Below are 57,671 nucleotides of genomic sequence, written 5' to 3'. Positions count from 1 at the left end.
GCCCTGAAGGACCGATTCCAGCTGCAAGTGGATGTCGACAAGACATTGCTGTGCCTGCGGCGTCCACTGGAAATCAGCATTTTCGAGATCGAACTGTCATCGTTCGAAGTGCTCAAGCTGTCGATGCTCGAAGCCGCACTGCACAATTTCGAAGCTTACGAATGCAAGCCGGGGGCCTATCACAAGACTTCCGGGTTCGTTAAGCAAACCGCTACACCGGACACCTACGAAGCGGTGCCGGTCAACCTCAGCGTCAGCCAGTTTCTGACGTTGTGCCGCAGCCTGGACATCGGCAAGCAGTACCAGGCGTATCTGGAGGGCTTCTTTTATCCGGCCGCCACGACTGCGCCCACCGCACTTCGCGAACCGTTCATCGCCAGTCAGAAGGCAGCCCTGCGCGCCGCCGCTGAACTGGCGCTGTTGAAAAAGGACATTGAACCGGCGGACTACACGATGATCGTTTCGGTGATCAACGGCGAGAGGCATCCGTGGATGGGCCGCAAGCAGGTCTGGTTCGAAGACCTGGGCCTGATGAGAAAGCGCATGACTGGCTGCGTGGCGTTCTCGATCTGCGAAAAATATCGCTACAGCGACGAAGTGATTCTCTACGTTCCCAACGATCCCGAACATCCGCTCAAGCGCTACAGCGGCGCGCAGATGAAGCAAGAGTTCAAGCGCCTGTTCACTGCAGGAAGCGCCGCGGTCACCGGCGCAGAGCCGACCCCGTACCAACGCTTTTTCAGCCAGTTCGTCCCCTACGACCAGCGACCGTACTATTTCAGCCAGTTCACGCAAAAGGCCGCCGACTCCCCCAGCGATCCGTGGCGCTCGCCCTGGCGCACGATTGTCAACGCGTTTACTCACACCGCAGCATTTACCCATATCAGGGAGCTGCCGCCCGAACGTCCGGCGAAACTTGCGCCGGCAGCGGATCCGTATCTCGCACCCTCTACCCTCACGCGCAAGGGGCGAGGCATCTGGGCGGAAAACGAGGATCTCTGGGAATACCTCTACCAGCAACATTGCGCCAAAGTGCTGGCCGATGCACGCAGTCATGCGGTGCCGACCCAAGAGGTCGACGCCAAGGCCCGAGAGGCGAAGCTGGCCCACCTGATGGAGGTCGGTCTGCTGGGCCTGAACCTGGTGTCGATGTTCGTGCCAGTCCTGGGCGAAGTAATGATGGTAGTGATGGCCGGCCAGTTGTTGTACGAAACCCTTGAAGGTGCGGTCGAGTGGGGGGAGGGCGATCGCCGGGCAGCCAAGGATCATCTGGTGGATGTGGCAGAAAACCTCGTGCAGATTGCGCTGATGGCCGGGGTGGGCGCCGGGGTACGCAAGTTTCAGGCGGCCGAAGCACCCGCAGTGCTCGAAGATCTGCGCCCGGTGGCATTGCCCAATGGCAAAACCCGGCTGTGGAAACCGGATCTGCGTGCCTATGCTTCCCCGGTGGCACTGGAGGCCAGCGGCGGTACGAATCTGTCAGGGCAGCATCGGGTCGATGGAACAACCTACATGCGCCAGGGCGGTCAGGCTTACCAACAGTTCTTTGATGAATCACTGGGCAAATGGCGCATCAGGCATCCCTCCGATCCTGACGCTTACCAGCCATTGCTTGAACACAATGGCCGCGGTGCCTGGCGGCATACCCTGGAACGTCCTCTGCAGTGGGACCGGTTGACCCTGTTGCGGCGTATGGGCCATGCCGCCGAAGAATTTTCCGATGCGCAGTTGCTCAAGGTGGCCGATATCAGCGGCGTCAGCGATAACGCGCTGCGCAAGATGCATCTGGATAACGCGCCGCCCCCACCCGAGTTACAGGACGCCATGCGTCTGTTCCAGGCCGATGCGGATTCGGCACGGGTCATCGCGCAACTGCGCGGTAGCCAAGCGGTTGATTCGCTGTATCTGTACGCATTGCCGCTGGTGACGGAAATGCCGCGCTGGCCGGCCAACCGCGTGCTGCAGGTGTTCGATGGGGATCGATTGACCGGCGAGTCGCTCACCTATGGCGCCAGCCCCCAGATTCGCGGCGCGGTCGTCAGGGCGCCGATCAGGGTGAGCCGCGCCGACATCCTGCGCGGCGACCTGACGGCACGCATTCTCGCCCAGCTCGATGAGCCTGAAATCATTCGACTGCTCGGTGAGGGCGGGGCGCGCTCGCGCTATGCCCGTGCCGAAGAGTTCAGTCAGCAGATTGCCGATTACGCCCGGACTCGCCAGCCGGCGATTTTCGACAGCATTTATCGCGGCACTTCGCCGGCAGACGCGCGCGTCCGATTGCTACGGAGGACCTGTCCGGGACTCGGCGATGCCGCGGCCGAGGAAATCCTCGCGCATGCCCGGCCTGAAGAAATCGAGCGGCTCAACGCCAACCGAGGAGTGCCCCTTCGTCTGCTGGAGGAGGCGCGCTGGTTTCAGCAACAGGGACGCCAGACTCGCGCTTACGCGGGGCTGCGCAGTGAAAATATCGCCACCGCCGATAGCCGGCGTCTGGCGTTGCACACCTTGCAAAACCTGCCGGGCTGGCCGGACACCGTGCGCCTCGAAGTCCGCGAGGGCAGCCAGCGCGGCGCGCTGCTCGACAGCGTCGGCAGCGAGAGCGCCCGCGACAAAAAATACCTGGTCAAAAAAGGCCAACGCTTTCAGGCCTTCGATGAGCGTGGCGAAGCGCTCAACAGCCAGCCAGACGCCGGCGACAATTTCTATGTCTCGATCATGCACGCCTTGCCCGATGACGCCCGACGCAGCCTTGCGGTGCCTGAGGTCAGCCAGAGTGCCGAGTTACGCCGCAGGATCATCGAGCATGCCGTTCAGCATCGCACTGAGGCCGTGACTCTGCTGGAACCGCAGGCCGCCTGGTTCAAACCGCCAACACGGATCAACGAACGACTGTTGGGCTACTACGCCAGTGGTCGCGGCCCTGGCTTGAACCCGCACCTGACCGTGCGCGTGCGCGATGTGTATCCGCAGTTGACCGATCAGCAGGCCAACGGCTTGATCCTCCGGCAGTTGCAGGCGGGGAAAACCGACAAGGATATTTTCAACCTGTTGCAGCACCGGCAGCGCGATTGGGACGGGCTGAATGCCGCGCTTGACCGATGGCTGGGGCCCGCGCCGGAGCAGCCGTTGCGCGATACGCCGGCACGCTCCGACGCACAGGCAACGTATGAGCGCAAAACCCTGACCGCACAAGCGCTCAAGGCCTGTTGGCGCCAGGCGCCGTTGGCCGCAGAGCTACCCGGTGCGGATCGCTTGGTGATCAGCAGTCTCGAGCCGTTGCCGGGGTTGACCACCGATTTCAGCCACATCCGCGAGTTGTCCGTGGGCGGGCGCGGGCTGACGGATGCCAATGCCGATGATTTTCTGGCGCGCTTTCCCGACGTGGAAAAACTCTCGCTGGGCGAACGCGGCAACTTTCTCGACACCTACACGGCCGGTGCGCAGCCGCTGACGACCGTGCCGCATTCGGTCAGTGCGATGCGCTCGCTGAAGAACCTGCGATTCAGATCCCATGCGTTCAAGCTGGCCGCCGATTTTCCAACACGATTACAGGGACTGACGTCACTTGAAACGCTGCACATTGAGTGCGAGGGAGTCGATCCTGCCGCCATGCACAACCTCGATCTGACACCGCTCATGCAGTTGAAGAGCCTCACGATCGATGCGCCGGCCATGACGCAATGGCCTGCCTTTGCGCAGCACCTCCCGCAACTGGAGCGCCTGGATCTGGCCAACACCTCGATCAATGTCATTCCGCAGGCGCTGTACAGCGGACATGAAAAACTCTGGGCGGGGCTGTCGCTGGATTGGTCGAAGTTCACCCATGAAGCTTTCAAACCCGCGTACGAATACGTCAGGAATTACGCCGGGCCGTTGGGGCATCTGGTTGACCTGCCTCTGATGGTTCGCGGTTTCTGCTACGGGGAACTGGCGTTTCTGACCGGTGAGCCCGGTGTCATCAACCCCTTGCCTGAGCGGATCCTCACCCTCTGGGATACGCCCGCGACGAGGCTCGCCGCCGTAGAAGCGTTACGCGCCGAACACGCCGGGATCTTTCGCCAGTTCTATGAGCCCGGCACGTCGGCAGAACTACGCACCGCCCGGCGAGCGTTGCGCTGGACCCAGGAACCCAATGCCAGCGTTCTGCGCGCACTGGAGATCAACTGGCGCGCCGTGGTGCGAGCCCGCTATGGCTTGAATGAAAAAGTGACCCTGTTCGAATTGCCCGCATCGGGCGCGCAAATGTCGCAATTGCTGGGCTATGAAAAGATCAGCGAACTGCCGCCATTGCCGGCCGGGATTTTCGCCGATGTGACCACCTTGCGGCTGGGCTGGCTGGATGCGCCGGTCGAGCAGGTGCGCGATTTCATTCGGGCTTTCGGCGGCACGCAAACCTTGGAAATCAGCGGCAATGGCTTGAGTGAACTGCCCATCGGACCGGGCGATCTGCCGCAACTTAGCCGTCTCGATATCTCCTACAACAGCGTAGTCGTCACGCCGCACGTGCAGAGCCAGTTCAGCCGCATGTCCAGCCTTGAATACCTGAATGCCAGCCAGAATCCGCTGACTGCCCTGGACGTCAGCGCGCTGACGAAGCTCAAGGCGCTGAACCTGCGCGCCACTGAACTCGAGGCATGGCCCGCAGGTGCCGAGCATTTGCCGCAGCTTGATTGGGCCGACCTGCGCGACAATGCCATCGACTCGTTGCCGCCAGCGGTTCTGGCCGACGATGAGGCGCTGCTCAAAACCAGCCTGACCGGGAATGCCTTCAGTCCCGAAGGCCAAGTCGCGTTGAACGCAGCGCAGCAACGCGTGGAGAACGTCAGGGGGTTGCCGGTAGGGGCGCTGCAGCGATTTGCGCTGGAACCCGTACCGGCAGATTTTCCTCCCGGCGAGACGGCCAGGTCCATCGTCGAGTACCTGTTGCCGCTGCCCCGCAGGGCAAATACCGGCACGCAGGCCTCAGGATTCGCTGAACGTCTGCAGAATCTGAATCCAGTGATCTCGCCCGCGGAAGCCGAGCAATGCATTTCGCGACTGCGCAGCGCGGGGATGAGCGACGACCAGATCAGCAACCGTCTCGGCGAATGGCAGCAGACCAACGAGTCACTGACGCGCCAGCTCAATGGCTGGATCTTTACCCGCGAGACCCGTTCGCCCCATGCGGTGGTCAGCGCCGATGGGCGCGGATTCGCCGCCCTGAGCATTCGCGAATGCTGGCAGGACGGGGTGACAGCCCTGACCCCCGACGCCGGCCAGGAGCTCAGCCTGATGGGGCCGCGCACCGGCGACCTGCCTTCGCTGACAGCCGAATTCGACCACGTGCGGACGCTGAATTTGACGGGGTCGCGAATCACCGCGCAGGGGTCCAATGGCTTTTTGCAGGCTTTCCCGCAGTTGAGCACTTTGGTGCTCAACGGCAACGAACTGAGTGCGCTGCCGCAAGCGGTGCTCAGCATGAGCCGGCTGCAACGCCTGGAACTCAACGGCAACCAGTTCGCTGATGCGCAATCGTTGTACCGGCTGCCCGGTCGTGATCAATTGCGCTGGCTGGACGTGGGTCATAACCACCTCAATCAATTCGATGCCCGCACCTTCAATCGTCTGGAGACGCTGAATCTGGCCTACAACGGTCTGGCGCAGTGGCCGGAAGGGACGCTGGAGGCGCCGAACCTGCGGACCCTGAACCTGAGCGGCAACGATTTCAGGGTCATTCCGGATCGACTGTTGGACGGCACCCATGAGCCACTGGTTGGCGGCACGCAGCTCGCCGACACTTATCAGTTGTCGCTGATGAGCCTTGAGCAAATGCGCAATTACAGCGCTGCACACGGCGACGTTGCGGTGATGGGGATTTCGCGTCAGGAACTCGATTTGCGCATCAGCGCGATCCTCAGTGACTCGGACAGCGATTTCGATTCCGACATCGATTCTCCGGGCGACAGCGACAGTGATGGCGACGATACCCATGCCAGTGTGCAACCCATCGAAACCCTGCTCAATCCGTCATTCGAGGTGTCTGACTCAGCCTTGCAGCCGTGGCTCGTCGATACCCGGGCTGAAGTGCGATCCGGCCGAACCAGCCTGTGGGTGCAGCTCGCCCAGGAAGATGACCGCCAGGCGTTTTTTCACTTGCTGTCAACGCTGCGCGATACCAGTGATTTCCGCCTGTCGCGCGCCGACCTGACGCATCGCGTATGGCGTGTCATACAAGCCGCCACGGAAAACACCGAACTGCGGCAACTGTTGTTCATCAATGCCGAGACCCACGGCGCCTGTTCCGACGGGCGCATCCTGTCCTTCAGCGAACTGGAAAGCCGGGTCTATGAGTACAACGCATTGCGCGATATTCCGCGCCAGCGCCCGGAGCAGCGCGGACGCGCCTTGCTGGATCTGTCGCGCCGGCTCTTTCGTCTGGGCCGCGTCGACCGTCTGGCAGAGCGCGCCGGGCGCGGACAGGACAGGGCAGAAGTGCGTCTGGAATATCGTATCGGCATGACCTCGGGCTGGCCCGATGGGCTGGAGCTGCCGGGGCAACCCGAGCACATGATGTTCGGCAGACCGATTCGTGGGCAGCAACTGGCCCGCGCACGTGCCTCGGTGCTCGCCGACGAGGCCTCCGATGTGTTTATCGAGGATCTGATTTCGCGTGATTACTGGGAGCGGTATCTGCGCGAGCGCCATCCGGACGCATTCGATGCGGTTGAGCGCAACGCCTCTAAACGCCAGGATGAGGTCGAGGATGCGCATCCCGACAGAACCGAGGGGCCCGCTCTGGATCAGTACACGAAGGCGCTGCATGAGCTGGAGGTAGAGTTGGCCAGTGCCCGAACCGCTAATCTGATGGAGCTGTCGCGTGCAGAAATGCAGGCGCTGGCCTCGATAGGGGACGCGGTGCCACCCACGCCGCCGTCACCCCAGCCAGGCCCGTCACATCGCCAATGATTGCGCGGTTGCCCGGGCATGAGCGCGAGTTGCGCTCATGCCCGGGCCGGGTCTCAGTTGTCGTAACCCAGATTCGGCGCCAACCAACGCTCGGTCACACTCAGTTCCTGACCCTTGCGCGAGGTGTAGCTCTGCACCTGATCCTTGTCGATCTTGCCCACCGCGAAGTATTGCGCTTGCGGGTGAGCGAAGTACCAACCACTGACCGCTGCCGCCGGGAACATCGCGTAGTGTTCGGTGAGGAACACGCCGCTACGGCCAGCACGCATTTCTTCGGCTTCGGGGTCGAGCAAGGCAAACAGCGCCGCTTTCTCGGTGTGATCCGGGCAGGCCGGATAACCCGGGGCAGGGCGGATGCCGCTGTATTGCTCTTTGATCAGCGCGTCGTTGTCGAGCACTTCTTCCTTGGCATAACCCCAGTGTTCTTTGCGCACCTGCTGGTGCAGCCACTCGGCGCAAGCTTCGGCCAGGCGGTCTGCGAGGGCCTTGACCATGATCGAGTTGTAATCGTCACCAGCGTCCTGATAAGCCTTGGCCACTTCTTCGGCGCCGATGCCGGCGGTGGTGATAAAACCACCGACGTAGTCGGTCACTTCGCTGTCCTTCGGCGCGACGAAGTCGGCGAGGGAGAAGTTCGGTTTGCCGTCGGTCTTGATGATTTGCTGGCGCAGATGATGCAGCTTGGCCATTGGCTTGCCGTCATCGCCGTACAGCTCGATGTCATCGTCATGCACCTGATTGGCCGGCCAGAACCCGAACACCGCGCGGGCACTGATCAGCTTCTCGTCGATCAGTTTGGCGAGCATTTCCTGCGCGTCCTTGTACAGCGCGGTGGCGGCTTCACCGACCACTTCGTCTTCGAGGATGCGCGGGAATTTGCCGGCCAGATCCCAAGAGATGAAGAAAGGCGTCCAGTCGATGTACTCGGCCAATACCTTCAAATCAATGTTGTCCAGCACCTTGCTGCCGGTGAACGTCGGTTTGACCGGCTCGTAGGTGGCCCAGTCGAACTGTGGCTTCTTGGCGACAGCAGCGGCGTAGCTCAGGCGTTCGGTGCGAGCGCTGCGATTGGAAGTGCGTTCGCGCACGTCGATGTATTCCAGACGGGTCTTCTCGACGAAACCGGCCTTCAATTCTTTCGACAGCAGCTGTGTGGCTACGCCCACCGCGCGCGAGGCGTCGGTGACATAGACCACGGCGTCGTTGCTGTACTTCGGCTCGATCTTCACCGCGGTGTGCGCTTTGGACGTGGTCGCGCCACCGATCATCAGCGGCAGGTGGAAGTCCTGACGCTGCATCTCACGGGCAACGTGAACCATTTCATCCAGCGACGGTGTGATCAGGCCGGAGAGGCCGATGATGTCGCACTTCTGCTCCTTGGCCACTTGCAGAATCTTCTCTGCCGGGACCATCACGCCGAGGTCGACGATGTCATAGCCGTTGCAACCGAGCACCACGCCAACGATGTTCTTGCCGATGTCGTGCACGTCACCTTTGACCGTGGCCATGAGAATCTTGCCCTTGGCTTCCGGCTTGTCGCCTTTTTCCAGTTCGATGAACGGGATCAAGTGCGCTACGGCCTGCTTCATTACGCGGGCGGATTTCACCACCTGCGGCAGGAACATTTTGCCGGCGCCGAACAGGTCGCCGACGATGTTCATGCCGGACATCAGCGGGCCTTCGATCACTTCGATCGGACGGGCGAACGACTGGCGCGATTCTTCGGTGTCTTCAACGATGTGCGTGGTGATGCCTTTGACCAGCGCATGCTCCAGACGCTTGTTGACCTCCCAGCTGCGCCACTCTTCGGTTTCGGCTTCCTTGACACTGCCGTCGCCCTTGAACTTGTCAGCGATGGCGAGGAGGGCGTCGGTGCCTTCTGGCGTGCGGTTGAGGATCACGTCTTCAACGGCGTCGCGCAGCTCGACCGGGATCTGGTCATAGATCTCCAGTTGCCCGGCGTTGACGATGCCCATGGTCAGGCCCGCGCGGATCGCGTACAGCAGGAATACCGAGTGAATCGCCTCGCGCACCGGGTTGTTGCCACGGAACGAGAACGACACGTTGGACACGCCGCCCGAGGTCAGCGCATACGGCAGTTCGTCGCGGATGTAGGCACAGGCGTTGATGAAGTCCACGGCGTAGTTGTTGTGTTCTTCGATGCCGGTGGCGACGGCGAAGATGTTCGGGTCGAAGATGATGTCTTCCGGCGGGAAGCCGACTTCGTTGACCAGAATGTCGTAGGAACGTTTGCAGATTTCTTTCTTGCGCGCTTCGGTGTCGGCCTGACCGGCTTCGTCGAACGCCATCACCACAACGGCAGCGCCGTAGCGCTTGCACAGCTTGGCGTGATGGATGAACTGCTCGACGCCTTCTTTCATGCTGATCGAGTTGACGATGCCCTTGCCCTGAATGCACTTGAGGCCTGCTTCGATCACTTCCCATTTCGACGAGTCGATCATGATCGGTACGCGCGAGATGTCCGGTTCACCAGCGATCAGATTGAGGAAGGTCACCATGGCCTTCTTCGAATCGAGCATCCCTTCGTCCATGTTGATGTCGATCACCTGCGCGCCGGCCTCGACCTGCTGCAGGGCGACTTCCAGCGCTTCGGTGTAGTTGTCTTCACGGATCAGGCGGGCGAATTTGGCGGAGCCGGTGATGTTGGTGCGCTCGCCGACGTTGACGAACAACGAGCTGCGATCGATGGTGAACGGCTCCAGACCCGAGAGACGGCAGGCCTTGGGAATGTCCGGAATCTGCCGCGGCGCGTAACCGGCGACGGCGTTGGCGATGGCTTCGATATGCCCAGGCGTGGTGCCGCAGCAACCGCCGACGATGTTGAGGAAACCGCTTTGGGCGAACTCCTCGATGACTTTTGCGGTTTCCGACGGCAGTTCGTCGTACTCGCCGAATTCGTTGGGCAGGCCGGCGTTCGGGTGCGCAGACACATGGGTGCTGGCCTTGTTCGACAGCTCTTCCAGGTACGGACGCAATTCGCTGGCGCCGAGCGCGCAGTTGAGGCCGACCGAGATTGGTTTGGCGTGGGCCACCGAGTTCCAGAACGCTTCGGTTGTCTGGCCCGACAGGGTACGACCGGAGGCATCGGTGATGGTCCCGGAAATCATGATCGGCAGTTCGATATGCAGCTCTTCGAACACACCTTGCACGGCGAAGATCGCTGCTTTGGCGTTGAGGGTGTCGAAAATGGTTTCGATCAGGATCAGGTCGGCGCCGCCCTCGATCAGGCCTTTGGTGGCTTCGGTGTAGTTCTCCACCAGCTCATCAAAAGTGACGTTGCGGTAGCCCGGGTTGTTGACGTCAGGCGACAGCGAACAGGTACGGCTGGTCGGGCCGAGCACGCCGGCGACGAAACGCGGCTTGGCCGGGTTCTCGGCGGTCTTGGCGTCGGCGACCTTGCGGGCCAGGCGGGCGCCTTCTACGTTTAGTTCGTAGGCCAGCTCTTCCATGCCGTAATCGGCCATGGAAATGCGCGTAGCGTTGAAGGTGTTGGTTTCGAGAATGTCGGCGCCGGCGTCCAGGTAGGCTTTCTCGATGCCACCGATCACGTCCGGACGGGTGATCACCAGCAGGTCGTTGTTGCCTTTGACGTCACTTGGCCAGTCAGCGAAGCGCTTGCCGCGATAATCCTGCTCTTCGAGCTTGTAGCTCTGGATCATCGTGCCCATACCGCCGTCGAGTATCAGGATGCGCTCTTTGAGGGCTTGCTTGAGAGCTTGAAGGCGGACGCTGCGATCGGACATTTGGACTACTCGGAAAGACCATTACGAAGGAGCGGGATCATAACAAACCTGTGCGGTTTTGGAGCATGTGAGGCTTTTGCATGAATATCGCTCATGTTGGTACGGGCGTCATACTGTAGAATCGCGGCGTTTTTTTCAGGATCGGGATCAAGGGCATGTCGTACCGCGTCATCAGCACTGTGTTGCTGTTATTAAGCTTTGGCGCGGCGGCGCAAGAGCCCTCGATCTCGCCTTCCATTTCCTACACCCGCGACATCCAGCCAATCTTCACCGAGAAGTGCGTGGCCTGCCATGCGTGCTATGACTCTGCCTGCCAGCTCAATCTGGGCAGTGGCGAAGGCGCGGGCCGGGGCGCGAGCAAGATGCCGGTCTATGACGGCGAACGCACACAAGCGGCACCGACCACGCGCTTGTTTTACGACGCCTTCGGCAAACGCGCCTGGCAGCAGAAGGGCTTCTTTTCGGTGCTTGATGCCCAGGGCAGTCAGGCCGCGTTGATGGCGCGCATGCTTGAGCTGGGGCACAAAACCCCGTTGACGCCGAACGCCAAACTCCCGGAAGACATCGTGCTCGGTCTCAATCGCGAGAACATGTGTGCGATGCCCGCCGAATTCGAGGGCTATGCCGGGGCGCATCCGAAGGAAGGCATGCCGTTGGCGGTGACCGGCCTCACCGATCAGCAGTATCAGACTTTGCAACGCTGGCTGGCCTCAGGTGCGCCGATTGACGAGCAAGGGCTGGCGCCGAGTGCCAAAGAGGCGATGCAGATCGTTCAGTGGGAAAACCTGCTCAATGCGCCGGGCGCTCGCCAGAGTCTGGTCGGGCGCTGGTTGTTCGAGCACTTGTTTCTGGCGCACATCTATTTCAAGGATGGCGAGCCGGGGCACTACTTTCAGTGGGTGCGCTCGCGCACCCCGACAGGTCAGCCGATCGACCTGATTGCCACCCGTCGCCCCAACGATGATCCAGGCACCCAGGTGTATTACCGCTTGTGGCCGGTGCAAGGGGTGGTCGTGCATAAAACCCACATCACCTATCCGCTCAGCGCGGCGAAGATGGCTCGGGTCAAAAGCCTGTTCTACAACGGCAACTGGCAGGTCAGCGCGTTGCCCGGCTACGGCCCGCAAAGTCGCGCCAACCCGTTTGCCACGTTTGAAGCGATTCCGGCGCAGGCGCGTTATCAGTTCATGCTCGATAACGCCGAATACTTCGTCCGCACCTTTATTCGCGGTCCGGTGTGCCGTGGGCAGATCGCGACTGACGTGATCCGCGACAACTTCTGGGCGCTGTTCCAGGCGCCGGAACATGACCTGTACATCACCGACCCCAACTATCGTGGCCAGGCCACGCCGTTGCTGGCGATGCCGGGGCAGAACGACGATGTCGGCAGCGTACTGAGTCTGTGGCGCAACTATCGTGACAAACGTAACGAATATGAAGCCTTGCGCCGCGACAGCTACGCCGATATTCCCGCACCGAGCTGGTCGACGTTGTGGGCCGGCAACGACAACGCGCTGTTGAGCATCTTCCGCCACTTCGACAGCGCTTCGGTGACCAAAGGCCTGATCGGTGAAGTGCCGCAGACCCTGTGGCTGTTCGACTATCCGTTGCTGGAACGCACGTATTACCAGTTGGCGGTCAACTTCGATGTATTCGGTAACGTCTCCCATCAGGCGCAAACGCGTCTGTATTTCGACCTGATCCGCAACGGCGCCGAACAGAATTTCCTGCGCCTGATGCCGGCCGATTCCCGCGAGGACTACCTCAACGATTGGTACCAGAGCAGCGGCCAGTTCAAGATGTGGCTCGACTATGAAGCCATCGACGACGACAAGCCGACCGCGCTCAAGCTCGACGAGAAAGACCCGAAATACGACTTCGCCATGCAATTGCTCACACGTTATGGCGACCTCAATGCGCGGCCCGATCCGATCAACCGCTGTGATGGCGCGTATTGCTCGCGGCCGAACATTGATCCGGCGCTGCAAAATGCCGAACAGGCCCTCAGTCGCCTGGTTTCGCGTCCGGCCGCTGGCCTGAAAGTCATCGATCAATTGCCGGAAGCAACCATGTTGCGCATCGCAACGGCCAGCGGCAAACGCGAGGTTTACAGCCTGTTGCGCAACCGTGCCCACAGCAACGTGGCGTTTTTGCTCGGTGAGTCGCTGCGTTATCAACCGGGGCTGGATACGCTGACCATTTATCCGGGCGTGCTCAGCAGTTATCCGAACTTCATCTTCAACATCCCGGCCGATCAGGTTACGGCGTTTGTCGATGCGATGGAAAACGCCAAAGATGCCAGTCGTTTCGAGAAAATCGTCGAACGCTGGGGCATTCGCCGCAGTCATCCGCAATTCTGGTTCTATTTCCACGATCTGAGCCAGTACATCCACGAAACCGATCCGGTGGAAGAGGGCGTGCTGGATATGAACCGCTACGAGAATCTTTGATCGTTTGTTGCCGGCCTGCTGTCCCACCCTTCAGTAACACCGCAAAACCCCTGTAGGAGTGAGCCTGCTCGCGATAGCGGAGAATCAGGCACTAGAGATGTTGAATGTGCCACCGCCATCGCGAGCAGGCTCACTCCTACAAGGGATCTAAGGTGGTTTCAGGAATTGTGGACGGGAGCGGTCGATGTTGATTTCAGTGCAGGCCCTGCGTGCGCTCGCCGCGTGGACGGTGGTCTGCCATCACTTCATGCAGATTTTCTTCGACTTTGAAGCGCGAGGTCCGGTGGGCCAGTGGTTCATCGACAAGGGCGCGGTGGGCGTCGACATTTTCTTCGTCATCAGCGGTCTGGTGATTTTCCTCTCGACCGAAGACAAAACCCTGCGGCCGGGGCAATTCCTGCTGTATCGATTGTTTCGCATCGTCCCGGCGTATTGGCTGTACACGTTGCTGATGGCGTTGCTGGTGGTGTTTGCCCAGCCGTTGCTGCCGGATCAAACGCTGGACTGGAGCCATCTGCTGCTTTCGCTGCTGTTCATTCCAACCGAGAATCCCGGCGGTTACGGCATCTATCCGACACTGAATGTCGGCTGGACCCTCAATTACGAAATGCTTTTCTACGTGCTGTTCGCCTGTGCCCTGGTGTTTCGCTGGCAGGTTCGCTTGCTGGTGGTGGCGGCGCTGCTGTTTAGTGCCTGCCAGGCATTCGGCTGGATCAACGAGTTCTACCGGGCGGACATCGTCTACGAATTTTTGCTGGGGATCGGCATTGGCGTGCTCTACCGTCGTGGGTGGATCGGCGCGGGATTGTGGCTACCGTTGCTGGGCATCGTCGGCGCCTTGTTGGCGATTTATCATCTGGCTCCGGCACCGCGGCTGCTGAACTGGGGCGTGCCGAGTGCGGTGCTGGTGATGGCCTGTATCGCACTGGAGCGCTATGTCGAGCGCAATCGAGTGCTGAAATTGCTCGGTGATTGTTCCTATTCGGTTTATCTGATGCATGTATTGGTGCTGTCGGCGGGGGGATTTATCGCTCGACGCTACGGGATCAATCCCTATCTGATGTTCGCCGTGTGTGCGCTGGCGATCGGCGTCGGTTCGTGGTTGAGCTACGAATGGGTGGAAAAACGCAGTTACCGTTGGCTCAAGGCACGGATTGACGACGCGCCTGTCGAGAATCTTTCCCGACAAAAATACTAGGACTTTGTCCGGCGCAACGATTGGCGTAAACTCCGCCACAAGCCTGCGAGGAGTTTCCATGACCGCTATTACCATCACCGACGCCGCCCACGATTACCTGGCCGATCTGCTGTCCAAGCAGAACACCCCGGGCATCGGTATCCGCGTCTTTATCACCCAGCCTGGCACCCAGTACGCCGAAACCTGCATTGCCTACTGCAAGCCGGGCGAAGAAAAACCCGAAGATACAGCGCTGGGGCTGAAAAGCTTCACCGCGTATATCGATTCATTCAGCGAAGCGTTTCTCGACGACGCCGTCGTCGACTACGCCACCGATCGCATGGGTGGCCAACTGACCATCAAGGCGCCAAACGCCAAAGTGCCGATGGTCAACGCCGACAGTCCGGTCAACGAGCGCATCAACTATTACCTGCAAACCGAAATAAACCCGGGGCTGGCCAGCCACGGCGGTCAGGTCAGCCTGATCGATGTGGTTGAAGACGGCATCGCCGTGTTGCAGTTCGGTGGCGGTTGCCAGGGCTGCGGCCAGGCCGACGTGACCTTGAAGGAAGGCATCGAGCGCACGCTGCTTGAGCGCATTCCGGAGCTCAAGGGCGTTCGCGACGTGACCGACCACACGCAGAAAGAAAACGCCTACTACTAAGGTGTTCGCTGCGGACATGAAAAACGGCGCCCCGTGAGCGCCGTTTTTTTATGCCTGTTTCTGCATGCACCAGAGTGATCCTGGTCTGGCTACTTTGTGGCGAGGGGATTTATCCCCGATGAACTGCGCAGCAGTTCCTCTTTTTTGGGCTGCTTCGCAACCCGTCGGGGATAAATCCCCTCACCACAGGTTTTGTATCCAGCCACAAAAGTCATTCAATTCACGGTCTGTAAAGGTGAGCATGGCCAGCGCGATACAACGACGACTCGCTAAACACCTCACTCCCCAGCACCCGTCCAACCAGAATCAACGCCGTGCGCCGAAACCCTTTGGCCGCAACCTTCCCGGCAATATCCGCCAGCGTCCCCACCACCCAATCCTGATCCGGCCATGTCGCCCGGTGAATCACCGCGATCGGACAATCTGCGCCGTAATGCGGCAACAGTTCGGCGATGATCTTCTCCAGGTGATTGACCCCCAGATGAATCGCCATGGTCGCGCCATGTTGCGCCAGATTTCCGAGTTCTTCGCCGGCCGGCATCGCGGTCTTATCGGCATAACGCGTCAAAATCACGCTTTGCGACACGTCCGGCAGCGTCAGTTCGGCGCCGAGCAACGCCGCGCAGGCGGCGGTGGCGGTGACGCCGGGGATGATTTCGAATGGAATATTCAACTCGCGCAGATAGCGAATCTGCTCGCCAATCGCGCCATAAAGGCTCGGATCACCCGAGTGTACCCGCGCCACATCCTGACCTTTGGCATGGGCGGTTTTGATCAATTCGATGATCTGCTCCAGGTGCAACTCCGCGCTGTTGACCACGGTTTCAGCCTGATGACCGTCAAGCACTGCCGCCGGCACCAGCGAACCTGCGTAGATGATCACCGGGCAACTGCGGATCAGCCGCTGGCCTTTGACGGTGATCAATTCCGGGTCGCCGGGGCCGGCGCCGATGAAGTAAACAGTCATCGTTGAATCCTTTGAAAAAGAGGCACGGCAACGCTTCAGATGAAGATTGCTCATGATCGATGGCGGGGATTATCGGGATTTTACGCGGCACCGGCCAATGCCAACGTTGCCTGTGCGTATTTTTGTCGGGAAATCAGCAGTTTTGCCGGGGCCTGAATCAGTTGCTCGGCGAGGGCCAGTGCCGCGCTTTCCGCCACGCCGTAGCAACCCGTGCGTTCGTAGGCGATTTGCGAATGGTGGCTCAGTCGCTGTTGGTAGCTGGCCAATTCTTCACTGCTGAAGTACAGCAGGGGCAGGGCCAGTTGCGCGGCGAGTTCCTGTAAACCGGGTTCATCGCGCTTCAAGTCGATGCTGGCCAGTGCCTTGACCGCGACGAGGTCGATGCGATGGGCCTGCAAGGCTTGATCGAATAACGCGCGCAACGTGCTGGCGGGGCAGCCGCGCTGGCAGCCCAGGCCGACCACAAAGGTCGGCGCTGCGCTGTCATTGCTCATGCGTGGTATTGACCATCGCTTTTGCGGCGGAACAGCCAGGCGCTGATCAGGCCAAGAGCCAGCCAGAACGCGACGTTGGTCAGCTGCGAAGCGATTTTGAACTGGGCTTCGAGGGCTTCCGGAGCCAGCATCGAATGCACTTCCGGTTGTGGTGCGCCGATCACATGTGGCACGGCGAGAATTGCCACGCCGAGGACTTTCATCAGCCAGTGCCGGCTGAACGCAATTAGCGCCAGACCGGCAGCGGTGGAGGCGGCGGTGCTGATCCACCAGATCTGCCGCGAAGCCAGATCCGCTGCGGCAGTGCCTGGCAGTTCAGGCGGCAAGCCCAGGGTCGGCGCCAGTACGAAAGTGGCGTAACCAGCGAGGCCCCAAAGCAGACCTTGCGAGGTCTTGGTCGGCGCGCGCAGGGTGTAGAGACCGGCGAGCATCAAAGCGAAACCAACGGCCACTACCAGATTGCCGCCAGTGGTCGAGACGACGCGCTGCCAGCCGTTTTCCGGCTCCCAGGCTTCGGCATCGTGGGTGTGTGCAGCGGTGCCGGCGGCGTGTTCGTGAGCTTCAGCCACAGGCTCGGCTTTCTCGAACGTCTCGGCCTGCAGAATCAGCGGGGACACCCAGAAACTTTGCAGCAGCGTGAGGAGCAGGGCGGCCAGCAGGCCGGTGAAACCTGCGGTTCGTGCAATTCGCTTGATCATGTCGGCAGGTCTCAGTGGCACGGGAACGCGGCGCTGTGGCGGGTATCGTGGGCAGCGTTATGGACCGCTTCGATGTGCGAGAAACCGGCGAAATAGACGAGGCTGGCGCCGAGAATCGACGCGAAGATGGCGGCGGTCAGACGTTGGCTCAGTGTGCTGCTGCTGGCGATTTTGTCTGTGTTGCTGCCGGTGCTGCTGATGATCGACATGGCGCTTCCCTCTGGAGTGTCAGCGGGTGAATAGAGCGCATGAAAACCCCTGCGAGTCGGGCACGCAGAGGTTCGAACAGCGCCCGCCCACCGCGGGTTTGTTATGTTCAGCGACGCACAAATGCGCGGCTGTGTGTTATGGGCCGGTCTCCGGGCTCACGAGGGGTTGGCGTCAAGCCGACCTGCAAGCGTCACCTTCCCATGCCTTGCGGGCACAGTGGTTTTGACGCTTCGCTCGCTTACCGTTGCGGGGGCAGCACCGGACTGACATGGCTTAAGAGTAAAGCACATGATTCACCGGTTTCCCGTTTCACCCTGTGAAGGGCACCCGTAACAAGTTGTGTAGGAGAGCATGGGGGTGGGTTTTTAGTCAATTTTTTGCGGGGGTGGATCTGGTGCTGCGGTAACGGCTTCCTATGGTTCCGCCCTTACGGCGGGTCACTTTTTCCAGACGCCGAAAAAGTAACCAAAAAGGCTTTACCCTGACGTACGGCCCTCGCTGTGGCTCGGGTTCCTTCGCTGCGGGATCGATCCGGGGGGCATCGCCTCCGGTTTGCTGCGCTGCACCTCCTCTCGATGTGTTTGGCTGCGCCAAACGGTCGCTGCGCTCCCACCCCGGATCAATCCCTCCGCTCAGCCTTCCGACGGGCGCTTGAGATCAAGAGCGGTACTCGAGCTAACGCTCATTGTGTTGAGTGGTGAAGATCAAGAGCGGTACTTGAGCTAACGCTCATTGTGTTGATTGGTGAAGATCAAGAGCGGTACTCGAGCTAACGCTCATTGTGATGGCTGGTGAAGATCAAGGGCGGTACTTGAGCTAACGCTCATTGTGATGGCTGGTGAAGATCAAGGGCGGTACTTGAGCTAACGCTCATTGTGTTGAGGGGTGAGAAGCGTGCGGTTGGCTTTGGTTTTGTGTTGGGTTTGCCCCTCACCCCAGCCCTCTCCCCAAGGAGAGGGAGCCGATTTGTGAATCTTTCAGAATCTGAGTTCGACTCGGTATTTCATGTCGGCGTAGCTCTCTCAAACACCTCGGTCAGTCCTCTCTCCCTCCGGGAGAGGGCTATGGTCCAAGGAGAGGGAGCTGATTTTTGAGCCTTTCAGAATCTGAGTTCGACTCGGTATTTCATGTCGGCGTAGCTCTCTCAAACACCTCGGCCAATCCCCTCTCCCTCCGGGAGAGGGCAACGGTGAGGGGCTCTTGATTTGGCTTTTGATCTGGCTTTTGATCTGGCTTTTGATCCTGCTCTTGATCTTCAGGCCCATCGGCAGGCCGAGCGGAGGTGTTCATCCGGGGTAGGCGCGCAGCGCCGTTTGGCGAAGCCAAACACATCGAGAGGAGGTGCAGCGAAGCAAACCGGAGGCGATGCCCCCGGATGGACACCGTAGCGAGGGAACACTGAGCCACAGCGAAGTGCCGTACGTCAGGGAGCAGCCTTTTTGGTTACTTTTTCGGCGTCTGGAAAAAGTGACCCGCCGTAAGGGCGGAACCCTAATCAGCAACACCCGCAGCAACGGATATGCCCCCAAACCTAAATTTTTCGTAGTCTGCAAAAAGTGACCCGCCGTAAGCGCGGAACCCTAAGCAGCCATCACCGCAGCAACGGATATGCCCCCAAACCTAAAACCCAACCCCATTGACCCGCCACCACACCATGCGTAGCCTTGCGCTTTCGAGGTTCTCCGGCACAAACCGGAGCTAAGAAGGGAACGCGGTCCAAGCCGCGGCTGCCCCCGCAACTGTGAACGGTGAAATTCACTGCCACGCCACTGCCAGCTCAACCCATGAGCCAGCGGGAAGGCGCAGCGAATACCAGGCCCAAGGCCTGAACACCGTCAGCCAGGAGACCTGCCTCGTCAAAGATTCTCACTACAACCGGGCGGGGTGATCCGGTGGCGAATTCTTCCGCGCGCGCCTGCGCCGCGGATCTCGTCCCGTTTGCCCGCCACCTTGCCAAAGGGCATCCGATGAAAACACTGGCCAAACTCCCCGTCACCATCGTCACCGGCTTCCTCGGCTCGGGCAAAACCACACTGCTGCGGCACATGCTCGACAACGCTCAGGGCCGCCGTATCGCGGTGATCGTCAACGAGTTCGGCGAGTTGGGCATCGACGGTGAAATCCTCAAGCAATGCACCATCGGCTGCACCGAAGAAGAAGCCACCGGCCGCGTTTACGAACTGGCAAACGGCTGCCTGTGCTGCACCGTTCAGGAAGAATTCTTCCCGGTGATGCGCGAACTGGTTGCCCGTCGTGGCGACCTCGATCACATCCTCATCGAAACTTCCGGCCTGGCCCTGCCGAAGCCATTGGTTCAAGCCTTCCAGTGGCCGGAAATCCGCAGCGCCTGCACCGTGGATGCGGTGATCACCGTGGTCGACAGCCCGGCCGTGGCAGCCGGCACATTCGCCGCGTTCCCGGATCAGGTCGATGCCCAGCGCAAACTCGATCCGAACCTGGATCACGAATCGCCGTTGCACGAGCTGTTCGCCGACCAACTGGCCAGCGCCGACCTCGTAATCCTCAACAAGGCCGACCAGACCAGCCCGGAAGATCTCGCTCGCGTCCGCGCTGAAGTCGCCGAAGAGTTGCCGCCAGCGGTGAAAATCATCGAAGCCAGCAACGGTCGCCTGCCGCTGGACGTGCTGATCGGCCTCGGTGCCGGTTCTGAAGAACACATCGACAGCCGCCACAGCCATCACGATCACCACCACGGTGAAGGCGATGACGAACACGATGACCACGATCACGACGCCTTCGATTCGATCTCCATCGAACTGCCGCAAGCCGACGAGAGCCTGCTGCTCGACGCGCTGACGCAACTGGTGGTCAAGCATGGCATTTTGCGCGTGAAGGGCTTTGCGGCGATCCCGAACAAGCCGATGCGCCTGCTGATTCAAGGTGTGGGCACGCGTTTCGACAAGCACTTCGACCGTCAGTGGGGCGCCGATGAATCGCGCGTTACGCGCCTGGTGTTGATCGGTCAGGAGCTCGACGCGGCGCAACTCGAAGCGCAACTGCGCGCCGCGCTCAGCGTTTAAACCATGCACCTGCTCAGGACCCAGCCCGGCGGTTTCGTGTCGGATGACAACATTGCCGACCTTGGACAAACCCCCGCCGAGCTGGTGATCCTGTGCAGCGGCGACTCCAGTCTGGCGCTGCTCGCCGAAGCCGTGCAGCAGTTGCCCGAGGATTATCCGAGCCTGCGTCTGGCCAACCCGATGCAGGTGCAAAATCATGCTTCGGTCGATTTGTACGTCGATGAAGTGCTGCGTCACGCCAAGGTCATTCTGATTTCGCTGCACGGCGGCATTGCCTATTGGCGCTACGGCGTCGAGCGTTTGATCGAACTGTCCGAGCGTGGTGTACAGGTGATTCTGGTGCCGGGTGATGATCGCCCCGATCCGGAACTCAGCGACTTGAGCACCGTCGGCGCCGAGGATCGTGATCGTCTCTGGCAATTCTTGCGTCAGGGCGGCATGGGCAATGCGCTGGATTTCTTCCGTTGTCTGGGCAACCGCTGGCTCGGCCGCGATTACGCCTGGGGTGAGCCGCAGACCCTGCCACGCACGGCGATTTACCACCCGAACAAAAACACCGCTGCGCTGAGTGACTGGCAAGCCGATTGGCTGCCGGAGCAACCGGTCGCGGCGGTGCTGTTTTACCGTTCGCACCTGCAAGCGGCGAACACTGCTTTCATCGATGTTTTCTGTCAGCGCTTGCAAGCGGCGGGGCTTAATCCGTTGCCGATTGCCGTGGCCAGTCTGAAAGAACCCGGCTGTCTGTCGGTCGTCGAAGATTGGCTGGATGAGGTCGAGGCGGGGGTGATTCTCAACACCACCGGTTTCGCCCAATCCAGCCCTGAAGCGCCGCATTTACGGCCGTTTCGTCGCAATATTCCGGTGATCCAGGCCATCTGCGCCCAGGACAACGAGCCCGGCTGGCGTGACAGCGAGCAGGGCCTCGGCCCACGGGATCTGGCGATGCACATTGCCCTGCCGGAACTCGACGGGCGCATCATCAGCCGCCCGATCAGCTTCAAGGATCTGGCCTGGCGCAGTGAGCGCAGTCAGTCGGATGTGGTCTGTTATCGCGCGCAACCTGAACGTATGGATTTCGTCGCCGAACTGGCGCGGCGCTGGATCGATCTGGCGCGGGTGCCGAATGCCGAGAAACGCATTGCGTTGATTCTCGCCAACTACCCGACTCGTGACGGGCGCATCGGCAACGGTGTCGGTCTGGATACGCCGGCGGCGGCGCTGAATATCCTGCGCGCCTTGCAGGCCGAAGGTTATCCGCTCACGCCGGAACTGCCGGAGAGCGGCACCGAGCTGATCCGGCAATTGCTCGGCGGCGTCAGCAATGACCTCGATACGCTTGATCTGCGCCCATGCCAGCAAAGCCTGGCGATGGATGAATACCTGACCATGTTCAACGCGCTGCCTGAGGCCAATCGCGCTGCCGTGATCGAGCGGTGGGGGCCGCCGCAAAACGATCCGATGTGTCGCGACGGGCGCATGATGATCGCTGGCCTGCGCTTTGGCCTGACCTTCGTCGGCATTCAACCTGCGCGGGGGTATCAGGTCGATCCGAGCGCGGTGTATCACGATCCGGATCTGGTGCCGCCCCACGGATATCTCGCCTTCTACTTCTGGCTGCGCAGTAACTACGCTGCCCACGGCGTGATCCACGTCGGCAAACACGGCAACCTCGAATGGCTGCCGGGCAAAGGCGTCGGGCTTTCCGAGAACTGCTGGCCGGATGCATTGCTCGGGCCGCTGCCGAATATCTATCCATTTATCGTCAACGACCCGGGCGAGGGCGCCCAGGCCAAACGGCGTACGCAAGCGGTGATCATCGATCACCTGATGCCGCCGCTGACGCGCGCCGAAACCTACGGCCCGCTGCGTAATCTGGAACTGCTGGCCGACGAATATTACGAAGCGCAACTGCTCGATCCGCGCCGCGCCCGTGAACTGCAGCGGGACATTCTGCAACTGGTGCGCGACACGCAAATCGACCGTGAGCTGCAACTCGATGCGGCGCTGGACAGCGATGCCGATGCCGCAATCTGGCTGCCGCGTCTCGATACCTATTTGTGCGACTTGAAGGAATCGCAGATCCGCGATGGGTTGCATATTTTCGGTGAGTCACCGACCGGGCGTTTGCGTATCGATACCTTGCTGGCATTGCTGAGAATTCCCCGTGGCGATGGCAAGGGTGCGCAGTCGAGTTTGCTGCGGGCGTTGGCGAAGGCGTTTGAATTGGGTTTCGATCCACTCGATTGTGCACTGGCCGATCCGTGGCTTGGCCCGCGGCCGGAGGAGCTGGTATCGGTCAGCGACGAGGTTTGGCGCACCGCCGGCGATACCCGAGAACGCCTCGAATTGTACGCCGCCGAACTGATCTCCCAGACATTGCACAACCCCTGTAGGAGTGAGCCTGCTCGCGATAGCGGTGTGTCCTTCAAAACTGAATTGTCCGACCTGACGCCATCGCGAGCAGGCTCGCTCCTACAGGGTCCGCGTGGGGCTGAAGTCGACGCGATCCTCGAAAACCTGCGCGAAGTCGTCGCCCCACGCCTCGACGCCTGCGGCCCCGCCGAAATGCGTGGCCTGCTCGACGCCTTGAGCGGGCGTTTCGTCCCCGCTGGCCCGAGCGGCGCTCCTAGCCGTGGCCGTCTCGATGTGCTGCCAACCGGACGCAACTTCTACTCGGTGGACGTGCGCAACCTGCCGACCACCACTGCCTGGCGCATCGGTTTTCAGTCGGCCACGCTGATTCTTGAACGGCACTTGCAGGATCACGGCGATCACCTGCGCCAGCTCGGCCTGTCGGTCTGGGGCACCGCGACCATGCGCACGGGCGGCGATGACATTGCCCAGGCCATGGCGCTGATGGGTGTGCGTCCGGTGTGGGCCACCGGCAGCCAACGGGTCGATGACTTCGAGATTCTGCCGCTGAGCCTGCTCGACCGTCCGCGTGTCGATGTGACCCTGCGGGTTTCGGGTTTCTTCCGCGACGCCTTCGCCAACCTGATTCGCCTGTTCGATGCTGCAGTGCAAGCAGTCGCTGCACTGGACGAGCCGGACGATCTCAATCCGCTGGCCGCCAAAGTCCGCGCCGAACGCGAGGCACTGCTGCAATCGGGCCTCGATGAAGACGCTGCACGGCGTCAGGCCGGATGGCGGATCTTCGGCGCCAAACCGGGTGCCTATGGCGCAGGCGTGCAGGGCGCCATCGACGGTCGACTGTGGCAGAGCCGCGAGGATCTGGCCGAGGTTTACCTGAACTGGGGCGCCTACGCTTATGGCGGTGCGGACGAAGGCACCGCCGCTCGCGAACAGTTCGTCCAGCGTTTGAGTCAAGTGCAAGCGGTGCTGCAGAATCAGGACAACCGCGAGCACGACTTGCTCGACTCCAACGACTATTACCAGTTCCAGGGCGGCATGCTCGCCGCCGTGGAAACCCTGCGCGGCGAAGCGGCGGCCAGTTATCACGGCGATCACAGCCAGCCGGATCTGCCGAAGATCCGCACCTTGAAAGAAGAGCTGAACCGGGTGATCCGTTCGCGGGCGGCGAACCCGAAATGGATCGACGGGGTCAAGCGGCACGGCTATAAAGGCGCGTTCGAACTGGCGGCGACGGTCGATAATCTGTTTGCGTTCGATGCGACGACGCAGTTGATCGACGATCACCAGTACGCATTGTTGGCCGATGCGTATCTGCTGGATCCGGCGACCCGGGAATTTGTCCGCGAGCATAATCCGCATGCATTGCGCGACATGACCGAACGCATGCTGGAAGCGCAGCAGCGGGGGATGTGGCAGGAACCTGGTGCTTATAAAGAGGCGCTGGAGAATCTGTTGCTCGATATAGAAGAAGAGATGTAACGCACTCAAGAACGCCACCCCCTCACCCCAGCCCTCTCCCCCAAGGGGGAGAGGGGGAAAGGGAGCCGATCTGTGTGCTGTTCAAAACTGGAGTTCGACTGGATAGTTCAGTCGTTGGACCTCAAAAGAGCACCACGGGAAAGGGAGCCGATCTGTGTGCTGTTCAAAATTTGAGTTCGACTGGATAGCTCAAGTCGGTGGACCTCAAAAGAGCACCACGGTCAGTTCCCTCTCCCTCTGGGAGAGGGCTAGGGTGAGGGCATTTCTACCTGACACCCTGCAGCCCTCAAGCACACCAAAGACCACGAAAGAGAAAAGCCCAAATGACTGACACCCCACATTTCCCGCTCTCCGCCGTGGTCGGCGCCGATGACCTGAAACTCGCCCTGTGCCTCACCGCCATCGACCCGAAAATCGGCGGTGTGCTGATCGAGGGCCCGCGTGGCATGGCCAAATCCACCCTGGCCCGAGGCCTCGCAGATCTGCTCGCCAGCGGCCAGTTCGTCACCTTGCCGCTGGGCGCGACCGAGGAGCGCCTGGTCGGCACGCTCGATCTCGATGCCGCCCTCAGCGACGGCCGCGCGCAGTTTTCCCCCGGCGTGTTGGCCAAGGCTGACGGCGGCGTGCTCTATGTCGATGAAGTCAATCTGCTGCCCGATCATCTGGTCGATCTGTTGCTCGACGTCGCTGCCAGCGGCACCAACCTGATCGAGCGCGACGGTATTTCCCACCGGCATTCGGCGAAGTTTGTACTGATCGGCACCATGAACCCGGAAGAGGGCGAGTTGCGCCCGCAGTTGCTTGATCGCTTCGGCCTCAACGTCGCGCTCAGTGGCCATACCGCACCGACCGAGCGCGGGCAGATCATTCGCCGGCGGCTGGATTTCGACAGCGATCCACAAGGATTCTGTGCCCAGTGGGAAAGCGCACAACAGGCCCTGCGCGAGCGTTGCGAAAACGCCCGCAGCGCGTTGGCCAGCATTCCTCTGGACGATGCCGCGCTGGCGCACATCACCGAGCGTTGTTTCGCCGCCAGCGTCGATGGCTTGCGTGCTGATCTGGTGTGGTTGCGCGCGGCTCGCGCTCACGCGGCATGGCGTGGCGCCACGGCCATCGCCGAAGAGGATATCGACGCTGTCGCCGAATTTGCCCTGCGCCATCGTCGTCGCGAACAAATGCCTCCCACTCCTCAACAACCCGCGCAATCCCCGGCAAACGCGGCGGCCAGTCCGAACCCGAGCGAAGGGCAGGGCCAGTGGGGCGACATGCCGGCCCCGGCACTTGCCACCGGTGCCCGCCGCGAAGTGCCGAGCTGGCCGCTGGAAAAAAAGCCCTAGGCATTCGCCCCCGGTCTGACGCGGGGGCGAATGCCAGACCCCGCGCCGGACGGTTGGATAACGGACGCCAGGGCAAACGTCATGCGGCTCGCAGTGGCGCGGTGAACTGGCCGGGAACGCTGCTTAACGGCCGCCCGCAAAGCCGGGAAGATCTGTTGTTTCAACTGCGCACTCGTTCGCCCCATGAGTTGTGGCTGGTGATCGTCGATGCTTCGGCCTCGACGCGCCGCCATCACGCGCTGCGCGATGCCAAAGGCCTGCTCGCGCAACTGTTTGATGACGCCTATCGCCAGCGTGCGCGGCTGGCGTTACTGACCGCCAGTGGCGCGGCGCCGAAGTGGCAGGTGCAGGGCTTGAAGGCGTCCAGCGGTTTGCGTGTCTGGCTCGATGCTTTGGGCGCGGGGGGCGGAACGCCGTTGCTCTCGGCACTGGCGCAGGCGCAGCAATGGCTGATGGTGCGGCGCAAGCGTTTTCCGGCCGAGCAGCAACGCTTGCTGGTGGTCACGGACGGGCGTTTGAAAGCCTGGTCAGGCTTGCCGACGCTGGATTGTCCGGGTCTGTTGATCGATATCGAACGCGGGCCGATTCGCTTGGGCCGAGCGCGGGATCTGGCGGGGGCGTTAGCAGCGGATTATCGGCACATCGACGACCTTTGATTCAGGTGTCGTCTGACCGGGACTCAGCGCGGGCAAGCCCGCTGCCACAGGTTTTTCTGTTGACCCCAGGCATTGTGCCCGCCTCGGGAACTGTGGGAGCCGGGCTTGCCCGCGATGGCCTCCACTCGGATTCGGATCTGTTGACCACAATTCGCAGCACTGCTCTATGCTGCACCCCAGCCGCAATCACAAGGAGTGAGCGATGCGCATTCTGGTCAAGAACCCTCAGGACGACTTCCGCGTCAAAGCCTACGCCGGTACCAACGGCGTGCTGCTGGCGATGGATCTGGCCGAACCCCGGCGCAAAGGCCTGCTCGGATTCGCCATCGAAAAACAGCAAGGCGACAAGCCTTGGCTGTTTCTCTTCAACAGCCTGACCTTCCCCGGTAAACCCCACACGTTCCCGCAGTTTCACGCCACCCCCAGCGATAAGGCTCCGCTACAGAAATTCCGCTGGGCCGATTACGCGGTGAATCCGGGGATGACCATTCACTATCGCGTCCACCTCGCTTATGGCACGCCGGATGCTCCCCAACTGGGTGAGTTTCTGGAACTGACCGTCATCAGCGACGACGGTCATCCAGCCGATCAAAGCGTGATTTTCAATCGTGCCGTGGCCGCCAGTCAGGCGTTCCAGCGCAAGTTTCCCGACCTCGATGCGCAGATCAGCGCCAACAAAAACATGCCCATCGAAGCCTGGCCTGATGCGGCGCGACAATGGCTGGAGAACGGCTTGCTCGCACGTTTGCTGGGGTTTATCGAGCGCGCGGTCGATGGGCAGTGGGCACTGGACATCGCCATTTACGAATATCAATTGCAAGCCATCGTCGACGCCGTGAATGCAGCCTTCGAACGTGGTGTACGGATTCGCGTTCTGTATCACGCCCGCCCCGATGACGAAGACACCACAATCAACGAAGCGAGCCTGGCCAAACTGCCCGCGTCGAGCAAGCGCGGGCGCGTCACGCACAACATCTTCCACAATAAATTTATTGTCCTCAGCCGGCTCGATGCGGCGGGCCAGCGCCAGCCCCAAGTGGTGTTGTGCGGAAGCACCAACTTCACTGCCAATGGCGTCTATCGGCAGGCCAACGTGGTTCATGTCCTCGATGAGGCGACCGTCGCCAGTCGTTACCTGCAAACCTTCGAAGAAGTCTGGGCGACACCGGAGGACGTCGGCGCGACCCGTACGTGGATCACCGAACACAACCCGATGGACGCCACGCAGCCGCTGTTCGCCGGATTCTCGCCACGTACCGGGGGCGCTGATTTGCGCGAATTTGTCGAGATTATCGGAGCGGCGAAAAAGGACGTTTTGTTTGTCACGGCGTTTACGTTGCCCGATGCGGTCCTCAACGCCTTGCTCGGCCAGCCACATGACGACATTCTGCGTTATGGCCTGCAAAACACGGTCAGCCGCATCACCGGGTTCCATGCTGATCGAACGGCTGAATTCGCTGCAACCGCGTTGCTGAATACCGGTCTGGAAGGCTGGCTGCGTGAAAACATGAAAGGTCAGAAAGGTAATTTGCTGGTGCACACCAAAGCGGTGGTCACCGACTTCACCACGGACGCCCCGACCATCATCAGCGGCAGTCACAACCTCAGTGCTTCGGCCAGCAATGGCAACGACGAGAACTACCTGATCATTCGCGGTGATACCGATCTGGCCGATCGTTATGGCCTGGAGCTGTTGCGGTTTTATGAGCATTACCGCTTTCGATATTTCGCGAAAAAACTGGCGTTGAAGCAGGTCAGTCCGTTGGCGGTGGATGACAGCTGGACCAATGATTATTACGTTGAAGGGGATTTGCGGGCGCTGTCCCGCCAGCGCTTCGCCGGCCGCTGATGGCGCTGTTTTTACAGGCCTCTTCGCGAGCAGGCGTCGTCACAAACAACTCAGTTCCCTGGCGTACAGATTTTGAAATGATTTCGCACTGTAGGAAAAGTCACTCCTGCCTGTACGCTTCAAGGCCTTTTTTCATTCAGGATCTACATGAACACCCTCTTGGAGCCTCCCAGTCGTACCTTCCCTTCGCGCCACGGCGCGGTCTTGACGCACTCGCAGCATCCAGTTTTCCGACACCTGACTATCGTTGATAACGCGGCTCCACAGCCTTCGCGTTGCGCTTTGCCGTGTCCGGCAGCCTGAACTCACTGAAGAGAGATAGAGACATTTTATGGAATGGTTAGCGGATCCCACGGCCTGGTTAGGCTTGTTGACCTTGATCGTGCTGGAACTGGTGCTGGGTATCGACAACCTGGTGTTCATTGCAATCCTTGCCGACAAACTGCCACCGCATCAGCGCGACCGAGCCCGAATCATCGGCCTGTCGCTGGCGCTGATCATGCGCTTGGGCCTGTTGGCGAGTATTTCCTGGCTGGTCACCCTTACGCAGCCGTTGTTCGAGGTGTTCGACAAGAGCTTCTCCGGGCGTGACTTGATCATGCTGTTCGGTGGCGTGTTCCTGCTGTTCAAAGCCACCATGGAATTGCACGAACGGCTGGAAGGCCATGTCGGCGAGCGCTCGACCAACACCGCTTATGCGCTGTTCTGGCCGATCGTCGCGCAGATCGTGGTGCTCGACGCGGTGTTCTCGCTGGACGCGGTGATTACCGCCGTGGGCATGGTCGATGAACTGGCGGTGATGATGATCGCCGTGATCATCTCCATTGGCCTGATGATTGTCGCGAGCAAGCCGCTGACCCGTTTCGTCAACGCACACCCGACAGTGATCATGCTGTGTCTGGGCTTCTTGATGATGATCGGTTTCGCCCTGACCGCCGAAGGTCTGGGTTTCCACATCCCGAAAGGCTATCTGTACGCGGCCATCGGTTTCTCGATCCTGATCGAAGTGTTCAACCAGATCGCCCGAGCCCGACGCAAACGTTCGATGCAGGGCTTGCGGCCGATACGTGAACGTACGGCCCATGCGGTGATGCGTTTGCTGGGCGGTCGCAAGCTGGCGGTGGAGGAGGTCGGCGAAGAGATTTCCGATCTGCTGGACGATGGTGACGCGCCGAGCGCCGAACTGTTCGACCGCCGTGAGCGCGTGATGATCAGCGGCGTGCTGCAACTGGCCGAGCGGCCGATCCGCAGCCTGATGACCGTGCGCGCCGACGTCGACACCATCGATCTGGCCGACGATGCCGAGGCGATTCGCACGAAGTTGATGCACTCGTCCTACTCGCGTCTGCCGCTGATCCGCGACGGTGTGGTGGATGAACCATTGGGCTTCGTGCACAAGAAAGAGTTGCTCAAGGAATACCTGGCTGGCGCCGAGCCCAACCTGGAGCATCTGGCACGCAAGACCATCAACCTGCTCGACAGCTTTTCGATCCTCAACGCACTGGAGCAGATGCGCGCGGCGTCGACCCACATTGCTTTCGTGGTCAACGAATTCGGTGACTTCGTCGGCGTGCTGACCATGACCGACATTCTGGAGTCGATTGCCGGTGAGCTGCCTGATGCCAGCGAAGTAGAAGGCCCGGATGTGCTCGAGGCGCAGGGCGGGTTTCTCGTCAGTGGTGCGTTGAATCTGTCGCGAGTGCGTCAACGCACCGGATTTGGTGCCGAGGCGACCGAGGACTATCAGACGGTCGCGGGGTTGGTGATGAGCCTCCTGGATCGATTGCCGATTAAAGGTGACCGTCTGGAGCATGCGGGCTGGTACATGACTGTGGTGGCGGTTGAAGAGCGTCGTGTGACGCAGGTGTTGTTGGTGCGAGAGGCCGCGTAATGCCGAAGCTTTTTACCGACTTTTATGGACTTTTATGAGCTCTTCGCGAGCAGGCTCGCTGCCACAGGGAAATGCATTCCAATGCGGGAGCGAGCCTGAACGCGAATGCGCTTGTTTGGAGACGCTGGCAACACAGTCCATGTGCTCGACCACCAAAAAGAGATCGCCACCACGCGACAATTCAGGCCGGTACGTTTTTCGGCTTTTTCTTGTTTAGACTCAGAAGCACCAGACTGCCAAATTGCGAGGCGGCTACTCCGGTTGCTCCGTCTGCCTGAAGCGTGACCGTGGCTCTGGTCGTTCCTGGTGGCGCGATGATCCAGTCAGTCAACACTTGCCAGTTCGAAGCGTCTTTTAGCGTCAGCTCAAGCTCGTCGCCAGCAGGATGTAGGGTCAATAAAACGCGAGTCGTGAAGCCGGGCGCAGTCTTCATTCTGGCGGACAGCGCATACTCTTCGACTTCAGAATGAAAAGCGACCTCCTGGCTGATGGAGCCGGGGGAAGCGATCGTACACTCACCGTCGCTGATACGCACATGCTCTGGATGGGTAACTGACCAATTATCTTCGCCTTCGGTGAACTCGCCATTCTTGATTAAATTCGTCATATCCAATCCCTTGTTGATGTCTGGTTGTTACAGCTGCTTCAAGTCTGTTCATTCAGGCGGCACGTTCATTACAGAACCCGCAGGCGCGCACGTGGAACAGTGCGCAGAGTGCGAAGTATCTGGCGTAACCAAAGCAGGTCATGCAGTCGTTTAAGGGGCGCAGCGGGGGCTTTGGTCCTGCCGATATGCTCGGCGAAATCCCGTGCGAGGGTTTCTTCAGTGCCGATGCCTTTGAGGTTTTTAACCAGCTTGCCGTCCTTGTAGAACAGCACCGTTGGCGTGCCCGTCACCTGCGGATGGCGCGGCGATTCGCTGGTGTTGAGCATGTAGATATTGGCGCGATGCCGATAAGGCTCGGCGATCTGCCGGAACACTGGCCCGGCCCATTCGCACGCGGGGCAGTGTTCGTTGGCGAAGTAGAGGATCACCGGGCGCCAGGTTTTCAGGGCTTTGCGGTAGGTCGGCGGCAGCATTGAGTGAAGGCCTGTCGAATTCATTGGAAACTCCTTTTCTCGCTACGTCGGCAATGCATACCCAGGATGAAGAAACGAGTCACCGTTGGCCGATGACCCCTTTTGTCAGACTTCAGTGTCAGAGCAGTTTCGAGAGCGTCACATCGCCGAAATAAGAGCCTGGGACACCAAACTCGCCATCATTGGCTTCCAGTGTGACCCTGAAAGCGATTGTCGAGATCTGTACCTCGAATTTCGCCGACAGCACGTCCCACTCCGCACCGCCATGAAGGTCAAGGTGAACTGGCTCGCCTGTGGGAAGCGGCTGCACAGTGATACGAGCAGCATGGCCAGAAAGTGTTTTCACTCTGGCGAAAAGCATGAATTGTCCGCCGCCGCCAGCGCCAGTGGGAACGTCCTGACTGATTGAACCTGGTTGAGCAATAATGCAATGACCGGTTACATATTTCACATGATCTGGATTGGTCGCCGTCCAATGCGCACCTTGCTGAGAAAAATCGCCGTTCTTAATGAGATTAGCCATTACGAATATCCTTATCGGGAGTGGATTCAAGCCATGTTTGGCCTGCGAAGTAGGCTCGTAAAACCGGCACTCGACAACTGTCAACTCTGACAGGTGCAGCCGTAAATCCGATGAACGGCTGTCGCTGCTCAGACGCCCTCTGATTCCCGGTTTGAACTTGGCTGTGGTCTCAATCGGGCATCAAGGCGCACACAAATGTGACGTTACTTCCCATCGGGTTGCCTTCGGTAGCGTGAACCCGGGAAATGTGTCGGCTGCTTTTTCATTCCCGGATTTTTCTAACCGTTTGAACTGATTGGTTTTTCGATTCGCCGAGGATTTTGAATCAATCCTGTGGCACACTTTCTGCTGTCTATTCCGTAGTAACAAACCGTGTTCCGTTATAGCGGAATAAACACCATCCTGGAGTGCTCGCCATGCATCGCCGTCCTTCGTTGTTCAAAGCGTGTGTTTTTGTTCTTGCGGCTTCGTCCGCTGCCATGGGTATGGCCCAGGCAGCCGACAGCAAGCTCGATGCGGTTCTGGCCCGTGGGAAATTGATTGTGGGCACCGGCAGCACCAATGCGCCGTGGCACTTTCAGGGCGCGGACGGCAAGTTGCAGGGGTTTGATATCGACATCGCCAGGATGGTGGCCAAAGGTCTGTTCAACGACCCGAGCAAAGTCGAGTTTGTCGTGCAGTCGTCCGATGCGCGGATTCCCAATCTGCTGACAGACAAAGTCGACATGAGCTGCCAGTTCATCACTGTTACTGCCAGCCGTGCCCAGCAAGTCGCGTTTACCTTGCCGTACTACCGCGAAGGCGTTGGCCTACTGCTGCCGAACAACAGCAAGTACAAGGAAATCGAAGATTTGCAGGCCGGCGGCGACAGCGTCACCGTAGCGGTGCTGCAAAACATCTATGCCGAAGAACTGGTGCATCAGGCACTGCCCAAGGCCAAGGTCGATCAGTACGACAGCGTCGACCTGATGTATCAGGCGGTTAACTCCGGCCGTGCCGATGCCGCCGCCACCGACCAGTCTTCGGTCAAATACCTGATGGTGCAGAACCCTGGCCGCTACCGCAGCCCGACTTACGCCTGGAGCCCGCAGACCTACGCTTGCGCGGTCAAACGCGGCGATCAGGATTGGCTGAACTTCGTCAACACCGCGCTGCATGAAGCCATGACCGGCGTTGAATTCCCGACCTATGCGGCATCGTTCAAACAGTGGTTCGGCGTTGATCTGCCGTCGCCCGCAATCGGTTTCCCTGTCGAATTCAAATGATCCCGTGAGAGTGGGGCGAGCCCATCGCCCCGCTCAAGGTACTGCTGACCATGAACTATCAGTTGAACTTTGCCGCCGTGTGGCGCGATTTCGACACCTTGCTGGCGGGGCTCGGTCTGGGTCTTGAACTGGCGCTGGTGTCGATCGCCATCGGCTGCGTGATCGGCCTGCTGATGGCGTTTGCCTTGCTGTCAAAGCATCGCGCCCTGCGGGTGCTGGCCTCGGTGTACGTCACGGTGATCCGTAACACGCCGATTCTGGTGTTGATTCTGTTGATCTACTTTGCGTTGCCGAGCCTGGGGATCCGGCTGGACAAGATTCCGTCGTTCATCATCACCCTGTCGCTGTATGCCGGGGCGTACCTGACGGAGGTGTTTCGTGGCGGTTTGCTCAGCATTCCCAAGGGCCAGCGCGAAGCCGGGTTGGCGATTGGTCTGGGCGAGTGGCAGGTCAAGGCCTACGTCACCGTGCCGGTGATGCTGCGCAATGTGTTGCCGGCGTTGTCGAACAACTTCATTTCGCTGTTCAAGGACACCTCGCTGGCGGCCGCGATTGCGGTGCCGGAGCTGACCTATTACGCGCGCAAGATCAATGTCGAGAGCTACCGGGTGATCGAAACCTGGCTGGTGACCACGGCGCTCTATGTCGCGGCCTGTTACCTCATTGCCATGCTGCTGCGTTACCTCGAGCAGCGACTGGCGATCCGCCGATAGGAGGCTGCGATGTACCAATCACCTAGTTGGTTGCATGAGTTGTGGGTGGCGCGGGAAACGCTGCTGCAAGGTTTTTTGACCAGTGTGCAGGTGTCGGCGCTGGCAATTCTGTTCGGCACGCTGCTCGGTGTCGTCACCGGCCTGGTGCTGACCTACGGCAGGTTCTGGATGCGCGCGCCGTTTCGCTTTTACGTTGACCTGATTCGCGGCACCCCGGTGTTTGTACTGGTGCTCGCGTGCTTCTATATGGCGCCGGCGCTGGGTTGGCAGATCAGCGCGTTTCAGGCCGGCGCCCTGGGCCTGACGTTGTTCTGTGGCTCGCACGTTGCCGAGATCGTTCGCGGTGCACTGCAAGCCTTGCCTCGTGGGCAAATGGAGGCCAGCAAGGCCATCGGCCTGACGTTTTATCAATCCCTTGGCTACGTGCTGTTGCCTCAGGCACTGCGGCAGATCCTGCCAACGTGGGTCAACTCGTCCACCGAGATCGTCAAGGCCTCGACCTTGCTTTCGGTGATCGGCGTCGCCGAATTGCTCCTCAGCACCCAACAGATCATCGCCCGAACCTTCATGACCTTGGAGTTCTATCTGTTCGCCGGTTTTCTGTTCTTCGTCATCAACTACGGCATCGAGTTACTCGGCCGGCACATTGAAAAGCGGGTGGCCTTGCCATGACTGAAGCTCAAGTTTCCAACGTTCCAAACGGCCAGCCACTGCTGGACATTCGTGGCCTGCACAAACAGTACGGCGCGGTCGAAGTACTCAAAGGCGTCGACCTCAGCATGCAACGCGGCAACGTGGTGACGCTGATCGGTTCCAGTGGCTCCGGCAAGACCACGCTGTTGCGCTGCGTGAACATGCTTGAAGAGTTCCAGGGCGGGCAGATCCTGCTCGACGGCGAGTCCATCGGCTACGACGAGGTCAACGGCAAACGCGTACGCCATGGCGAAAAAGTCATCGCCCGCCATCGTGCGATGACCGGCATGGCGTTTCAGCAATTCAACCTGTTCCCGCATTTGACGGCGTTGCAGAACGTCACGTTGGGCCTGCTCAAGGTGAAGAAAATGCACAAGGACGAAGCCGTGGTACTGGCCGAGAAATGGCTGGAGCGGGTTGGTCTGCTGGAACGCCGTAATCATTTTCCCGGTCAGTTGTCCGGTGGTCAGCAACAGCGCGTGGCGATTGCCCGGGCGATTGCGATGAACCCGAGCCTGATGCTGTTCGACGAAGTGACCTCAGCCCTCGACCCGGAACTGGTCGGCGAAGTGCTCAACGTGATCAAGGGCCTCGCCGAAGACGGCATGACCATGCTGCTGGTGACCCACGAAATGCGTTTCGCCTTCGAGGTTTCGGACAAGATCGTTTTCATGAATCAGGGGCGCATCGAAGAGCAGGGGCCTCCCAAGGAACTGTTCGAGCGCCCGCAATCGCCGCGTCTGGCTGAGTTTCTGAAAAGCACGCGGTTTTAAATTTTCGTTTTGTAATCAGGAGAAATACCCATGAGCATTACGCGTTACGGCACCGGCAGCACCGCCGCTGGTGGTCAGCCACGTCCTTTCGCCCGCGCTGTTGAAGCGGATGGCTGGCTGCATGTGTCCGGGCAGGTGCCGGCGGTGGATGGCGAGATCATTATTGGCGGCATCGTCGAGCAGACCCACCAGACCATGAAGAACCTCATCGCGATTCTCGAAGAGGCCGGTTATGGCCTGGAAGACGTGGTGCGTGCCGGAGTGTGGCTGGATGATCCGCGGGATTTCAGCAGCTTCAACAAGGTGTTTGGCGAATACTTCAAACCGGAACATGCCCCGGCGCGGGCCTGTGTGCAGGCGAGCATGATGGTCGACTGCAAGGTCGAGATTGATTGCATTGCGTACAAGAAGAAGGCTTGAGTCAAAGGCTCTCCCTCACCCTAACCCTCTCCCGGAGGGAGAGGGGACTGATCTCTATCGATGCAGACTCCAGCGTTTGTCAGCTAGTCATGCATCGATACGGTCAGGCTCCCTCTCCCCCTGGGAGAGGGCGGGGGGTGAGGGTGACGATCCAACTGACACAACTTCAAGAGCCCGTTACCATCCCGGCAACTTTTATGGGAACCACTGACATGACCGAAGACACCATCAAGCGCCGGGCCCGTGGTCTGGACCGGGCGTTCGATATCCTCGATTTCCTCAAGGAAATCGGCCAGCCGCTGCGTCCCAACGACATCGCCAACGGTATCGGCAGCCCGAAATCCACGGTCTACGAACTGGTCGCTTCCTTGCTGGAACGGCGGATTCTGGAACCGGTGGGCAAGGACGGTCACGTCTATCTCGGCCGTCAGTTGTATTTCCTCGGGCAGGCGCATTTGCGTCATTTCGACCTCAGTCGCGAGGCCGATCACGCTTTGCAGGAGATCGTCAGCCAGACCCGCGAGACCGCGCAGATGTGCCTGCTCAACGGGCGCAAATACACGGTGGCGTTGATGAAGGAGGGCGAACGGCATTTCCGCATTTCTTCCGACATCGGCGAAAACGCGCCGATCCCGTGGACCGCCTCCGGGCGCCTGTTGCTGGCGCATTTGAGCGACCAGCAGATCATCGACCTGATCGACGAAGACGACTACATCCTGCCCGACGGCGAACGTTTGCCGCTGGAACGCTTTCTGGCGGAAATCCGTCAGGCCGGCATCGACGGATTCTTTTCTTTCGACAGCGTCGCCGACACCTTCACTCATTGCTTCGCCGCCCCGGTCAAAGACCTTTACGGCGTGGCCATCTGCACCCTGTGCATCGTCGCTCCACGGGCCGATGCGAAGAACAATTACAACGACTATCGCCGGGTACTGATCGAGAGCGCCAACAGCCTCGCCCGGCGGATCAACGAATAATCGCGACTGCCTGCGGCCGCGAATGAACGCGAGGAGTTTGACCATGACGACTGCCATCAATACTGCTGTGGAAAAGGGCGACGCCGCCATCGGCGCGCACCTGGTGCGTGACGTCAGCCTGCCGGCGCTGGTGCTGCACCGCGAAGCACTGGAGCACAACATTCGCTGGATGCAGAAGTTCGTCAGCGACAGCGGCGCCGAACTCGCGCCTCACGGCAAGACCAGCATGACCCCGGCACTGTTCAAGCGTCAGCTCGACGCCGGCGCGTGGGGCATCACCCTCGCCAGCGCCACCCAGACCCGCGCTGCTTACGCCCACGGTGTACGGCGGGTGCTGATGGCCAACCAACTGGTTGGCACACCGAATATGGCGCTGATTGCCGATCTGCTCGCCGACCCGACGTTTGATTTCTATTGCATGGTCGATCACCCGGACAACGTCGCCGATCTTGGCGCTTACTTCGCCTCGCGCGGCGTGAAGCTCAACGTGATGATCGAGTACGGCGTAGTCGGCGGCCGTTGCGGTTGCCGCAGCGAGCAGGAAGTCATCGAGTTGGCCAAGGCGATCAACGCGCAACCGGCGCTGGCCCTGACCGGTATCGAAGGTTATGAAGGCGTGATTCATGGTGATCACGCGGTCAGCGGCATCCGCGAATTCGCCGCGTCACTGGTGCGTCTGGCCGTGCAGTTGCAGGACAGCGGCGCGTTTGCCATCGCCAAACCGATCATCACGGCTTCCGGTTCGGCGTGGTACGACCTGATTGCCGAATCGTTCGAAGCGCAGAATGCCGGTGGCCGCTTCCTCAGCGTGTTGCGTCCGGGCAGTTACGTGGCGCACGACCATGGTATCTACAAAGAAGCGCAATGCTGCGTGCTCGACCGTCGCAGCGATCTGCACGAAGGCCTGCGTCCGGCGCTGGAAGTCTGGGCGCACGTGCAATCGCTTCCCGAGCCTGGGTTTGCGGTGATTGCCCTGGGCAAGCGTGATGTCGCCTTCGATGCCGGTCTGCCGGTGCCGTTGTTGCGTTACAAAGCCGCAGTGGTGCCAGCGGTGGGCGAGGATGTCGGTGCGTGCAAGGTCACGGCGGTGATGGATCAGCATGCATTCATGACCGTAGCGCCGGGGGTTGAACTGCGCGTGGGCGACATCATTTCCTTCGGCACTTCGCACCCGTGCCTGACCTTCGACAAGTGGCGTGTGGGATTGCTGGTGGACGAGCAGTTGTCGGTGATCGAAAGCATGGAAACCTGTTTCTAAGTCTCGAAACCGTGTAACGGCCATCGCTGGCAAGCCAGCTCCCACAGTTTTTTGGTGTACACAACATTTGTGAACGACCGAAAACCCTGTGGGAGCTGGCTTGCCAGCGACGAGGCCAGACCAGACACCATCGATCAACCAGAGACACCACAAGATGACCAGCCTGAGCCCATTGGGCCCCAACACCCCGCGCATCGCCCTGATCGGCGAATGCATGATCGAACTCCAGCAGCGTGCCGACGGCAGCCTGCAGCAAAGCTTCGGCGGCGATACCCTCAACACCGCCGTCTACCTGTCCCGCGCCTTGGGCGACAAGGCTCAGGTCGACTACGTCACGGCGCTGGGCGATGACAGTTTCAGCGACGCCATGTGCGCCAGTTGGGCCGACGAAGGCATCGGCCTGCAAAGGGTGCAACGCCTGCCCGGGCGGCTGCCCGGCCTGTATTGCATCCAGACCGATGCCAATGGCGAACGGCGTTTTCTCTACTGGCGCAACGAAGCTGCCGTGCGCGATTGCTTCACCACGCCGGCCGCCGAACCGATTCTGGCCGCGCTGGCGGATTACGATGTGCTGTATTTCAGCGGCATCACCCTGGCCGTTCTTGGTGCCCAGGGCCGGGACCGTTTGATCCAGACCCTGATCGAAGCCCGCCAACGCGATGCGCGGATCGTCTTCGACAACAACTACCGGCCCCGTTTGTGGGCGTCACCGGAAGAGGCACGGGCGGCTTACCGCAGCGTTCTTCCGCACACAGACCTGGCGTTATTGACGGTGGATGACGAGCAGGCACTGTTCGGTTTTGCCGATTGCGCTGCGGTATTCGAGGCTTACGCGCAGATCGGCACGCCGGAAGTGGTGCTCAAGCGCGGCGCCGAAGCATGCCTGATCCGCTGTGATGGCGAAGCGTTTGAAGTGCCGGCGCAGAAGGTTGAAAAGGTGGTGGACACCACGGCGGCGGGGGACTCGTTCAGTGCGGCGTATCTGGCCAGCCGTCTGATGGGTGGCAGTCCGGCCGAGGCGGCAGAGGCAGGGCATCAGTTGGCCAGTCGGGTGATTCAAGTGCCGGGGGCATTGATTCCGAAATAGGCGGTGAATGGCCGCTTGCTGCGCAATCGGTTCGCGAGCAGGCTCGCTCCCACATTGGAATACGTTCTCCTGTGGGAGCGGGCTTGCCCGCGATGGGGCCCTAAAGACAACCCTAATCCCGGTAAAACACCTGCACCAGGTGATAACCAAACTTGCTCTTGATCGGCCCATGCACCGTGCGCAAGGGCTTCTTGAAGATCACCGCATCAATCGCACCGACCATCTGCCCCGGCCGCACTTCACCCAGATCACCGCCGCGCTTGCCGGACGGGCAGGTCGAGTATTTCTTCGCCAGCACATCAAACGCTTCGCCCTTGGCAATGCGTTGTTTGAGCTGTTCGGCCTCTTCGGCGGTTTTCACCAGAATGTGGCGGGCTTGGGCTTTCATCTTGCGGTACCTGATAACGGGGTGACGGCGGGGCGCGGATTATGCCTCAACTCAAGGCGTTTGGCTGATCATCGTGCGGATCTTGCTGGCCAGCAGTTCAATCGAAAACGGTTTGGCCACCATGTCCATGCCGTCCTCCAGGAAGCCCTGACGTTCGGCGGCTTTCTGCGCATACCCGGTCATGAACAGCACTTTGAGGGTCGGGCGACGCTGGCGGGCGATCTCTGCCAGTTGCCGACCATTCATGCCCGGCAGGCCAACGTCGGTGACCAGCAGATCCACGCGCAAATCCGACTCCAGCAGCGGCAGGGCGGTCTTGGCGTCTTCCGCTTCATGAGCCTGGTAACCCAGGCTCTTCAACAGATCGGTGACCAGCATGCGCACCGCCGGGTCATCTTCGACCACCACCACGGTTTCACCCGTTGCAGTGGGCGACGTCTGCTCGATCGGCTCGACAGACGGGCATTCAGGCTCGATGCCATGCAAACGCGGCAAGTACAGGCGCACGCAAGTGCCCTGGCCCGGCAAACTGTCGAGGCTGACATGGCCGCCGGATTGCTGGGCAAAACCATAAATCATCGACAACCCGAGGCCGGTGCCCTGGCCGATGGGTTTGGTGGTGAAAAACGGATCGAAGGCCTTGGAGCGCACCGAAGGCGTCATGCCGGTGCCGTTGTCGCTGACCGCCAACATCAAGTAGTCGCCAGCCTTGACCGGTTCCAGCGTCGTAAGGTCACTGCCATCGAGATAGACGTTGGCCGTCTCGATCAGCAGCTCACCGCCCTCGGGCATGGCGTCGCGGGCGTTGATCACCAGATTGAGCAGGGCATTTTCCAGTTGGCTGACATCGGTGCTGACCGGCCACACGTCTTCCGCCAGACGCAAGGTGAGTTCGATAGGATCGCCCTTGGTGCGACGGATCAGATCCTCCAGCGAATGGATCAGCTCGTTGACGTTCAGGGTCTTGCGATCCAGCGACTGGCGCCGCGAAAACGCCAGTAAACGGTGAGTGAGGGCGGCTGCACGGTTGGCCGAGGACACCGCTGCTTCGGTGAAACGGCCGATCTCGTCGGCCCGACCATTGGCGATATAGCGTTGCATCAGGTCGAGGCTGCCGATGATCCCGGTGAGCATGTTGTTGAAGTCATGGGCGATGCCGCCAGTGAGCTGGCCGACCGCTTCCATCTTCTGCGCATGGCGCAACGCATCTTCGGCGCGCTCACGCTCGAACATCTCGTTCTGCAAACGTTGATTGGCCTGCGCCAGTTGATCCGTGCGGGCACTGACTCGCTCCTCAAGGGTCTCGTTGAGATTGCGCAGTGCTTCTTCGGTCTTTTTACGTTCGGTTTCGTCGATCACGAAAATGTAGAAACCGTTGACCGCGCCATCGGGGCCGTGACGCGGCAAGTAATTCATCAGCGCATGCCGGGCGCTGCCGTCACGGTGATGGGTATAGAGGCTGAACGAGCAGGGGCGGCCAGCCAGCGCTTCGGCGATATACGCTGCGCGCAGAAAATAGGCCTCTTCGCCGATCACTTCGCGAATCGTGCGGCCGTACAACTCCTGCGGAGTCAGCCCGTACCAGTCGAGATACGCCGCGTTGTTCAGGCGAAAACGTTCTTCGTGGTCGACGTAACTGATCAGGATCGGCATGGCGTTGATGATCAACTGCAGCTCGGTCTGGCTTTGGCGCAACGCCTGTTCGGTATGTTTGCGTTCGGTCAGGTCCAGCGCGGCACCGAGGAAGCGCATCGGGCGGCCATGGTGATCCTTGTAGCAGCGCCCGCGGGCAAACACCCAACGCTGTTCGCCACCAGGCAGCAACAAGCGGTATTCCTCCGCATATTCAGTGCCGTGAGTGATGCAATGCTTGATGCTGCGGGCGACCAACGCGCGGTCTTCGGGATGCACGCCGTGCAGGTAATCGCTGATGGGCAACTGCGCGGCGCGCGCCGGATCGATGCCGTGCAACTGGGCGAAATGGGCGTCGGCAATGAAGCGATCTTCGCCGATGTCCCAGTCCCAGGTGCCGACTGCATCAGTTGCGGCAAGCGCCAGTTGCAGGCGCTCTTCGGTTTCGCGCTGGGCCTTGAGGCTGTCATCGGAGCGCTGTTGCAGTTCCAGCGCGATGCGCCGGCGCTCGTTGGTTTCGATGGCGGTCACCAGAATCCCGGCCACTTGCGCGCTCTCATCGCGGATCGGACTGTAAGTCAGATCAAGCCAGAAATCCGATTCCTTGCCCTCACGCTGCAAGGTGAAACGCCGCTCACTGTAGGTGCGCACCTGGCCTTGTAGGACGGCGCTGTAAATCGGGTCAGTAAAGTCTCGAAGTTCTGGCCATATCTGGTGCGCAGGTTGTCCGAAAGCGTGCGGATGCTTGCTCCCGGCGAGCAGGGCAAAGCCGTTGTTGTAGATCTGCGTCAGCTCCGCACCCCACAGCAGCAACATCGGCATCGGCGAGTGAATCACGATGTCCACCGCGGTTCGCAAGCTCTGCGGCCAGGTGCCAGACGCGCCCAACGGAGTACGACTCCAATCCGTTCGGGCGATCAATACTTGGGCATCGTCAGTGGTCGGTACAGCGTTCATTACATCAGTCCTGAGCATCAGTCGGTGAGACGGCGTCTACTATCCTAGTTCGGTAGACGCGGTTTGGCCCTTTGCGTCACGGCGCGGGCCCTCTCTGTTCATTGCAAGCTTCACGGGTGCTTTTTGTCATGGAAATCGACGCACTGCTTAAACAACTGGCAAGCCGGCACGGTTCGGACCTGTTTCTGTCCACGGGCGCGCCACCCAGTGCAAGGTTCGACGGCGTGCTCACGCCGCTAAGCGAGCAACCCTTCAAACCCGGCGAGGTGGCGACTGTCGCCACCTCACTGATGGACGCCGAGCAGCGCCGGGAGTTCGACCGGGATCTGGAAATGAACCTGGCGATCTCGCGTACCGGGATTGGCCGCTTCCGGGTCAACATTTTCAAACAGCGCAATGATGTGTCGATCGTGATCCGTAACGTCAAACTCGACATCCCGCGTTTCGAAGATTTGAAGTTGCCGGCCATACTGCTTGAAAACGTGATGCTCAAACAGGGCCTGATCCTGTTTGTCGGCGCCACCGATTCCGGTAAGTCGACGTCATTGGCAGCGCTTATCGACCACCGCAATCGCCATAGTAGCGGGCACATCGTCACCATCGAAGACCCGATCGAGTACATCCACCGGCATCAACGCTCAATCATCAACCAGCGAGAAGTCGGCGTCGACACCCGCAGTTTTCACGCCGCATTGAAAAACACCCTGCGCCAGGCGCCGGACGTGGTGCTGATCGGCGAAATTCGTGACCGCGAAACCATGGAGCATGCGCTGGCGTTTGCCGAGACCGGGCATCTGGTGCTTTCAACCCTGCATGCAAATAACGCCAATCAGGCGCTGGACCGGATCACCAACATGTTCACCGAAGAGCGTCGCCCGCAGTTGTTGCATGCGCTGGGCAACAACCTGAGGGCCTTTGTCTCACAGCGGTTGGTGCGCACGCTGGACGGACAGCGCAGGGCTGCGGTCGAGGTCATGCTGGGTACACCGACAGTGACGGATCTGATTCGTCGAAACGAATTCACCGAGTTGAAGGGCATCATGGAGAAGTCTGCCGAGCTCGGCATGCAGACGTTTGATGCCGCACTGTTTGCGCTGGTGGTGGAGAAAGTGATCAGTGAGGAAGAGGCGCTCAAACATGCGGACTCGGTAAACAACCTGCGGTTGCGTTTGAAATTGCATGACGATGCCGGCCCCGGGTTGCCGCCATCCTCCTCGGGTGAGTGGGGATTGATGGACTAGAGGATCAACAGCTCAATTCGCTTCTGTCGCGAAATTGTTCTAATGCTTGCGGGTTGGCCAGTGCATCAGTGTTTTTCACCGGCTCCCCGTGCACCACGTTTCTCACGGCAAGTTCCACGACCTTGCCGCTGATGGTGCGCGGAATATCCGTGACCTGAACAATCTTCGCCGGTACATGACGGGGTGTGGTGTTCGCGCGGATCACCTGACGGATCTGCTCCTGCAGGGGTTCATCCAGTGCAACGCCATCCTGCAACCGCACAAACAGCACCACGCGCACGTCATCCTGCCACTGCTGCCCGATCGCCACGCTGTCGAGCACTTGCGGGACTTTTTCCACCTGCCGATAAATCTCCGCTGTACCAATGCGTACGCCGCCGGGATTGAGCACGGCGTCGGATCGACCGTGAATCATCATCGCGCCGTGGGGCAGTTGTTCGGCATAATCGCCTTGCGCCCAGACGCCGGGGAACAGGCTGAAATAGGATTTGCGCAGTTTTTCTCCGTAGGCATCGTTCCACAAGCCGATCGGTATCGCCGGGAAATGCCGGGTACAAACCAGTTCGCCTTTCTCGCCGATCAGCGGTTGGCCGGCGTCATTCCACACCTCAACCGCCATGCCCAGACTTTTGCCCATGATTTCGCCGCGACGTACCGCCGACAGCGGATTGCCGTTGACGAAGCAGGAAACGATATCGGTGCCGCCGGACATCGAGGCCAGGCAGACGTCGGGTTTGAAATCGCGGTAGACGAAGTCGTAGCTCTGTGGTGACAGCGCCGAACCCGTGCAAAGCAAGGTTTTCAGGTGGCTCAGATCGTGGCTTTCGCGAGGCTTGAGGCCGCTGCTCTCCAGCGTCGCGAGAAATTTCGGGCTGGTGCCGAAGACGCTGACACGTTCGTCCTGAAGCAGATCCGGCAAGCGCTGTTCGTCCGGATGAAACGGCGAGCCGTCGTACAACACCACAGCACTGCCGACCGCAAGCGCCGAGACCAGCCAGTTCCACATCATCCAGCCGCAAGTGGTGTAGTAGAACAGGCGATCGCCGGGGCCGAGGTCGACATGCAGCCCGTGTTCCTTGACGTGTTGCAGCAGTACACCGCCGGTGCTATGCACGATGCATTTCGGCACGCCGGTGGTGCCGCTGGAATACAGCACATACAGCGGATGCGCGAACGGCACCGGCACGAAACGCGGCTCACCGCCGGGGTGGTAAAACTCTTCCCACAGCGTGACATCCGCCTGCGTCCGGTAATCCTGCACGCGAGCCTGCGGGCGCGCGTAGGGCACGATGATCAACTGTTGCAGCGTCGGCAGTTGCGCCAGAATTTCATTGAGCTTGGTTGTCTGGTCTATTTCTTTTCCGGCATAGCGATAACCGGCACAGGTGATCAGCACTTTCGGCTCGATCTGGCCGAAACGGTCGATCACCCCGTGGGTGCCGAAATCCGGAGAAGAACATGACCAGATCGCTCCAAGGCTGGTGGTCGCCAGCATTGCCACCAGCGTCTGCCAGGTATTGGGCATGCATGCCGCCACCCGGTCGCCGAGGCCAACGCCCGCTGCTTGCAGACTGGCTTGGAATCCTGCGACCTGACTGGCCAGTTCGGCCCAGGTCAATTGCTCGCGCTGACCGTTCTCCGCCACGCTGATGACCGCAACGGCATCGTCGCGCCGCCGCAACAGGTGTTCGGCGAAGTTCAGGGTGGCGCCGGGAAACCATTCGGCACTGGGCATTTTCGTGCCCTCACGCAGGACCGCGTCGGGTTGGGTATGGAAGCTGATGCCGAAAAAATCGACGATGGCCTGCCAGAACGCTTCACGCTGATCGATGCTCCACTGGTGCAGGGCAGGGTAGTCGTCAAGGTCCAGCGAATGGCGCTGATTGACCAAGCGCCGGAACGTGTCCATGCGCGAATGGGCGATACGGTTGGCGTCGGGTTGCCAGAGGATGTCGGACATTGTTTGCCTCTTGTTATCTGATTCACGCACAGAGTCAGGATCACACAGGGTCAGTTGAAGATTTACTGCGCCAGCCATCCCCCATCAATATTCCACGCCGCCCCGCGCACCTGGCTACCAGCCTCGCTGCACAGGAACAACACCAGTTCACCCAGATGCTGCGGCGTGACGAACGCCAGTGACGGCTGCTTCTCGGCCAGCAAATCGTGTTGCGCCTGCTGCGGATCGACACCCGTGGCAGCACGGTCGTCGATCTGCTTCTGCACCAGCGGCGTCAGAACCCAGCCCGGGCAGATCGCGTTGCAGGTGACGTTGCTGGTCGCGGTTTCCAGACCGACCACTTTGGTCAGGCCGATCACCCCGTGTTTCGCCGCGACGTAAGCGGCCTTGCCGGTTGAGCCGACCTGACCGTGCACGGAGGCGATATTGATGATCCGGCCCCAACCCTTGGCGCGCATGCCCGGCAAACTCAGGCGCGTGCTGTGAAACACCGACGAGAGGTTGATGGCGATGATCGAGTCCCAGCGCTCGATCGGGAACTCTTCAACGGCGGCGACATGCTGGATGCCGGCGTTGTTGACCAGAATGTCGACGCCGCCAAATTCGCGCTCGGCGTAGTCGACCATGTCGGCGATCTGCGCCGGATCGCTGACGTCGGCCGGGTGATGGCCGACCTTGCCGCCGAACTGCGCGACCTCGGCAATCACCGGGGCAGCATCGCCGAAACCATTGAGAATCACGTTGGCCCCGGCCTTTGCCAGCACGAGGGCAATGCCCAGACCGATGCCGCTGGTGGAGCCGGTGACCAATGCAGTCTTGCCAGAAAGAGTCGTCATGAATGCCTCACACAATGCCAGTGGCGTAGAAAGTGCCGATCACTACAAAAACCGCTAGGGTCTTGATCAGCGTAATACAGAAAATGTCTTTATAAGCTTCGCGATGGGTCAGGCCAGTAACCGCCAGCAGCGTGATGACCGCGCCGTTGTGCGGCAGGGTGTCCATGCCGCCGCTGGCCATCGCGGCCACGCGGTGCAGCACTTCCAGGGGAATGTTCGCTGCGTGTGCCGCGCTGATGAACTGCTCGGACATCGCCGCCAGCGCAATGCTCATACCGCCCGAGGCAGAGCCGGTGATACCGGCCAGCAACGTCACGGTGATGGCCTCGTTGACCAGCGGATTGGGGATTTGCTTGAGCCAGTCGGCCAGCACCAGAAAGCCCGGCAGTGACGCAATCACCGCGCCGAAGCCGTATTCCGAAGCGGTGTTCATCGCCGCCAGCAGCGCACCGCTGACCGCACTTTTGCTGCCCTCGGCGAGTTTGCTGCGAATCGCCTGAAAGCCGAACGCCAGCACCATCAGAATCCCGACCAGCAATGCCGCCTGCACCGCCCAGATCGCCGTCAGTTTGGCGATTTCGGTGGTGACCGGCGTGGCCATGCCCGGCAGTGCGAGGCTGTGGGTCTTGCCGTACCACTGTGGAATCCACTGGGTGAACAACAGGTTCATGATGCCCACCGCCAGCAGGGGCGACAGCGCAATCCATGGGTTCGGCAGCTTCAGGTCTTCGGCGGTTTCCGGTTCGTTGCGCAGCTCGGTGCCATAGCCTTCACCGGCGCGCTGGGCCTTGTTGCGTTGGCGCTGGAGAAACAGCATGCCGGCGCAGAACACGAAGATCGTGCCGATCACCCCCAGCCACGGCGCCGCCCATGCGGTGGTGTTGAAGAAGGTGCTGGGGATGATGTTCTGGATTTGCGGCGTGCCGGGCAGGGCGTCCATGGTGAACGAAAACGCGCCGAGGGCGATGGTGGCCGGGATCAGGCGTTTGGGAATATTGCTCTGGCGAAACATCTCGGCAGCAAACGGGTAAACCGCGAAGACCACCACGAACAGCGACACGCCGCCGTAGGTGAGCAGGGCGCAGACCAGCACGATCACCAGCATCGCCTGCTTGGTGCCCAAGAGGCGAATCGCTGCCGCAACGATCGAACGCGAGAACCCCGAGAGCTCGATCAACTTGCCGAACACGGCGCCGAGCAGGAACACGGGAAAGTACAGCTTGATGAAACCGACCATTTTTTCCATGAACACCCCGGTGAAGGCAGGGGCGACGGCGGAGGGGTCGGTGAGCAGGACCGCGCCGAGGGCGGCGATCGGGGCGAAAAGGATGACGCTATAGCCACGGTAGGCCGCCAGCATCAGCAGCGCGAGGGCTGCCAGGGCAATGATCACACTCATGGTGTGTCTCTCCGGAATTGTTATTTTTGTGGTTGAAACGGGTGTAGGAGAGCGCTTAGCGAGTTTTGTGCCAGATAGGTAAGCTATTGAAATATATGGATTTAATGGGGTTTTTGGAGGGAGGGAAAATTAAATTGTCTCAGTCTAGAGATTTTTGCTGGATTTGCTGACGTCATCGCTGGCAAGCCAGCTGCCACAGGAACTGCGATTAACCTGTGGGAGCTGGCTTGCCAGCGATGTTTTTAATTTTGTCTTTATTTAGAGAGCTAAGTCTCATTAGTGGGATTAGGCGATTCCCAGTGCCACCATTTTTTTGTACAGGGTCGAGCGTCCAAGTCCCAGTCGAGCCGCTGTCTCCGGCACCTTGCCTGCGCATTGCGCGAGAGCAGATAGAATCAACTGCCGGTCAAATCGTTCCCGCGCCTGAGCGAAGGTTTCTTCGGTCAGCGCTTCAACCATCGGTGCCGAGGTTCGCTCCACCGGGGAAAACGTGCCAATGGCCGCGCGTATGTCATTTTCCGTCAGCATCAGGTCGTCACTGAGCAGCGCCGCCCGTTCCAGCACATTGCGCAACTCGCGAATATTGCCCGGCCAGGCATGCTGGCCAAGCAGGGCCAGCGCTTCGCGGTTCAGTTCATGCTGGCTGCGCAGCTCTTCAAGAATGGCTTCGCTGAGCGCTGGCAGGTCATCCAGCCTATCCCGTAACGGCGGCACGTTGATCGGCAGCACGTTGAGTCGGTAATACAAGTCGGCGCGGAACTCGCCGCGTTTGATCGCCGCTTGCAGATCCGTTGACGTGGCGGCGATCACCCGCACATCGCTCTGAATCACTTCGTTGGAGCCCACAGGCTCGAACTCCTTTTCCTGCAACACGCGCAGCAGTTTGCTTTGCAGCGGCAGCGGCATGTCGCCAATTTCGTCGAGGAACAACGTGCCGCCCTGAGCGATTTGCAGTTTGCCGGTGCGGCCCTTGCGATCGGCCCCGGTGAAAGCGCCTGGCGCTGTGCCAAAAAACTCGGCTTCCAGCAGGGCTTCGGGAATCGCCGCGCTGTTGATGCTGACAAAGGCTTTGTGCGCCCGAGGCGAGGCGCTGTGGATGGCCTGGGCCAGCAGCTCTTTGCCGGTGCCGGTTTCGCCGAGCAGCAACACCGGCGACTCGGCGCTGGCACTGCGCCGAGCACGGCGTTTGACTTCGAGGCTGGCGGCGCTGGTGCCAATGAAATGCGCAAAGTTGTACTTGGTCTGTCGCGCCCGCAGCAATGAACGAGTCGACGCCAGTTCTTCCTGCATGCTCAGATAACGCTTGAGCATCGGCGAGAGGGTGCGCAACTCATCGAACAAGGCAAAACCGATGGCGCCGATCACGCTGCCGGCGTCGTCGTGAATCGGCAGACGCATGACCACCAACGGCTCTTTTGGCGTGTCCTGCATGTCGAGCAAGATCGGCCGGCCGGTGCGCACCACTTCGCGCAAGAGACTGCCGGGGATCACACTTTCACACGGCTTGCCGATGGCGCCTGCGGCGGCTTCCAGACCAAACCGTCGCGCATAGCGCTCGTTCATCCAGACGATGTTGGCATCGCGATCGACAATCACCGTGCCTTCGCTCGATTGCTCGATGATCTCGAACAACGAGCGGATCGCCAGGGTGCGAACCCGTTGGTAGTCCTTGAGGCTTTCGGTGGTGTTCATGAAGGCTGATCCGCAGTTTTGGTTGACAGTGCCGACGCCATCGCTGGCAAGCCAGCTCCCACAGTTTTTCTGGTGAGCACAGTATCTGTGAACGACCGAAAATCCTGTGGGAGCTGGCTTGCCAGCGATGGCCGCGACTCGGTTTCAAATCGAGTACGGATTATGCCTACCCCGGATGCGCCGCCGCCAACAGCTCTTTGGTGTACGGATGCTGCGGCGAATCAAACACCTCGTGACTGGCCCCGCGCTCGACCACTTTACCGTCCTTGATCACGATCATGTCGTGGGCGAGGGCGCGGACCACCGCCAGGTCGTGGCTGATGAACAAGTAGGTCAGACCGTGTTTTTCCTGAAGCTGGCGGAGCAGGGCGACCACTTGTTTTTGTACCGTGCGGTCGAGTGCCGAAGTCGGTTCGTCCAGCAGGATCAGCGCCGGTTTCAATACCAGTGCCCGGGCGATGGCGATGCGTTGGCGCTGACCGCCGGAAAACTCGTGGGGGTAGCGATGGCGACTTTGCGGATCCAGGCCCACTTCCTTAAGTACGCGGATCACTTGCTCATCGCATTCATCGGCGGTCGATTCGCAATGCACTTCCAGGCCTTCGCTGATGATTTGCGCCACCGACATTCGCGGGCTGAGGCTGCCGAACGGATCCTGAAACACCACCTGCATCTGCCGCCGCCACGGGCGTAGCTGTTTCTGGTTGAGGCCATCGAGCGCTTCGCCCTGGAAGCGGATGCTGCCTTTGGAATCGAGCAGCCGCAGGATCGCCTGGCCCAGCGTCGACTTGCCTGAACCGGATTCACCGACAATGCCCAGGGTCTTGCCGCGCTGGATATTCAAGCTGATGCCATCCACTGCGCGCAGGTATTGTTTGCGTTGAAACAGCCCGCCGCCGACGACGAAATCAACCCGCAGATCATCGACTTCCAGCACGTTTTCACGCTCATCCCGGGGCAGGGCTTCACCCTCGGGCTCGGCGTTGAGCAGAACGCAGCTGTAAGGATGTTTCGGTTCGGTGAACAGGGTTTCGCACGGCGCTTGCTCGACGATCTCACCGGCCTTCATCACACAGACGCGCTGAGCAATGCTGCGCACCAGATTGAGGTCGTGGCTGATCAACAGCAGCGACATGCCCAAGCGTTGTTGCAAGGATTTGAGCAGCAGCAGGATCTTGCGTTGCACGGTGACATCAAGGGCCGTGGTCGGCTCGTCGGCGATCAACAGCTCCGGTTCGCAGGCCAGTGCCATGGCGATCATCACCCGTTGCCGTTGTCCGCCAGACAGTTGATGCGGATACGCCTTGAGCCGTTCCTCGGGTTTCTGGATGCCGACGAGGCCGAGCAGCTCAAGAATCCGTTGTTGCGCCGCTTTGCCACCGAGGCCCCGGTGCAGCAACAGGGTTTCACCGATCTGCTTTTCGATGGTGTGCAGCGGATTGAGCGAGGTCATCGGCTCCTGAAAGATCATGGCGATGCGATTACCGCGCAGCTCGCGCAAGACCTTGGGGTCAGCCCCCACCAGTTCCTGGCCGCGATAGCGAATGCTGCCGGTGGTTTGCGCTTCCGATTCGGGGAGCAATTGCAGAATCGAATGGGCCGTTACCGATTTGCCCGAACCGGATTCGCCGACCAGGGCCAGGCACTCGCCGGCGCGAATATCCAGGCACAGGTCGCGCACCACGGTCTGGCCATGGAAGGCGACATTGAGATTTCGGATTTCAATCAGGTTGTCAGTCATGGCCACGCTTCAGGATCGAGGGTCGAAGGCGTCACGCAACGCTTCGCCGATGAACACCAGTAAAGAAAGAATCAGCGCCAGAGTGAAAAACGCTGTCAGCCCCAGCCAGGGTGCCTGCAGGTTCTGTTTGCCCTGGCCGATCAGTTCGCCCAGTGAAGCACTACCGGCTGGCATGCCGAAGCCGAGGAAGTCCAGCGCCGTGAGCGTGGAAATGGCTCCGGTCAAAATGAACGGCAAATAACTCAACGTCGCATTCATGGCGTTTGGCAGGATGTGCCGGACAATCACTTTGCGGTCAGTCAGGCCCAAGGCGCGCGCGGCTTTGACGTATTCCAAATTGCGCCCGCGCAGGAACTCGGCGCGCACCACGTCGACCAGTGCCAGCCAGGAAAACAACGCCATGATCCCCAGCAGCCACCAGAAATTCGGCTCGACGAAACCGGAGAGGATGATCAGCAGATAGAGCACCGGCAATCCCGACCAGACTTCCAGCAGGCGTTGCCCGAGCAGGTCGACCCAGCCCCCGTAATAGCCCTGCAAGGCACCGGCCGCGATACCGATCAAGGCGCTGACAAACGTCAGCATCAACGCAAACAGAATCGATACCCGCGCACCGAAAATCACCCGGGCCAGCACGTCCCGCGACTGATCGTCGGTGCCCAGCCAGTTGACTGCAGTCGGCGGGCTCGGTGCCGGTTTGTTGAGGTCATAGTTCGGCGTGTCGTCGCTGAACGGAATCGGCGGAAACAGCAGCCAGCCACCGTCCTTGCGGATCAGGTTCTGCACATAGTCGCTGCGGTAATCGGCCTGGAACGGCAGTTGCCCGCCGAACTCCTGCTCGGTGTGGCGTTTGAAGACCGGGAAATACCATTGGCCCTGATAGCTGACCACCAACGGCTTGTCGTTGGCGATCAACTCGCCCCCCAGCGTGACGACAAACAGTCCGATGAACAGCCACAACGACCACCAGCCACGGCGGTTTTTCTTGAAACGCTCGAAGCGGCGACGACCCAACGGCGAGAGCTTGAACATCAGGCATTCCTCGCGGCGAAGTCGATGCGCGGATCGACGAGGGTGTAACACAGGTCGCCGATCAGTTTTATCAGCAGGCCGAACAGGGTAAAGATGAACAGCGAGCCGAACACCACCGGATAATCGCGCGACACTGCCGCTTCGTAGCTCATGCGGCCGAGGCCGTCGAGGGAGAAAATCACTTCGATGAGCAAGGAGCCGGCGAAGAACACGCTGATGAACGCCTGGGGAATACCCGACACCACCAGCAGCATGGCGTTACGGAATACGTGGCCGTAAAGCACGCGACGCTCGCTCAAGCCTTTCGCCCGGGCAGTGACGACGTATTGGCGGGTGATTTCATTGAGAAACGAGTTCTTGGTGAGGATGGTCAACGTCGCAAAACCACCGATGACCAGTGCCGTCACCGGCAAGACCAGATGCCAGAAGTAGTCGGCGATCTTGCCCAGGGTCGATAGCGATTCAAAGTTGTCCGAAACCAGGCCGCGCACCGGGAACCAGTTCAGCGAAGTGCCACCGGCAAATACCACGATCAGAAACATCGCGAACAGGAACGCCGGCATTGCGTAGCCGATGATGATCGCCGTGCTGCTCCAGATATCGAAATGACTGCCGTGATGCACAGCCTTGCGAATGCCCAGCGGGATTGAAACCAGATAGGTAATCAGCGTCGCCCAGAGGCCGAGGGAAATGGTAACCGGCATTTTTTCCAGGATCAGGTCGGTGACCGTCGCGCCACGGAAGAAGCTCTTGCCGAAGTCCAGCTGCGCATAGTTCTTGAGCATCAGCCACAGGCGTTCATGGGCCGGTTTGTCGAAGCCGTACTGTTTTTCTATGTCCTTGATCAGTTGCGGATCAAGGCCACGGCTGGCGCGCGATGTGCCGCTCATGGTTTCGCTCGAACCGCCGCCGACATTGCTTCCGCCAATGCCTTGCAGGTGCGCGATCGCCTGCTCGACCGGGCCACCGGGCGCCGCTTGAATGATGACGAAATTGACCAGCAGAATAATCACCAGCGTCGGAATGATCAGCAGCAGGCGCCGCAGTATGTAACCCCACATCAGCGCGGTCCTCCGGGTCTGCCACGGGCGATTTTCTCGGCAGTCATCTGTTGATTGGTCAGCGGCGTGCTGCTTATTTCCCACCAGCTCTCGATGGCTTCGTCGTTGCTGGCCTGCACCGACGGAATGCCGAAACGGTTCCACCAGACTGTCGAGGTGCCCGGCGGGTAGTAATTGGGGATCCAGTAGTAGTTCCATTGCAGCACCCGGTCCAGCGCGTGGGCGTAATGCAGCATGTCGGATTGGGTCGAGGCGCGGATCAGGCCATTGATCAATGTGTCGACCGCCGGGTTTTTCAGCACCATGTAATTGTTGGCGCCCGGATCGTTGGCTGACGCCGATCCGAAGTAATTGAGCAATTCGCCGCCCGGAGAGGTGGTGACGGGGTAGCCGGTGACGATCATGTCGTAGTCGCGGCTCATCAAGCGGTTGACGTACTGCGAGGAGTCGATGCGGCGGATATTGAGGTCGATGCCGATCTGTTTCAGGGTGCGTTTGTATGGCAGCAACAGGCGGTCCATGCCGTTCTGACTGACCAGGAAGGTGAAGCTCAGCGGTTCGCCCTCGGCATTCACCAGCTGATCGCCATCCGGTGTCCACCCGGCCTGCTCAAGCAGTTCAAGAGCCTGCAATTGTTTGTCGCGGATCAGGCCGCTGCCATCGGTTTTCGGCGCCTCGAAGACTTTACTGAAGACTTCATCGGGAACCTGTCCGCGCAGCGGTTCAAGGATTTTCAGCTCTTGGGCATCGGGCAGTTCTCGCGCCGCAAGGTCGGTATTGGAAAAGTAGCTTTGCTGGCGGATGTACAGGTTGCGCATCATCTGCCGGTTGCTCCACTCGAAATCCCAGAGCATCGCCAGTGCCTGACGCACGCGACGATCCTGGAACATCGGTTTTTGCAGGTTGAACACAAAGCCTTGCGCCGATTGCGGTGCTTCGGTGGCCAGATGCGCCTTTTGCAGGCGGCCGTCGCTCAGGGCGGGGCTGTCATAGCCGATCGAATAACCGGTGGCGGAGAACTCGCGGTTGTAGTCATAGGCACCGCCGCGCAGCACTTGTCGCGCAACATCGGTGTCGCCGAAATACTCGATGCTGAAATGGTCGAAATTGTACAGGCCGCGGCTTACGGGCAAATCCTTGCCCCACCAATCGGGATTACGTTCGAACGTGATGCTGCGCCCCGAGTCGACTTTGCCGACGCGATAGGGGCCACTGCCCAGTGGCGGTTCGTATCCGCCACCGCCAGCGAAATCGCGACTCTTCCACCAGTGTTCGGGGAATACCGGCAGGGTCGCGATATCAAGTGGCAGGGTGCGGTTTTCGTTGCTTTTGAAATCAAAGCGCACGGTCAGCGGCGCTTCCACTTCGACACCTTTGACGTCGGCAAACTGAGTGCGATAACGCAGGCTGCCCTGGGTCATCAACAGGTCGTAGCTGTAGCGCACATCTTCGGCGGTGATCGGTTTGCCGTCAGCGAAGCGGGCCTTGGGATTGATGAAGAAGCGCAACGACAGACCGTCGTCCGAGCGCTCCATCTTCTGTGCGACCAGACCGTAAACGGTGTAAGGCTCGTCCATCGAGCGCTGGGCCAGCGGCGAATACAGCAGGCCGTCGATCTGGGTGACACCGATGCCCTTGTCTATATAAGGAAGCACATGGTCGAAGTGACCGATTTCGATCGCCGAGCGGCGCATCGTCCCGCCTTTGGGGGCTTGCGGATTGGTGTAGTCGAAGTGACTGAAGCCTGCGGGGTACCTGGCAGGTTCGCCATACACGGTCAACGCATGTTGCGGTGCAGCGTTCACACCGGCGGCGCCCGACAGCAGGGCGAGGGCGGTGAGCATCAATGTGGGGAAAACCAGTCGCATTGTCAGCCTTGGAACGGGTAGTCGATATGCGCAAGTTGTACGCGAGAGGCGCGCCAGTCGCCAGTCGTATGTGTTGCTGAAATACAACGGCCCACCAAAAGGCGGGCCGTTGGCACAGCAATCAGGCGATGGATCAGTCCTGACGGCTGGTGACTTCCAGCAGGTGATAACCGAACTGGGTCTTCACCGGGCCTTGCACGACGTTGATTGGCGCGCTGAACACGACGGTGTCGAATTCCTTGACCATCTGGCCAGGACCGAACGAGCCCAGATCACCGCCCTGACGGCTGGACGGGCAGGTGGAGTTGGCCTTGGCAACTTCGGCGAAATCAGCGCCGCCTTCGATCTGGGCCTTGAGTTCGTTGCACTTGTCTTCGCTGGAAACCAGGATGTGGCGGGCAGTGGCTTTAGCCATGGGAAAACTCTCCAATCTATTTCAGTAAAGTGCGGAGCCTACCGGATTCAGTGGGCGAATTCTCGGCAAAGTTCCGTTCGTTTGTCAGCAGCCTGTTCAGAGATTCACTGCTCGCAGGCGCGCGGCATGTTCGACGTAAAGCGCAATCGGGTCGAGCAGGCTGGCGACGGTGCCGGCACTGCGGCGCAGAGTGCTCAAGTGGTCCAGCGGATAGTCGGAACGGATAACCTGGCCCAAATGCGAGCTGAAGCGCCCGACGAAGCCGTCATTCTGATCCCCTTCGGTCATGAAATATTGCGAGAGCGCCTGACAGGCGCCTTGAATCGGGTCGAATGATGGCAGGCCTGTTGCAGGCAGGACGCCGCTCCAGGAGTAATAGCGCACACCATTGACCTGTGCGGCACCTTGCCCGCCCCACGTGTGGGGCAGGCCTTGCGGAAACCTGTCGTTGAAGGCACCCACGCCCTCGGTTGTCAGTGCATTGAGTGCCGCCAGGGCGTTCTGCGGCAGGGTGGGGCTACCACTGACCAGCGAAATGAAATCAGCGAACAGTGTCGCCACGTTTTGCGCCACAACTTCCGGCAGTCGGCCCGGCACCAGCGCCTTGCGCAGGAAGTCAGCCAGTTCCGAGCCGTGGTTCGGGCCACTGACCGATGTCACCGAGGCCACGCTGTGTGGCGCAAGCGCCGCAGCATAGCGAGCGGCCAATGCTCCCTGACTGTGTCCGATGAGGTTGACTTTGGCGGCTCCTGTGCCTCTCAGGACGCTTTCGATTTGCTTCAGTAGTTGCTCACCTCTTACTTCGTTGTCGTGAGTGGCGGAGAGGTGGGGAACAAACACTCGGCTGCCTGCTGTTTTCAGAGCGTCCTTGACCTCATGAAACAGCTCGAAATGGCCGATACGCTCGAATCCGAACAGGCCGTGTACCAAAAGCACGGGATAACGAGTTGTAGCATTCCGTTGCATGTTCTTACCTTTTTCGCAGAAGTTCATTGGGGAAATCTGTGGGTCACTCTAAAACACCCGTCCCGCTGAGGAAGTACGAAGAGGCTTCACTTGGCCGTTGAATATGGACTAGGGGCTGTACGACGTTTCGGATACATGTGAAGTCCGAATCGGAAGTTCTGGCCGTCTTACGCCTGCAGTGAGTCGATTTTGCGTAGGTTGCCTACTGCGCTCGTAGCCTTTGCGTCATGTATGCGGCGTATTGGGCTGATACCGGTTGCATCAGCAATCTCGTTCAATGTGGGCTGTCGACGCCGTCATGAAGGCAGCGTTTTGTCCAAGGAGTCGAGCCACGAATGAACACCCATGAAATCGAGTTTTGCTACCGGATGCGCCACCCCGTCAGCCCCTGCACAACAAATCAGCTATTGCCTGCCGCAACACTCGACTCACTGGAGGGCGATGTGCTCGACCCTTCGCTGAGTCAGGTCGTCGTTCGTATTGCTCCTTATACAAATATGGCGTGTGGAGATCGGTTGCTGCTGAGCTGGGAGGGTCTGGATATCGAGGGCTTTGTTTACCAGCATGAAAAGGTTCGCTATGTCAGCGCGGCGCAAGTTGGCAAAGACGTCATTTTCGTGATCAAAGGCATGCACGTTGCCGCTTTGGATGGCGGCGCTCTGGATATCTACTGGACGCTTGCCAGCGCGGGTCTGCCCGAGCCCGCATTGTCTGCGCCCCTGCAATTGACTGTGGGAGATACGCGTGCGCAGTTGCTTGCTCCGCAGGTCGAGGGAGCAATAAGCGGGACACTGGATCCGGCACGGGTGGTGGAAGGTGTACTCGTCACTCTCCAGCCGTACGGCAAAATGGCGGTAGGTGACCAGGTGTCGTTGATGTGGTCTGGGGACGCCTCGCCGTTGGCGTTCAGCGATCGATTGAAGGTCGAGGCCTTTGCTGTCGCAGAAACCCTTTCCTTCTGGGTACCTGCCGAGTACATCGCAGCGCACCTCGGTGGCGAGGTGACGGTTCGTTACCGAGTCGAGCAGGCGAATGGTGCGGTTCGCGAGTCCGATACTGCGAGAGTTCTCGTCACCCCGTTCTTGCAAAGCGAGCTGGACGCGCCCGATGTGCTTGAGGCAGAAGATGGCGTGCTGTTGGCAGAGGATTCAACTGATGGCGTCACCGTGGTGATCGGCAATGCCCGGACCCAGGAGGGTGAACTGGTCTATCTCAAGTGTGACGGTGATTTTTTCAGTCACAGGGATGATCGCGACATCACTCGGGAAACCGCAGGGAAACCGCTGATTTTTATCGTTCCACAGCGCTTCTGGCGCGAACACCAGGGATCGACTGTACGTGTTTCCTACACGGTAGAGCGATTGGACGATGTCAGTCAGGCGTCCGCGGCGACACAGGTGCGGGTAGAGGCGTAGGTTGAACCTGGCCCACCCTCCGATTCTCTGCTGAACCGGAAGGTGGGCCGTGCGATCAGCCTCTGGTGCACGCGCCAAGACGTCGAGCTGCCTGGAGCAGAAGTTGCTCCGTTGCGCTGAAACCCAGGCAACCATCGGTAATCGAAACGCCGTAACGCAGCGATGCACTCAGCGGCTGACAGCCCTCGAAAAGATGAGACTCCAGCATCATGCCGATCAGTGAGCGATCACCCTGCAAGCGTTGCTCCAGGACCTCGTTGAAGACTCCCGGCTGGCGCAATGGA

41 protein-coding genes and 2 riboswitches (2 of these 43 running past the window's edge) are annotated in these 57,671 nt (G+C 60.1%); of the genes, 20 read left to right on the top strand and 21 right to left on the bottom strand.

Features of this window, described 5'->3' with window-relative positions; translation table 11 throughout:
• Positions 1-6,945, top strand: the 3' portion of a protein-coding gene (locus AC3WMT_RS02660; RefSeq protein WP_103302362.1) for an NEL-type E3 ubiquitin ligase domain-containing protein. 297 nt of this gene lie to the left of the window's left edge; only the last 6,945 of its 7,242 coding nucleotides appear in the window; its start codon lies beyond the left edge, outside the window; the stop codon is at positions 6,943-6,945.
• Positions 6,946-6,998: 53 nt separating this feature from the next.
• Here the strand turns inward: AC3WMT_RS02660 and metH are convergent, their stop codons facing one another.
• Positions 6,999-10,709, bottom strand: coding sequence for a methionine synthase (gene metH / locus AC3WMT_RS02655; protein ID WP_103302361.1), 3,711 nt, complete (start codon positions 10,707-10,709; stop codon positions 6,999-7,001).
• Between the two features lie 155 nt (positions 10,710-10,864).
• Between metH and AC3WMT_RS02650 the strand changes: the two genes are divergently transcribed.
• The 3 genes from AC3WMT_RS02650 (at position 10,865) to nfuA (ending at position 15,000) form a co-directional block, all read left to right on the top strand.
• Complete coding sequence (locus AC3WMT_RS02650; RefSeq protein WP_103302360.1) at positions 10,865-13,159, top strand: fatty acid cis/trans isomerase; 2,295 nt, start codon at positions 10,865-10,867, stop codon at positions 13,157-13,159.
• Positions 13,160-13,343: 184 nt separating this feature from the next.
• Positions 13,344-14,357, top strand: a complete 1,014-nt coding sequence (locus AC3WMT_RS02645) for an acyltransferase family protein (RefSeq protein ID WP_103302359.1) — start codon at positions 13,344-13,346, stop codon at positions 14,355-14,357.
• A 58-nt stretch (positions 14,358-14,415) separates the two neighbouring features.
• The gene (gene nfuA / locus AC3WMT_RS02640) at positions 14,416-15,000 is read left to right on the top strand and encodes a Fe-S biogenesis protein NfuA (RefSeq protein ID WP_003225494.1); all 585 of its coding nucleotides are present in this window, start codon (positions 14,416-14,418) and stop codon (positions 14,998-15,000) included.
• 220 nt (positions 15,001-15,220) lie between these two features.
• On the opposite strand, the gene cobM is transcribed toward nfuA, so the two are convergent.
• From cobM to AC3WMT_RS02620, 4 genes are all read right to left on the bottom strand, one after another.
• Entirely contained in the window at positions 15,221-15,967 is a 747-nt protein-coding gene (gene cobM / locus AC3WMT_RS02635) for a precorrin-4 C(11)-methyltransferase (RefSeq protein ID WP_103302358.1), read from the bottom strand.
• Positions 15,968-16,047: 80 nt separating this feature from the next.
• The gene (locus tag AC3WMT_RS02630) at positions 16,048-16,461 is read right to left on the bottom strand and encodes a cobalamin biosynthesis protein (protein ID WP_103302357.1); all 414 of its coding nucleotides are present in this window, start codon (positions 16,459-16,461) and stop codon (positions 16,048-16,050) included.
• Positions 16,458-17,159: a CbtA family protein gene (locus AC3WMT_RS02625; RefSeq protein ID WP_103302356.1), complete on the bottom strand. Its 702-nt coding sequence runs from the start codon at positions 17,157-17,159 to the stop codon at positions 16,458-16,460. The genes AC3WMT_RS02630 and AC3WMT_RS02625 overlap by 4 nt, the downstream gene beginning before the upstream one ends.
• Positions 17,160-17,170: 11 nt before the next feature.
• On the bottom strand, positions 17,171-17,368 hold the full coding sequence (locus AC3WMT_RS02620) for a CbtB domain-containing protein (RefSeq protein WP_103302355.1): 198 nt from the start codon (positions 17,366-17,368) through the stop codon (positions 17,171-17,173).
• Positions 17,369-17,492: 124 nt separating this feature from the next.
• A riboswitch (cobalamin riboswitch) is annotated at positions 17,493-17,715 on the bottom strand.
• Positions 17,716-19,027: 1,312 nt separating this feature from the next.
• Positions 19,028-19,239, top strand: a riboswitch (cobalamin riboswitch).
• A 97-nt stretch (positions 19,240-19,336) separates the two neighbouring features.
• Between AC3WMT_RS02620 and cobW the strand changes: the two genes are divergently transcribed.
• The 6 genes from cobW to AC3WMT_RS02590 all read left to right on the top strand — a co-directional run bounded on the left by cobW (position 19,337) and on the right by AC3WMT_RS02590 (position 29,995).
• Positions 19,337-20,410 carry a cobalamin biosynthesis protein CobW gene (cobW, locus tag AC3WMT_RS02615; RefSeq protein ID WP_103302471.1) on the top strand — a complete coding sequence of 358 codons (1,074 nt, stop codon included), beginning with the start codon at positions 19,337-19,339 and terminating at the stop codon, positions 20,408-20,410.
• Between the two features lie 3 nt (positions 20,411-20,413).
• Positions 20,414-24,262: a cobaltochelatase subunit CobN gene (gene cobN / locus AC3WMT_RS02610; RefSeq protein WP_103302354.1), complete on the top strand. Its 3,849-nt coding sequence runs from the start codon at positions 20,414-20,416 to the stop codon at positions 24,260-24,262.
• 323 nt (positions 24,263-24,585) lie between these two features.
• Complete coding sequence (locus AC3WMT_RS02605) at positions 24,586-25,599, top strand: magnesium chelatase ATPase subunit I (protein ID WP_103302353.1); 1,014 nt, start codon at positions 24,586-24,588, stop codon at positions 25,597-25,599.
• 53 nt (positions 25,600-25,652) lie between these two features.
• On the top strand, positions 25,653-26,255 hold the full coding sequence (locus AC3WMT_RS02600; RefSeq protein WP_256583448.1) for a vWA domain-containing protein: 603 nt from the start codon (positions 25,653-25,655) through the stop codon (positions 26,253-26,255).
• Between the two features lie 202 nt (positions 26,256-26,457).
• Entirely contained in the window at positions 26,458-28,104 is a 1,647-nt protein-coding gene (locus AC3WMT_RS02595) for a phospholipase D-like domain-containing protein (protein ID WP_103302352.1), read from the top strand.
• Positions 28,105-28,435: 331 nt separating this feature from the next.
• Positions 28,436-29,995, top strand: coding sequence for a TerC family protein (locus AC3WMT_RS02590; RefSeq protein WP_103302351.1), 1,560 nt, complete (start codon positions 28,436-28,438; stop codon positions 29,993-29,995).
• 181 nt (positions 29,996-30,176) lie between these two features.
• Here the strand turns inward: AC3WMT_RS02590 and AC3WMT_RS02585 are convergent, their stop codons facing one another.
• The 3 genes from AC3WMT_RS02585 to AC3WMT_RS02575 all read right to left on the bottom strand — a co-directional run bounded on the left by AC3WMT_RS02585 (position 30,177) and on the right by AC3WMT_RS02575 (position 31,598).
• Positions 30,177-30,602 carry a hypothetical protein gene (locus AC3WMT_RS02585; protein ID WP_103302350.1) on the bottom strand — a complete coding sequence of 142 codons (426 nt, stop codon included), beginning with the start codon at positions 30,600-30,602 and terminating at the stop codon, positions 30,177-30,179.
• Between the two features lie 68 nt (positions 30,603-30,670).
• Complete coding sequence (locus tag AC3WMT_RS02580; protein WP_103302349.1) at positions 30,671-31,099, bottom strand: thioredoxin family protein; 429 nt, start codon at positions 31,097-31,099, stop codon at positions 30,671-30,673.
• 94 nt (positions 31,100-31,193) lie between these two features.
• Positions 31,194-31,598, bottom strand: a complete 405-nt coding sequence (locus tag AC3WMT_RS02575) for a hypothetical protein (RefSeq protein ID WP_103302348.1) — start codon at positions 31,596-31,598, stop codon at positions 31,194-31,196.
• A gap of 416 nt (positions 31,599-32,014) precedes the next feature.
• Here AC3WMT_RS02575 and AC3WMT_RS02570 point away from each other — a divergent pair, with 416 nt between their 5' ends.
• The 8 genes from AC3WMT_RS02570 to kdgK all read left to right on the top strand — a co-directional run bounded on the left by AC3WMT_RS02570 (position 32,015) and on the right by kdgK (position 38,784).
• On the top strand, positions 32,015-32,863 hold the full coding sequence (locus AC3WMT_RS02570) for a transporter substrate-binding protein (protein WP_103302347.1): 849 nt from the start codon (positions 32,015-32,017) through the stop codon (positions 32,861-32,863).
• 50 nt (positions 32,864-32,913) lie between these two features.
• Positions 32,914-33,576: an amino acid ABC transporter permease gene (locus AC3WMT_RS02565; RefSeq protein ID WP_059405928.1), complete on the top strand. Its 663-nt coding sequence runs from the start codon at positions 32,914-32,916 to the stop codon at positions 33,574-33,576.
• A 9-nt stretch (positions 33,577-33,585) separates the two neighbouring features.
• On the top strand, positions 33,586-34,248 hold the full coding sequence (locus tag AC3WMT_RS02560) for an amino acid ABC transporter permease (RefSeq protein WP_103302346.1): 663 nt from the start codon (positions 33,586-33,588) through the stop codon (positions 34,246-34,248).
• Complete coding sequence (locus AC3WMT_RS02555; RefSeq protein WP_103302345.1) at positions 34,245-35,042, top strand: amino acid ABC transporter ATP-binding protein; 798 nt, start codon at positions 34,245-34,247, stop codon at positions 35,040-35,042. Before AC3WMT_RS02560 ends, AC3WMT_RS02555 begins: the two co-directional genes overlap by 4 nt.
• 30 nt (positions 35,043-35,072) lie before the next feature.
• Complete coding sequence (locus AC3WMT_RS02550) at positions 35,073-35,462, top strand: RidA family protein (RefSeq protein ID WP_103302344.1); 390 nt, start codon at positions 35,073-35,075, stop codon at positions 35,460-35,462.
• Between the two features lie 212 nt (positions 35,463-35,674).
• Complete coding sequence (locus AC3WMT_RS02545; RefSeq protein ID WP_103302343.1) at positions 35,675-36,439, top strand: IclR family transcriptional regulator; 765 nt, start codon at positions 35,675-35,677, stop codon at positions 36,437-36,439.
• Positions 36,440-36,482: 43 nt separating this feature from the next.
• A complete protein-coding gene (locus tag AC3WMT_RS02540) occupies positions 36,483-37,697 on the top strand; it encodes an amino acid deaminase (protein ID WP_103302342.1) in 1,215 nt (404 codons plus the stop codon).
• Between the two features lie 154 nt (positions 37,698-37,851).
• A complete protein-coding gene (gene kdgK, locus AC3WMT_RS02535; protein ID WP_103302341.1) occupies positions 37,852-38,784 on the top strand; it encodes a 2-dehydro-3-deoxygluconokinase in 933 nt (310 codons plus the stop codon).
• A gap of 112 nt (positions 38,785-38,896) precedes the next feature.
• Here kdgK and AC3WMT_RS02530 read toward each other — a convergent pair whose 3' ends face one another.
• Both AC3WMT_RS02530 and AC3WMT_RS02525 read right to left on the bottom strand, forming a co-directional pair.
• Entirely contained in the window at positions 38,897-39,172 is a 276-nt protein-coding gene (locus AC3WMT_RS02530) for a peptidylprolyl isomerase (RefSeq protein ID WP_025112520.1), read from the bottom strand.
• Between the two features lie 51 nt (positions 39,173-39,223).
• Positions 39,224-41,761, bottom strand: a complete 2,538-nt coding sequence (locus AC3WMT_RS02525) for a PAS domain-containing hybrid sensor histidine kinase/response regulator (protein ID WP_103302340.1) — start codon at positions 41,759-41,761, stop codon at positions 39,224-39,226.
• 128 nt (positions 41,762-41,889) lie between these two features.
• Here AC3WMT_RS02525 and AC3WMT_RS02520 point away from each other — a divergent pair, with 128 nt between their 5' ends.
• Positions 41,890-43,002, top strand: a complete 1,113-nt coding sequence (locus AC3WMT_RS02520) for a PilT/PilU family type 4a pilus ATPase (RefSeq protein WP_103302339.1) — start codon at positions 41,890-41,892, stop codon at positions 43,000-43,002.
• A gap of 4 nt (positions 43,003-43,006) precedes the next feature.
• Here the strand turns inward: AC3WMT_RS02520 and AC3WMT_RS02515 are convergent, their stop codons facing one another.
• From AC3WMT_RS02515 to AC3WMT_RS02470, 10 genes are all read right to left on the bottom strand, one after another.
• Positions 43,007-44,962, bottom strand: a complete 1,956-nt coding sequence (locus tag AC3WMT_RS02515) for an acetoacetate--CoA ligase (protein WP_103302338.1) — start codon at positions 44,960-44,962, stop codon at positions 43,007-43,009.
• A 62-nt stretch (positions 44,963-45,024) separates the two neighbouring features.
• Positions 45,025-45,798 carry a 3-hydroxybutyrate dehydrogenase gene (gene hbdH, locus AC3WMT_RS02510; protein ID WP_103302337.1) on the bottom strand — a complete coding sequence of 258 codons (774 nt, stop codon included), beginning with the start codon at positions 45,796-45,798 and terminating at the stop codon, positions 45,025-45,027.
• Between the two features lie 7 nt (positions 45,799-45,805).
• Positions 45,806-47,197, bottom strand: a complete 1,392-nt coding sequence (locus AC3WMT_RS02505) for a GntP family permease (protein WP_077573126.1) — start codon at positions 47,195-47,197, stop codon at positions 45,806-45,808.
• A gap of 285 nt (positions 47,198-47,482) precedes the next feature.
• Entirely contained in the window at positions 47,483-48,889 is a 1,407-nt protein-coding gene (locus AC3WMT_RS02500; protein ID WP_103302336.1) for a sigma-54 interaction domain-containing protein, read from the bottom strand.
• Positions 48,890-49,055: 166 nt separating this feature from the next.
• Complete coding sequence (locus tag AC3WMT_RS02495) at positions 49,056-50,630, bottom strand: ABC transporter ATP-binding protein (protein WP_103302335.1); 1,575 nt, start codon at positions 50,628-50,630, stop codon at positions 49,056-49,058.
• Positions 50,631-50,639: 9 nt separating this feature from the next.
• On the bottom strand, positions 50,640-51,662 hold the full coding sequence (locus tag AC3WMT_RS02490; RefSeq protein ID WP_103302334.1) for an ABC transporter permease: 1,023 nt from the start codon (positions 51,660-51,662) through the stop codon (positions 50,640-50,642).
• On the bottom strand, positions 51,662-52,723 hold the full coding sequence (locus tag AC3WMT_RS02485; RefSeq protein ID WP_103302333.1) for a microcin C ABC transporter permease YejB: 1,062 nt from the start codon (positions 52,721-52,723) through the stop codon (positions 51,662-51,664). Before AC3WMT_RS02485 ends, AC3WMT_RS02490 begins: the two co-directional genes overlap by 1 nt.
• Positions 52,723-54,591 (bottom strand): extracellular solute-binding protein, encoded by a 1,869-nt coding sequence (locus AC3WMT_RS02480; protein WP_103302332.1) that lies wholly within the window; start codon positions 54,589-54,591, stop codon positions 52,723-52,725. The genes AC3WMT_RS02485 and AC3WMT_RS02480 overlap by 1 nt, the downstream gene beginning before the upstream one ends.
• Before the next feature lie 133 nt (positions 54,592-54,724).
• A complete protein-coding gene (locus AC3WMT_RS02475) occupies positions 54,725-55,006 on the bottom strand; it encodes a peptidylprolyl isomerase (protein WP_007912303.1) in 282 nt (93 codons plus the stop codon).
• Between the two features lie 96 nt (positions 55,007-55,102).
• A complete protein-coding gene (locus AC3WMT_RS02470) occupies positions 55,103-55,972 on the bottom strand; it encodes an esterase/lipase family protein (RefSeq protein WP_103302469.1) in 870 nt (289 codons plus the stop codon).
• Positions 55,973-56,307: 335 nt separating this feature from the next.
• Between AC3WMT_RS02470 and AC3WMT_RS02465 the strand changes: the two genes are divergently transcribed.
• Positions 56,308-57,387 carry a hypothetical protein gene (locus AC3WMT_RS02465; protein ID WP_103302331.1) on the top strand — a complete coding sequence of 360 codons (1,080 nt, stop codon included), beginning with the start codon at positions 56,308-56,310 and terminating at the stop codon, positions 57,385-57,387.
• A 55-nt stretch (positions 57,388-57,442) separates the two neighbouring features.
• On the opposite strand, the gene AC3WMT_RS02460 is transcribed toward AC3WMT_RS02465, so the two are convergent.
• Positions 57,443-57,671: the 3' portion of a 3-deoxy-7-phosphoheptulonate synthase gene (locus AC3WMT_RS02460; protein WP_103302330.1), read on the bottom strand. Its footprint extends 848 nt past the window's final position; the window shows 229 of its 1,077 coding nt (coding positions 849-1,077); its start codon lies beyond the right edge, outside the window; the stop codon is at positions 57,443-57,445.

Source organism: Pseudomonas sp. FW305-7 (assembly GCF_058786735.1).
This window is presented reverse-complemented; position numbering and strand designations above follow the sequence as displayed.

Excerpts from the sequence above, each read along its gene's own strand:
- AC3WMT_RS02485 (WP_103302333.1), bottom strand. The coding sequence starts at position 52,723 with ATGTGGGGTTACATACTGCGGCGCCTGCTGCTGATCATTCCGACGCTG.
- AC3WMT_RS02530 (WP_025112520.1), bottom strand. The coding sequence starts at position 39,172 with ATGAAAGCCCAAGCCCGCCACATTCTGGTGAAAACCGCCGAAGAGGCC.
- AC3WMT_RS02475 (WP_007912303.1), bottom strand. The coding sequence starts at position 55,006 with ATGGCTAAAGCCACTGCCCGCCACATCCTGGTTTCCAGCGAAGACAAG.
- AC3WMT_RS02585 (WP_103302350.1), bottom strand. The coding sequence starts at position 30,602 with ATGACGAATTTAATCAAGAATGGCGAGTTCACCGAAGGCGAAGATAAT.
- AC3WMT_RS02575 (WP_103302348.1), bottom strand. The coding sequence starts at position 31,598 with ATGGCTAATCTCATTAAGAACGGCGATTTTTCTCAGCAAGGTGCGCAT.
- AC3WMT_RS02490 (WP_103302334.1), bottom strand. The coding sequence starts at position 51,662 with ATGTTCAAGCTCTCGCCGTTGGGTCGTCGCCGCTTCGAGCGTTTCAAG.
- cobN (WP_103302354.1), top strand. The coding sequence starts at position 20,414 with ATGCACCTGCTCAGGACCCAGCCCGGCGGTTTCGTGTCGGATGACAAC.
- AC3WMT_RS02500 (WP_103302336.1), bottom strand. The coding sequence starts at position 48,889 with ATGAACACCACCGAAAGCCTCAAGGACTACCAACGGGTTCGCACCCTG.
- metH (WP_103302361.1), bottom strand. The coding sequence starts at position 10,709 with ATGTCCGATCGCAGCGTCCGCCTTCAAGCTCTCAAGCAAGCCCTCAAA.
- AC3WMT_RS02560 (WP_103302346.1), top strand. The coding sequence starts at position 33,586 with ATGTACCAATCACCTAGTTGGTTGCATGAGTTGTGGGTGGCGCGGGAA.
- AC3WMT_RS02465 (WP_103302331.1), top strand. The coding sequence starts at position 56,308 with ATGAACACCCATGAAATCGAGTTTTGCTACCGGATGCGCCACCCCGTC.
- AC3WMT_RS02630 (WP_103302357.1), bottom strand. The coding sequence starts at position 16,461 with ATGAGCAATGACAGCGCAGCGCCGACCTTTGTGGTCGGCCTGGGCTGC.
- AC3WMT_RS02650 (WP_103302360.1), top strand. The coding sequence starts at position 10,865 with ATGTCGTACCGCGTCATCAGCACTGTGTTGCTGTTATTAAGCTTTGGC.
- AC3WMT_RS02505 (WP_077573126.1), bottom strand. The coding sequence starts at position 47,197 with ATGAGTGTGATCATTGCCCTGGCAGCCCTCGCGCTGCTGATGCTGGCG.
- AC3WMT_RS02570 (WP_103302347.1), top strand. The coding sequence starts at position 32,015 with ATGCATCGCCGTCCTTCGTTGTTCAAAGCGTGTGTTTTTGTTCTTGCG.
- AC3WMT_RS02470 (WP_103302469.1), bottom strand. The coding sequence starts at position 55,972 with ATGCAACGGAATGCTACAACTCGTTATCCCGTGCTTTTGGTACACGGC.
- AC3WMT_RS02515 (WP_103302338.1), bottom strand. The coding sequence starts at position 44,962 with ATGTCCGACATCCTCTGGCAACCCGACGCCAACCGTATCGCCCATTCG.
- AC3WMT_RS02625 (WP_103302356.1), bottom strand. The coding sequence starts at position 17,159 with ATGATCAAGCGAATTGCACGAACCGCAGGTTTCACCGGCCTGCTGGCC.
- AC3WMT_RS02550 (WP_103302344.1), top strand. The coding sequence starts at position 35,073 with ATGAGCATTACGCGTTACGGCACCGGCAGCACCGCCGCTGGTGGTCAG.
- AC3WMT_RS02645 (WP_103302359.1), top strand. The coding sequence starts at position 13,344 with ATGTTGATTTCAGTGCAGGCCCTGCGTGCGCTCGCCGCGTGGACGGTG.
- kdgK (WP_103302341.1), top strand. The coding sequence starts at position 37,852 with ATGACCAGCCTGAGCCCATTGGGCCCCAACACCCCGCGCATCGCCCTG.
- AC3WMT_RS02555 (WP_103302345.1), top strand. The coding sequence starts at position 34,245 with ATGACTGAAGCTCAAGTTTCCAACGTTCCAAACGGCCAGCCACTGCTG.
- AC3WMT_RS02595 (WP_103302352.1), top strand. The coding sequence starts at position 26,458 with ATGCGCATTCTGGTCAAGAACCCTCAGGACGACTTCCGCGTCAAAGCC.
- nfuA (WP_003225494.1), top strand. The coding sequence starts at position 14,416 with ATGACCGCTATTACCATCACCGACGCCGCCCACGATTACCTGGCCGAT.
- AC3WMT_RS02590 (WP_103302351.1), top strand. The coding sequence starts at position 28,436 with ATGGAATGGTTAGCGGATCCCACGGCCTGGTTAGGCTTGTTGACCTTG.
- AC3WMT_RS02620 (WP_103302355.1), bottom strand. The coding sequence starts at position 17,368 with ATGTCGATCATCAGCAGCACCGGCAGCAACACAGACAAAATCGCCAGC.
- AC3WMT_RS02495 (WP_103302335.1), bottom strand. The coding sequence starts at position 50,630 with ATGACTGACAACCTGATTGAAATCCGAAATCTCAATGTCGCCTTCCAT.
- hbdH (WP_103302337.1), bottom strand. The coding sequence starts at position 45,798 with ATGACGACTCTTTCTGGCAAGACTGCATTGGTCACCGGCTCCACCAGC.
- AC3WMT_RS02525 (WP_103302340.1), bottom strand. The coding sequence starts at position 41,761 with ATGAACGCTGTACCGACCACTGACGATGCCCAAGTATTGATCGCCCGA.
- AC3WMT_RS02540 (WP_103302342.1), top strand. The coding sequence starts at position 36,483 with ATGACGACTGCCATCAATACTGCTGTGGAAAAGGGCGACGCCGCCATC.
- AC3WMT_RS02565 (WP_059405928.1), top strand. The coding sequence starts at position 32,914 with ATGAACTATCAGTTGAACTTTGCCGCCGTGTGGCGCGATTTCGACACC.
- AC3WMT_RS02520 (WP_103302339.1), top strand. The coding sequence starts at position 41,890 with ATGGAAATCGACGCACTGCTTAAACAACTGGCAAGCCGGCACGGTTCG.
- cobM (WP_103302358.1), bottom strand. The coding sequence starts at position 15,967 with ATGACTGTTTACTTCATCGGCGCCGGCCCCGGCGACCCGGAATTGATC.
- AC3WMT_RS02580 (WP_103302349.1), bottom strand. The coding sequence starts at position 31,099 with ATGAATTCGACAGGCCTTCACTCAATGCTGCCGCCGACCTACCGCAAA.
- AC3WMT_RS02480 (WP_103302332.1), bottom strand. The coding sequence starts at position 54,591 with ATGCGACTGGTTTTCCCCACATTGATGCTCACCGCCCTCGCCCTGCTG.
- AC3WMT_RS02605 (WP_103302353.1), top strand. The coding sequence starts at position 24,586 with ATGACTGACACCCCACATTTCCCGCTCTCCGCCGTGGTCGGCGCCGAT.
- cobW (WP_103302471.1), top strand. The coding sequence starts at position 19,337 with ATGAAAACACTGGCCAAACTCCCCGTCACCATCGTCACCGGCTTCCTC.
- AC3WMT_RS02545 (WP_103302343.1), top strand. The coding sequence starts at position 35,675 with ATGACCGAAGACACCATCAAGCGCCGGGCCCGTGGTCTGGACCGGGCG.